This window comes from Mycolicibacterium tusciae (genome assembly GCF_002086795.1).
In the GTDB taxonomy this organism is placed as follows: domain Bacteria; phylum Actinomycetota; class Actinomycetes; order Mycobacteriales; family Mycobacteriaceae; genus Mycobacterium; species Mycobacterium tusciae.
Window position 1 is genome coordinate 56,625 of sequence record NZ_MVIM01000016.1, and the last position, 57,671, is coordinate 114,295.

The following is a 57,671-nucleotide window of genomic DNA, read 5'->3' on the forward strand; positions in this document are numbered from 1 at the left end:
TCAGGCCGTCCAGCGCGGCGGTGAACATGTCCTGGTTGGAGGCGTTGGCGTACGCGCCGTCCGAGCGGGCGAAGGGAATTCTGTTGCCACCGAGAATCGCGACCCGTCGACGGGTATCACTAGCCATGAGACCCATAGTACCCACCCTTCTTACTCTGGAGTAAGTTCGTCCCCATGGCTACCGATCTGTACTCGCAACTCGTCCACTCGACGCCCGGATCGTTCCTCGCCAAGCAGCTCGGCATCCCGCAGCCCGAGACGCTGCGCCGCTATAAGGCAGGCGACGCACCACTGGCAGGCACGCTGCTGATCGGCGGTGAGGGCCGGGTTGTCGAACCGCTGCGGACCGCGCTGTCCGAGGACTACGAGGTCGTCTCCAACAACCTCGGCGGCCGCTGGGCCGACTCGTTCGGCGGGCTGGTGTACGACGCCACCGGCATCACCGCACCCGTCGACCTCAAGGGCCTGTACGAGTTCTTCACGCCCTTGCTGCGCAACTTCGGGCCGTCGGGACGCGTCGTCGTCATCGGGACCACCCCCGACGAGGCCGGCAGCGTGTCCGAACGCATCGCGCAGCGCGCCCTTGAGGGGTTCACACGCTCGCTCGGCAAGGAGATGCGGCGCGGCGCCACCGTGAACCTCGTGTACGTGGCGGCCGGCGCGAAGCCCGCCGCGACCGGCCTCGAGTCGACGCTGCGGTTTTTGCTCTCGGGAAAGTCCGCCTATGTGGACGGGCAGGTGTTCCGGGTCGGTGCCGACGATTCGGCGCCACCCGCAGACTGGGATCGGCCACTCGACGGCAAGATCGCCTTGGTCACCGGCGCGGCGCGCGGTATCGGTGCCACAATCGCCGACGTGTTCGCGCGTGACGGTGCCAGCGTGATCGTCGTCGACGTCGAGGGCGCCCACGACGATCTCGGAAAGGTCGCATCGAAGGTCGGCGCGACCGCGCTCACGCTCGACGTCACGGCCGACGACGCGGTGGACCGCATTGCCGAACACCTGCGCGAGCACTACCACGGCTCGCGCCTCGACATCCTCGTCAACAATGCGGGCATCACCCGCGACAAGCTCCTCGCCAACATGGACGAAGCCCGCTGGGACGCCGTCGTGGCCGTCAATCTCCTTGCCCCGCTTCGCCTTACCGAAGGTTTGGTGGACAACGGGACGATCGGCGAGGGTGGGCGGGTCGTCGGGTTGTCGTCGATGGCCGGCATCGCAGGCAACCGTGGGCAGACGAACTACGCCGCCACGAAGGCGGGCATGATCGGACTGACCGACGCGCTGTCCGCCGAGTATGCCGACAAGGGCATCACGGTCAACGCCGTCGCGCCCGGCTTCATCGAAACCAAGATGACCGAAGCCATCCCGCTGGCGACGCGCGAGGTGGGACGCCGGCTCAACTCGCTGTATCAGGGCGGCCAGCCGGTCGACGTCGCCGAGACCATCGCCTACTTCGCCAGCCCCGCATCGAATGCCGTCACGGGCAACACGATCCGGGTATGCGGCCAGGCCATGCTGGGGGCGTGAGCGCGATGAACAACATGCTCCGCGCGGCCGTGGGTGCGCTGCCGTTCATCCCGCGCGACGAGTCGCTGCCGGACCGTACCCTGACCGTCGAGGATCTGCCGATCGACAGCGCGAACGTGGCGGCCTACGCCGCGGTGACCGGGCTGCGATTCGGCGACACCGTGCCGCTGACCTATCCGTTCGCGCTGACGTTTCCGACCGTCATGTCATTGGTCACCGGCTTCGACTTCCCGTTCGCCGCCTTGGGTTCGGTGCACATCGAGAACCACATCACGCAGCACCGCCCGATCGCGGTGACCGACTCCGTGTCGGTGCAGGTGCACGCCGAGAACCTGCGCGAACACCGACGCGGCCTGCTCGTCGACATCATCACCGAGGTGAACGTCGGCAACGAGACCGCATGGCATCAGGTGACGACCTTCCTGCATCAGCAGAAGACCAGCCTCTCCGACGAGCCGAAGCCGCCGCCGCAGAAGCAACCGAAGTTGGGTCCCCCGAACGCGGTGCTGCGCATAACGCCGGGCCAGATCAGGCACTACGCATCCGTCGGCGGGGACCACAACCCGATTCACACCAACCCGATCGCCGCCAAGCTGTTCGGCTTTCCGACGGTGATCGCACACGGAATGTTCAGTGCTGCAGCGGTTCTGGCGAATATCGAGGGCCAACTGCCCGACGCGGTGAAGTATTCGGTGCGGTTCGTCAAGCCGGTGGTGTTGCCTGCGCGGGCAAACCTCTACGTCGAGCGCGTAACCGACGGCTGGGAGCTGGCGCTGCGCCACGCCGCCAAGGGCGATCCCCATCTGTTGGGTTCGGTGACAGCGCTCTAAGGGATCGTGCCGATAACGCCTAGCTGGCGGTGATCGCCGTCGCGTCCTTCTTCGACCCCGGGTCGCTACGCTCCTGCCCGCCGACGTCGGACTGCTTGCCCTTCAGGCCACGCCAGAACAGGTTGATCATCAGTTCCGCGGCTTCGTCCACGGAGGCGTCGCCGGTGCTGACGCGCGCGGCCACGGCCTCGCCCGCCCCCACCAGCGCGACGGCCATCATGTCGAAGTCGGTGTCCGGCTCAGGATTGCGCGTGCCCGCGCGTAGCAGCCGGCCGACCAGGTCGATGATCCGCTCGCGGCCCTCGCGCACGGTGTGGGCGAAGGCCTGCGAACTGGTGGCCTGGTTGTAAAGCACCATCCACGACGCCCGGTTGGTGTCGATGTAGGTGAGAAACGCCAGAACAGCGTTGCGCAGCAGGTCTTTCGGGCTCTGTGTGAAATCGATCTTGTCGCGCACATCTTCGACGAATCGGGACAACTCGCGGTTCAGGCACGCACCGAACAACTCCTCTTTGGAGCCGTAGTAGAGGTACAGCATGGGTTTGGAGATCTTGGCTTCGGCGGCGATGGCATCCATCGACGTCTCGTGGTAGCCGTTCACCGAGAAAATCTGCACGGCGGCGTCGAGCATTTGTTGCTCACGCACCGCGCGTGGCAACCGCTTGGTTCCACCTGCCATTACTCAAGAGTAAGCAATAGGCGAACTCTGGGGGTCAGCAGCGCGACTCCTGCCAAATATCAGCAGCGCGGGTTGGGACCTTTGACCCCAGCCATCCGCAGCACCGACGCGTCGACCTGAGGCATCGACAACTCGCCTGTCGAGACCGCCTTTTCCAACCGGTCCAGCACGGCAGGCACCTCGCCCGTCGTCACCCACAACGCGGTGTCGGCGCCGGCCTGCAATCCGCGCAGCGCCGCCTCGGCGACGCCGAAGCGATCCGAGATCGCCTGCATGGAGGACAGGTCGTCGGTGAAGACGGGTCCGTTGAACGGCGGGCCGCCGTAGTCGCCGGAGCGCAGCAGCGCGTACGCACTCGGGCTGAGACTGGCCGGTTCGTTGCCGGTGAGTCCGGGAATCTGCATGTGGCCGACCATCACTCCGACCGGCAGCTGTGTGTTCAGCGTGCGATACGGAACCAGGTCTGCGTTCTGCAGATCACCGATCGGAGGCGCGGTGACACTGCCGGTGTGAGAGTCCCCGGAACCGCTCCCGTGCCCCGGGAAGTGCTTGAGCACCGGCAGCATTCCGGCGTCGCGCAGGCCGCGCGCGTAAGCGCCGGCGTAGTCGGTGACCACGGCGGGGTCCGATCCGAAGGAGCGGTCGCCGATCACGGTGTCGTCCGGAGCGTTCGAGATATCCACCACCGGCGCGAAGTCGATCGTGATGCCTTTGCTCCGCATCGCCTGACCACGTTGCAGCGCAATGGCATACACCTGCTCGGGTGTCTGGGTCCGCGCCAGCTCTCGTGCCGACGGCTGGGTGCCGATCACCGCAGACAGCCGCGAAACCCGGCCACCCTCTTCGTCGACGCTCACTGCCAGCGGTAGGGGCGCCGCCGAGTTCGCGATGTCGACCAGCGAGCCGTCGGTGACCATCGACAGGTCGGTCCAGCTGCCGATCATGATCCCGCCGACGTGCTGGCTCTCGACCACGGCTCGCGCGTCGGCCGCGTTGGTGACGCCGACCATCAACAGCTGCGCGAGCTTGTCGCGGGTCGAGATCTGCGACAGCAGCTCCGGCCCCTGGCCGCACGCCGGGGCCGGGACCAGTACCGGCGCCTGCGGCACCGCCGTCGCCGCCATCTCCGGATGCGGGACCTCCTGATCCGCCGCCGTCGAGCACGCGGACACGAGCACGGGCAACGCCACCGCGGCGCACAGCCCGCGCAACCCCGAACCAATTGAAACCATGGGCCCCGACCCTAGTAGGAAACGAAGCCGCGTTCGATCCCCCGGTCCCGCAGTTTGTCGAACTGACGGTGACCGAGTACTCGTAGCCGTCCAGATATGGGTGGTCACCACCCGTTGAAGACCAGCTCACCGCAGTCGACGGGCACGGCATACATCGTCTGCTACTTTGGCCGGATGGATCGGTTTCTCGTGCCCGCCGCGGCCAGCATCGTTGTCGGCCTGCTGCTGGGTGCGGCCGCCGTATTCGGGGTGACGCTGATGGTGCAGCAGGACAGCAAGCCGCCGCTGCAGGCAGGCGATCCGGCGTCGTCGGTGCTCAACAGGGTTGAGTACGGCGACCGAAGTTAATTTCGCGCCCCTGTCGCGGCGCTGGCTGTGGGTGGTCGCTGCGGCGGCGCTGGTTCTGTCGTTCGCGCAGTCACCCGGACAGATCTCCCCTGATACGAAGCTCGACCTGACCGCGAACCCCCTGCGGTTCCTGTCCCGCGCCTTCGATCTCTGGAACAGCGAGCTGCCGTTCGGCCAGGCCCAGAACCAGGCCTACGGCTATCTGTTCCCGCACGGCACCTTCTTCCTCGCCGGCGACGTGCTCGGACTGCCCGGGTGGGTGGTCCAGCGGCTGTGGTGGGCGCTGCTGCTGGTCGTCGGATTCTGGGGCCTCCTGCGTATCGCCGAAGCGCTCGGCATAGGCAGCACCACCTCCCGCGTGATCGCGGCAGTCGCGTTCGCGCTGTCTCCCCGGGTACTGACCACCATCGGTGCGATCTCGTCGGAGACGCTGCCCATGATGCTGGCGCCGTGGGTGCTGCTGCCGGTGATTCTGGCCCTGCGGGGTTCGGGCGGAGTTCGGGTGCTGGCTGCGAGGTCGGCGGTGGCCATCGCGTTGATGGGCGCGGTCAACGCCGTCGCGACGCTGACCGCATGCCTGGTCGCGGCGATCTGGCTGGTTTGTCACAAACCGAACCGGTTGTGGTGGCGCTTCACCGTTTGGTGGGCGCTGTGCATCGTGCTCGCGGTGACGTGGTGGGTGGTCGCGCTCGCGTTGCTCGGCCGGATCAGCCCGCCGTTCCTCGACTTCATCGAATCCTCCGGCGTGACGACGCGGTGGATGTCGCTGACCGAGATGCTGCGCGGTACCGACGTGTGGACCCCGTTCGTCGCGCCGAACGCGACGGCCGGCGCCTCGCTGGTGACGGGTTCGGTGGCGGTGCTCGCGACGACGCTGGTTGCCGCTGCCGGGCTGGCGGGGCTGGCGATGCGGTCCATGCCGGCCCGCGGGCGTCTGGTCACCATCCTGCTCGCCGGCGTCACGGTGCTGGCGCTCGGATACTCGGGCGGACTGGGATCGCCGATGGCCCATGCGGTTCAAGCCTTCCTCGATGCGGACGGCACTCCGCTGCGCAACATCCACAAACTCGAACCGCTGCTGCGGCTGCCGATCACGCTCGGTCTCGCGCACCTGCTGGGCCGCATACCGTTGCCGGGCAGCGCACCGCGCGCGGTGTGGCGGGATGCGTTCGCCCACCCCGAACGCGACAAGCGGGTGGCGGTCGGCGTCGTCGTACTGGTGGCGGTGACGGCCGCGACGTCGCTGGCCTGGACGGGTCGGCTGACTCCACCGGGGGCGTTCGACGCGATCCCGCAGTACTGGCACGAGACCGCCGACTGGCTCGACGAGCACAACGATTCCGGACGCGTGCTGGTGGCGCCGGGCGCCCCGTTCGCCACCCAGGTGTGGGGCAGCAGCCACGACGAACCGCTGCAGGTGCTGGGCGACAGCGCGTGGGGAGTGCGGGACTCGATCCCGTTGACGCCGCCGGAGACCATTCGCGCCCTGGACTCCGTGCAACGCCTGTTCGCGGCCGGTAGACCGTCTCCTGGATTGGCGGATACCCTTGCCCGGCAAGGCATCTCGTATGTCGTGGTCCGCAATGATCTGGATCCGGAGACGTCGCGGTCGGCTCGACCGATCCTGGTGCACCGCGCGATCGACGGGTCGCCCGGCCTCGAGCGCGTCGCCGCGTTCGGCGATCCGGTCGGGCCCGGCACCCTGCCGGGTTTCATCACAGACAGCGGTCTGCGACCGCGCTATCCCGCCGTGGAGATCTACCGGGTGAACCCGGCCACTCCCGCGGCTCCGGTGACGCCCTACGTCGCCGACTCCGATGCGATGGCGCGCGTCGACGGCGCACCCGAGGTCCTGCTACGCCTCGACGAGCGGCGCCGCCTCCTGGGACAGCCCCCACTGGGGCCCATGCTGCTGACGGCGGATGCGCAGCGGGCCGGTCTTTCCGTGCCTGCGGGGACCGGTGTCGTCGTCACCGACACCCCGCTCGCGCGGGAAACCGACTACGGACGCGTCGACGACCACTCGTCGGCGATCCGGACTCCGGACGATCCGCGCAACACATTCAACCGCGTGATGGACTATCCGACCCCGGGCGCCGAGACGGTCTACGGTCAGTGGTCCGGCGGCCGGGTCTCGGTGTCGAGTTCGGCGTCGGATTCGACCGCTCTTCCCAACGTCGCACCCGCGACCGGCCCGGCTGCGGCCGTCGACGCGGATTCGTCGACCAGCTGGGTGTCCAACGCGTTGCAGTCGGCGATCGGCCAATGGCTTCAGGTCGACTTCGATCATCCGGTCACCAACGCCACCATCACGGTCACCCCGAGCGCCACCGCGGTCGGCTCGCAGGTACGCCGCATCGAGATATCGACCGTCAACGGCACCAGCACACTGCGCTTCGACGAAGCGGGTAAGCCGTTGACCGCGGCGCTGCCGTACGGCGAGTCGCCGTGGGTGCGAATCACCGCCGTCGCCACCGAGGACGGGTCGCCGGGCGTCCAGTTCGGCATCACCGATTTCGCCGTGACCCAATATGACGCGAACGGGTTCGCCCACCCCGTCGACCTGCGCCACACGGTGGTCGTACCGGAGCCACCCACGGATTCGGCTGTGGCGCAATGGGATCTGGGTTCAGAACTGCTGGGCAGGTCGGGCTGTGCGCAGAGCCCCGAAGGCATTCGGTGCGCTGCGACCATGGCTCTGTCACCGGAGGAACCGGTGAACCTGAGCCGCACACTGACGGTGCCGGAGCCGATGGCCGTGACGCCGACCGTATGGGTGCGGGCACGTCAGGGTCCCAACCTCGCCGACCTGGTGCGGGCACCCGGCACTGCGATCGCCACCGGAGACGCGGACCTGATCGACGTGCTCGGTTCGGCGTACGCCGCCGCGGACGGCGACCCGGATACGGCGTGGACCGCGCGCCAAGGCGTCGTACAACACAAGTCGCCGCCCACCTTGACGCTGAGATTGCCCAGCCGCCGCGAGGTGGCCGCCGTCCGGGTGACGCCCAGTTCGTCTGAGCTTCCTGCACATCCGACGCTGGTAGCCGTCGACCTCGGCGATGGACCGCAGGTGCGCAGGCTGGCCGGCGACGCCGGCGCGCAGACCCTTGACCTCAAAACCCGCGTGACCGACACGGTGAAGGTGTCGATCCTCGACTGGGACGACATCATCGACCGCACGGCGCTCGGATTCGATCAGCTCAAGCCTCCCGGGTTGGCCGAGGTGACGGCCCTGGACGCGCGGGGTGACCCGATCGCGGCGGCCGACGCCGAACGCAACCGCGCGCGGATGATCGAACTACCGTGCGGCCGCGGCCCGATCATCGGTGTCGCCGGTCAGTTCATCCAGACGTCGATCAGCGCGACGGTCGGTAGCCTGCTCGACGGCGAGCCGGTGACGGCTCAGCCGTGCCAGGCTGGGCCGATCCGGCTGCCCGCCGGTCAGCAGGAACTGCTGATCAGCCCCGGCGCCGCGTTCACCGCCGACGGCGTCCAGCTCGACGGCCCCCTGGCGAATCGGATCCGTTCGGCGGCAACGGTTCCCGCGCACATCGACGCGTGGAGCGCCGACCACCGCGAGGTGAACGTGCCGGCGTCAAACTCGTCGCGGGTGCTGGTCGTCCCGGAAAGCGTGAACCCCGGCTGGATCGCGCACCGCGCCGACGGCACCGCGCTGACACCGGTCAAGGTCAACGGCTGGCAGCAGGGCTGGGTGCTGCCGCCGGGCACCGAAGGACCCGTCACACTCACGTTTCCGTCGAACGCCCCGTACCGGGCCGGGCTGATCGGCGGTCTCGCCCTGCTGCCGGTGCTGGCGCTGCTGGCCTTCGTACCGGCGCGCCGTCGCACCGAACCGAACGAACCCGCGCGGGTGTGGCGGCCGGGAAGGTGGCCGACGAGTGCCGCGGTCCTGGCGGTCGGGGCGCTGATCTCCGGGGTCGCGGGCGTCATCGTCGTCGGCCTCGCTGTGGGTTTGCGGTATTTGCTGCGCAACCGCGAACGACTCCGCGACACCGTCACGGTCACGACGACCGCCGGCGGGCTCATCCTGGCGGGGGCCATCCTGAGCCAGTACCCCTGGCGATCGGTCGACGGATACGTCGGTCACTCGGTAGGGGTGCAGCTGCTTGCTCTCGTCTCGGTGGCGATGCTGGCCGCTTCCGTCGTGCCCGACGATCGCACCCGTTTCACAGCCACGGACACCGCCGAGCCCTAGCATCGGCTATGTGCCGCAGCTGAATACCGCCCGGGGCGAGATCACCACCACCGACTTGGGCGTCACGCTCATGCACGAACACGTCTTCGTGCTGTCTCCGGAGATCCACAACAACTTCCCCGAAGTCTGGGGCGATGAGGCCAAGCGTCAGGCCGACGCGGTCACGCGGCTCAATGAGCTCAAGGCGCGCGGTGTCGACACCATCGTGGACCTCACCGTCATCGGGCTCGGTCGATACATTCCGCGCATCGCGCAGATCGCCGAACAGACCGACCTCAACATCGTCGTGGCCACCGGCGTCTACACCTACAACGACGTGCCGATGTACTTCCACTTCAGCGGACCCGAAACCCCGCTGGGCGAGCCGATGGTCGACATGTTCGTCAGCGACATCGAGAACGGTATTGCGGGCACCGGCATCAAGGCCGCGATCCTCAAGTGCGCCACCGACGAACCGGGAGTGACGCCCGGAGTGGAGCGGGTGCTGCGCGCGGTCGCGCAGGCGCACCGACGCACGGGTGTGCCGATCTCGACGCACACCCACGCGGCGACCCGTCGCGGTCTTGAACAGCAAGCGATCTTCGCAGAGGAAGGCGTCGACCTGTCCCGAGTCGTCATCGGCCACTCCGGCGATTCCACCGACCTCGGCTACCTCACCGAGCTCGTCGAGGCAGGCTCCTACATCGGGATGGACCGGTTCGGCGTCGACGTCTTCCTCGGTTTCGAGGAGCGCGTCAACACCGTGGCGCAGATGTGCGAGCGCGGCCATGCCGACAAGATGGTGCTCTCCCACGACGCTGCGTGCCTGATGGACTGGCTGCCGGAGGACATGGTCCCGGTGGTGATGCCGAACTGGCATTACCTGCACATCCACAACGACGTCATCCCGGCGCTGAAGGAGCGTGGCGTCACCGACGAACAGCTCACCACGATGCTCGTCGACAATCCGCGCCGGATCTTCGAAACCCGGGGCGCCTACTGATGGCTGACGTTCCACCCATCCCGACGCAGTTCTCCACCCTCGCCGAATCTGATCCCGACGCGCCTGCAGTCACGTGTACCGGCCGCACGATCACACGCCGCGAGCTCGACGCGTCGACCAACCGGCTCGCTCGCGCCTACGGCGAACTCGGTGTCGGACAGGGCGATTACGTCACGATCGTCATGCCCAACTCGATTGAGTGGGTGGAGGCGGTGATGGCATGCTGGAAGCTGGGTGCGGTGCCGCAGCCGCTGTCCGCCCGCCTGCCCGACATCGAGTTGGCTGCGCTGCTGGAGCTGCGACCACCGGCCCTGCTTGTCGGACGGGAGGACCCCAACGGCGTGACGCCCAGCCTGGCAGCCGATTTCGCGCCCGACGAATCGGTGTCCGACGCGCCGTTACCCGAGGCGGTGTCACCGGTCTTCAAGGCCATGGCGTCCGGTGGCAGCACCGGCAGGCCCAAGCTGATCGAGGCCGGTGGCGACACGCGCTTCCCTGCTGCCGCCGGTTACCCGCTTGGCGCGCAGGATGGCGACGTCAACCTCGTCTCGGTGCCGCTGTCACACAACACGGGCTTCACCACCTTCACGATCGGCCTGGTGCAGGGTCATCATCTGGTGCTCATGCCGCGGTTCGACCCGCACGAGTTCCTGCAGTTGGTCACCGAATACCGCGTCACGTTCTTGGCGACGGTGCCGACGATCATGCAGCGGCTGCTGCCGGTGTACCGGGCGGCCCTGGACGCCGGGACCTACGACCTGTCCTCCATCCGGCGGTTCTGGCACCTGGCGGCACCGTGCCCGCCGGCGATCAAGCAGGCGTGGATCGACATCCTCGGACCCGACGTGGTCTGGGAACTGTACGGCGGCACCGAATTACAGGCGCTGACGTTCATCTCCGGCGACCAGTGGCTGACCCATCCGGGGTCGGTCGGCGTGGTGGTCGCCGGCGAGATGAAGGTGCTCGACGACGACGGGAACGAGTGCCCGCCCGGCGTGACCGGCGAGATCTACATGCGGCGCTCGCCGGGAACCTCGCCGACGTACCGCTACATCGGCGCCACCGCGAAACAACGCGACGGCTGGGATTCGCTGGGCGATCTCGGCTACTTCGACGAGGACGGCTTCCTGTATCTCAACGACCGCCGCGTGGACATGTTCACCGTCGGCGGCCGCAACGTCTACCCCGCCGAGATCGAGTCGGCGCTGTCGGCGCACCCGGATGTGTTGTCCTGTCTGGTGGTTGGCATACCGCATGAGGATCTGGGGCAGGTGCCGCATGCGATCGTGCAGGGCAACGGCATCGATGAGGATGCCGTGATCGCGTTTCTGAGCGAGCGCGTCGCGGGATACAAGCTGCCGCGCACGGTGGAGTTCAGCGATACCCCGCTGCGCGACGATGCGGGTAAGGCGCGACGGTCCGCGGTACGCGACGAGGTCATCGCGCGATTGCAGGCTCCGTCACATCGTTGACCGAACTGTCAAGCGGCGTCGGATCGTTTCGTCTCTCCCAGCGCCGCAACGCGTTTCGGCATGGCGACTCGACCAGCGCGTAGCTCACGGCCGCGATGGCGAACCCGAACACCACCGTCAGCACGAGCACGATCGGCATGTGCCCGTTGAAGGCGAACTCGCCGATGACCGGGAACACCATCGCCAGCGCCGCGAGGTGCCAGACGAACAGGCCGTAGGACCATCGGCCGAGCGTCACCATCGTCGGGCTGCCCAGCAGGCGGTGTGAGGTGTCGGGCCGGTCCAGCACCAGCGGGGCGATCAAGGCGCCGGCGACGACCGCACCCATCGCGGTCTTCACGATGAACTGGCTCACCGTGCCCGGCGTCAGCCCCTCGGGACCGGCGATCGGTGACGCGGCCACCGCGAACGCGACGACCGCGATGCCTGCCATCAGCACGCGCCTCCTGGCCAGCCGGTGCGCCCACCCGACGGGCGTCACGGTCAACTCGGCCAGCAGCATGCCCGCGGCGAACCAGGAGAAGAACGCGGGCGGCCAGTTCAGCGGGTTGACGCCGTAGGGCGCGGAGACAGGGCTGGCCCCAACCAGCACAGCCCAGGCGAAACTCGCCACCGCCGTCGCCGCGATGACGGGGATTCGGGTCCGCACCGGCAGGCGTCGCGCCAGCAGCGCCAGGAACGGCAGCGCGAGATAGAACGCCACTTCGACCGACAGGCTCCACATCTGGGTGAGGCCCGCGGTCAGCGTCAGCGGCACATATATCTGAGTCAGCGTCAGGTTGGCCAGCCAAACCGTCAGGTCGGCCTTGGCCTCCGGCAGCAACGTGAGGATCACCACGACCGCAACCAGATAGCCGGGCATGATGCGCACGATCCGTGATCGCAGGTAGTGCCCCGTCGGCGGCTTGGGCCGCAGACCGCGGGCCGCGGCGGCGTGACCACGCCACAGCAGGAAGCCCGAGAGCGCGAAGAACACCGCGACCGCGAGGTCGAATCTGCCGAAGAACCGGCCGGTGATCCCGCCGGTGTGACCGGTCTGGAAAGCCACGTGGGTGACGACGACGCCGACCGCCGCGCAGGCCCGCATGCCCTCGACGGCGGGCAGGAATCCACGCGTTCCGCCGACGGCGTTTTCGGCGCCGCCGGAGTCACTGGTGGAATCCGTCACGACAAACAGTGTGCCGGGAGGAGGGAAAGGCGCTGAATACGGGTACTCGGGCCGCTCATGGTTGGCTGCACTCGGAGTGAACATCCAACTTAACTTGTGCTGTTAGGGTCGAACGGGTTTGCGGGACTCCCGCAGGTGAAGGAGGCACGGTTTGAACCGCGCAGTGGCGCTCCGTATCGCGGCTTGCGGCATTATGGGGCTGGGCGCTGGCTTGTTGATCGCCGCGCTCTTGCTGTCGACCTATACCCTCGGGAAGATCGCGAAGGTTCCGCTGAACCTGGACGCCACACTGATCAGTGATGGCACCGGGGAGGCGTTCGATCCGGCCTCGCTGAACCGGGAGAAGTTCGTCATCGACCGTGATGTCCCGCTGGCGCTGCAGGAGCAGGTCTCCGTCGAGGCGCCCTCGAACGCGGACGTGGTGACACTGCAGGTCGGCAGCACGCTGCGCCGCACCGACAAGCAGAAGGACGAGGGCCTGCTGCTCGCGCTGGTCGACACCGTCACGGTCAATCGCGAGACTGCCGAAGCGGTCTCGAGTGAGAGCAATCCCGGCGGTGCGGTCCAGAAGCCGCGTTCCATCGACGACGACCAGCCGCCGACCAATATCGCGTTGCCGCACGAGGGGCTGACGTACCGGTTCCCGTTCGACACCGAGAAACGGACGTATTCCGTCTTCGACCCGATCGCGCAGAAGCCGTTCGACGCCAACTACGACGGCGAGGAAGACGTGAACGGGCTGACGACCTACCGGTTCAGCCAGAACGTCGGCTACGACTCCGACGGCAAGCTCGTCGAGCCGATCAAGTACTCGTCACTGCTCGACGACGACGCCGACAGTGAGGTCACCGCCCCCGCCGCGATGTGGGGTGTCCCCGGCGAACCCGACGAGCGGATCACGATGTCGCGCTATTACGCCGCGCAGCGCACGTTCTGGGTGGATCCGGTGTCGGGCACCATCGTCAAGAAAGAGGACCACGGCTACCACTACTACGCACGTGAGCCGCTCAGGCCTGAGGTGACCTTCGTCAACTTCAAGGTCGGCTACAACGAGGAGACCATAGAGTCCCAGGTCGCGACTGCCAGAGGCGAGCGGGACCGGGTGGGGCTGTGGGGGCGCATCCTGCCGATCACCTTCATCGCCATCGGCCTGGTGTCACTGGTCGGCGGTGCGCTGTTGGGATCGTTCAGCCTGCGGGCGGAGTCCGCCCTCATCGATCCCGGACTCGACGAGGCCGATCACAGCTTCTTCGACACGCAGGGGATGCAGGTGCCGGGCGCCGAGGCCAAGACCGAGAAGCTGCCCGCGCAGAAGCCGACCGATCTGCCGCCGGACAGACCGGTCTGACCGCGCGTTACACGGTGCCTGCACGGGTGCGATCGCTGATTGCCCCGGCGTATGCGCTGGTGCTGTCCCTGGCCGTGAGCGCGCCGCTGTTGGCGCCGGGCTATCTGCTGCTTCGCGATGCGGTGTCCACACCGCGCTCGTATCTGTCGGATGCGGCGCTGGGGCTCGCCGAGGCCGCACCGCGCGCGCTGCCGCAGGATTTCGCGGTGGCGCTGGCGTCGACGGTGATCGACGGCGGGGTGGTGGTCAGACTGTTGTTGGTTGTCGGTCTGTGGCTTGCCGGCTGGGGAGCGGCGCGGTTGGCGGCTGTGGTCCTGCCCCACTCGGGGGTGGCCGGCCAGTGCGTTGCGGCGACGCTGGCGGTCTGGAATCCCTACGTCGCCGAACGTCTGCTGCAGGGGCACTGGAGCCTGATCGTCGGCTATGGCTGCCTGCCGTGGGTGGCCGCCGCGATGCTGCGCCTGCGCGAGCCGGAACCAGGTTGGACCGATGTGGGCGCGCTCGTGTTCTGGATCGCAATGGCCGGGCTGACGCCGACGGGGCTGATGCTCGCCGCGAGCGTGGCCACGGCGTGTGTGTTTGCGCCGGGATCGGGCTGGCCACGATGGCGGTGCGCTGCGGTCGCGCTCGGCGCCGCGTTGATCGCTGCGCTGCCGTGGCTGGCGGCCGCGGTCGTGGCGAGGTCGTTGGCGCCGTCGCAGGCCGAGGGAGTGGCGGCGTTCGCGGCGCGTGCCGAACCCGGGCTCGGCACGTTCGGGACGCTGGCCAGCCTCGGCGGGATCTGGAACGGCGAGGCGGTACCAGCTTCGCGCACAACGCTTTTCGCCGTCATCGCAGCGGTTGTCCTGCTCGGCATCGTGGCGCTGGGGTTGCCCGTGGCGATCCGCACCCGCACGGCTGTACCGCTGTTGTGCCTGGCCGGGCTCGCGGTGGTGGTGCCCGCGCTCATGGCGACCGGCCCGGGTTTGGCGGCCGTCGAGGCGACGGTACGAGCACTGCCCGGACTCGGTGTGCTGCGCGACGGGCAGAAGTGGGTGGGTTTGGCGGTTCCTGGCTATGCGCTCGCGGGTGCCGCCGCGGTCGTCACACTGCGGCAGGGTCTTTGGGGGCTTCCGAGACTTCCGGCTGCGGCGACTGCGCTGATCTGCTGTGCCGCGGTGATCGCGACGCTGCCCGATCTGGCGTGGGGAGTGGGCGGCAAGGTCGCACCGGTGAGTTACCCCGCGGGGTGGGCGACGGTGGCGGCGATGATCAACGACGACCCGCGGCCGGTTGCCGTCCTTCCGGTCGACAGCATGCGGCGCTTCGAGTGGGCGGGCGATGCGCCGGTGCTCGACCCGCTGCCTCGGTGGGTGCAGGCGGACGTGCTTTCGACGGGTGACCTGACGATCGGCGGCCGGACGGTGCCCGGTGAGGGCGAGCGGGCCCGTGAGGTGCAGCAGATGTTGGTGGCCGGTGCCGATCGCGACCAGTTGGCCGATGCCGGCGTCGGCTGGGTGGTCGTCGAATCCGGTGGCACCGCAGACACATTGGCGTTGCCGGTCGCCTATCACGACGCCGATCTCACCGTTTACCGCGTAGGCGGCGACCTCTCGCGGGCCTCGGGGCGCGGTGTCGTGCTGGCCGCGCATCTCGCCTGGCTGGCACTGATGCTGGGCGGTTTGGTCGCGCTGATCTTTCGCCGAACGTGGGTTACCCGCACGGTTTTTCGCGGAAAGCGTGTATAAAGTCCACACTCGGCGAACGTGGAGCGCTAGACGACTCCGCTGAGCGGTGTTCCGGCGTTGACGGCCTCGAGCACGGTGCGCATGGCACTGGTGCTCTGCTCCCAGGAGAACTCGCCGCTGCGGACCGCGGCCTTGGCGCCGAGCTGGTCGCGCGCCACCGGATCGGTCAACAGCCGATCTAGTCCGTCGACGAGACCGCCGTGATCGTCGACGAGCAGCCCGGTGACCCCGTCGACGATCGAATCGGTCAGCCCGCCCGAGGACCGGTAGCCGATGGTCGGCACACCGTGCTGCCCGGCCTCGATCACGGCGAGCGCCCAGCCCTCTTTGCGCGACGGCAGGACATGGACCCAACTGCGCTGCAGCACATCGTGTTTGGTGTACTCATCGACGTGTCCGTGGAACGTCACCGCATCGGAGATGCCGAGCAGTTCGGCGTGCTCGACCAGACGCTGCTCCCACCAGCCGCCGCCGAGGACGTCCAGATGGACGTCCGGAATGCGCGGGCGCAGTTCGGCGATCGCCTCGAGCGCGTCCTCGATCTGCTTGTGCGGCACCAGACGGGAGAGCACCACCACCCTCGGCGTCGCCGACCGCGGCGCGGTCAGGGTGGCCGCGGGGGCCTCATCAAGACCGTTGCGCACAACCGCGATCCGGTCGGGCTGCACACCGAGCGCGGCCAGATCCCGCGCCGAGGGCAGTGACACCGTGACGTACTGGTTGCGACGGTGTAGCCACGGCGACAGCTTCGACTCCACGAACCAGCCGAAGCGTCCCATCATCGGTCCGGCGACCGGCCACTGCTCACGGTGGCAGTGGTGGACGAGCACGGCGACGCGTCGGCCATAGGCGAGCCGGGCCAGGAACGGGATCCCGTTCTGCGAGTCGATCACCACATCGGGGCTGACCTTGCGCAGCGGGCCCAGCCCGATGCGGGCGAGCACCATCGACAGCCCCGCCCAGATGTAGATGGAGTACGAGCCACCGCCGCGGCTCACCCGCACTCCGTCGACGATCTCGTGCCGCGCCGAACCCGGATAACGCGCGGTCCGCAGGGTCACGTTTACGCCCGAGGCGGCCAAGTGGGCTCCGATGCGCTGTAGGTACGTCTCGCTGCCGCCGCCCTGCGGGTGCCCGGTATCGCGCCAGCACAACAGCAGCACGGAGCGAACACCTCGGTCAGACATCCCGTCCACCCTAGACGCTGGCTAGGGTGGCCCGGATGGCCGTCACCGACGTTTTCGCCCATAGGGCGACGCTCTCGAGGTCGGTGCGGCTACTGCGGGAGTTCCGCTTCGAGCAGCCCGATCCGGCCCGCTTTTACGGTGCGCTCGCCGAGGACACCGCGGCGCTGGTCACTGACCTGTGGCGGGCCGAGCAGGGGCTCGCGCCGACCGGACAGATTCTGCTCGACGTCGGCGGCGGACCGGGCTACTTCGCGACGGCGTTTTCGCGCGCAGGTTTCACCTACATCGGGGTCGAGCCCGACCCGGCCGAGATGCACGCCGGGCCCGTCATAAAAGACGGCACCGCCTACGTGCGGGCGTCGGGCACCGCGCTGCCGTTCGCCGACGACAGCGTCGACGTCTGCCTGTCATCGAACGTGGCAGAGCACGTTGCCGAGCCGTGGCGCCTGGGCAACGAGATGCTGCGCGTCACGAAACCGGGCGGACTGGTGGTGCTGTCGTACACCGTGTGGTTGGGCCCGTTCGGCGGGCACGAGACCGGGTGGTGGCACTACCTCGGCGGAGAGCGCGCCGCCAGGCGCTACACCAGAAAACAGGGGCATCCCCCGAAGAACAACTACGGCTCGTCACTGTTCGCGGTCTCGGCCGCCGACGGACTGCAATGGGCGAACACCACCGGCGCCCTACTCACCGCTTTCCCCCGCTACCACCCGCGATGGGCGTGGTGGATGGTGCGGGTTCCGTTGCTGCGAGAGTTCCTGGTCAGCAATGTGGTGCTGGTCCTGCGGCCGCCGATTGCAACAGGTTCTACTTTCGCAGCTTCGTAGGTAATGTGACGGTCATGACACAGACCGTCGCTCACAAGACACCTGCCGGCGAGCCGGCGTATCGGACCCAGTGGGACAAGCTCTTCATCGGCGGCAAGTGGGTCGAGCCGGCCTCCTCGGAGGTCATCGAGGTGCGCTCGCCCGCCACCGGCGAGGTGGTGGGTAAGGTGCCGCTGGCCACCGAAGCCGACGTCAACGCCGCATGCGCGGCCGCGCGCAAGGCCTTCGACGAGGGCCCGTGGCCGCACATGAAGCCGCAGGAGCGCGCCGCGATCCTCGCAGCCGCCATCAAGGGCATGGAAGAGCGCGCCGACGAGCTCAAGTATCTGCTAGCCGCGGAAACCGGTCAGCCGCAGACGATCGTCGACATGATGCAGTACGGGGCCGCCATGTCGGCGTTCCAGTACTACGCCGGCGCGGCCGACAAGTTCCCCTGGCGCGACATCCGCGACGGCGTCTACGGACAGACGCTGGTCGTGCGCGAACCGATCGGTGTCGTCGGTGCCGTCACCGCATGGAACGTTCCGTTTTTCCTCGCGGCCAACAAGCTGGGCCCGGCCTTCCTGGCGGGCTGCACGGTAGTGCTCAAGCCCGCCGCGGAGACGCCGCTTTCGGTGTTCGCGATGGCCGAGATCTTCGCTGAGGCAGGCCTTCCCGAGGGTGTGCTGTCGATCGTGCCCGGCGGCCCGGAGACCGGACGCGCGCTGACGTCCAACCCCGAGCTGGACAAGTTCACGTTCACCGGCAGCTCCGCCGTCGGCAAGGAGATCGCCAAGATCGCCGCCGAGAAGCTCAAGCCGTGCACTCTGGAGCTCGGCGGCAAATCGGCGGCCATCATCCTCGAGGACGCCGACCTGGACGCCACGCTTCCGATGCTCGGCTTCTCCGGTGTGATGAACAGCGGACAGGCGTGTGTCGCGCAGACCCGCATCCTCGCGCCGCGCTCCAGGTACGACGAAGTCGTCGAGAAGCTTTCGAACTTCATCTCCGCGATGCCGGTCGGCCTGCCCGACGATCCGAACGCCGCGATCGGCCCGCTGATCTCCGAGAAGCAGCGTGAGCGCGTCGAGGGCTACATCAAGAAGGGGGTCGAAGAGGGCGCGCGCATCGTCACCGGCGGTGGCCGTCCCGAGGGCCTGGACAGCGGATGGTTCGTCCAGCCGACGGTGTTCGCCGATGTGGACAACTCGATGACGATCGCGCAGGAGGAGATCTTCGGACCCGTGCTGGCGGTGATCCCCTACGAGACCGAAGAGGACGCCATCCGGATCGCCAACGATTCGGTGTACGGCCTCGCGGGCAGCGTGTGGACGACCGACAACAAGAAGGCGATCGAGATCGCGAAGAAGATCCGCACCGGTACGTACGCGGTCAACATGTACGCGTTCGATCCCTGCGCTCCGTTCGGCGGCTACAAGAACTCCGGTGTCGGCCGCGAAAACGGACCCGAAGGTATCGAGGCCTACGTCGAGCCCAAGAGCGTGCTTCTGCCGTTCGGCTACACCCCCGAGGACTGAGCGACGCCCCAAATTATGCTATAGACCATAGTCGGCGGCATCGTTGTTTTTCGGCTCACACGCCCCTGGCCTGCCTATTAACGAGTTCACCTGCTGTTTACCGATGATCGGCTGTGACACGGAATACAATTCCCGCGTTGGTGTGTTCTCTCTTTTATGATGCTTGACATAGGCAGAGAGGCACGCCATGTGGATCGTTGAGATCAATGTCGCTGGCCGTCGATTCGTTCACGAAGTGCACGCCCGGCGACCGTTCGTCCGCTTGAGCTCTCGCAAGCTCGGCTGGCGCCAGTCGCAGCTTCCGCAGACCAGCGCTGCATGACCTTTGTCGGAGGTTTGTTCTGTCTCCCAGCATGACCAAGCCCGCGACCAAACGCGGATCCACGCGCACCGCCATGTTGGTCAGTGCCGCCGAGGTGTTGCGTGAGCGTGGCGCCGCCGGCGTCACGATCGACGAGGTGCTGGCCCGCAGTGGCGCACCCCGCGGGTCGGTGTATCACCACTTCCCCCAAGGCCGAAATCAGATCCTCGCCGAGGCGCTGCAGTACGCCGGTGAAGCCATCACCGAGGTCATCGACGAGGCCGCCGCCAACGGCGGCATGTTCCTGGTCAGAAAATTCGTCGTGTTCTGGGAGGAACTGCTCGTCGAGAGCAATTTCACTGCGGGCTGTCCGGTGGTCGCCGCCGCGATCGGCTCGGCCGATGAAGAGCCACAGCTCACCACGGTCGCGGGCCGCATCTTCAGTCTGTGGCGCGACGCGCTCACTCGGGCGTTCGTCTCCGACGGCTTTACCGACGTCGACGCCGCATCGCTGGCCACCATGTGCATCGCCGCCCTGGAGGGAGCGGTCGTATTGTGCCGGTCGACGCGCAGTGTCGACCCGCTGAAAGACGTCGCCTCCCAACTCGAGTTCCTGATCAAGTCAAGGGAATTCGTGCAGCGCTACGGGTTGCCCTCCAACCCCGTCGGCTAAGCCTTACGCCAACGCGCGCACACGAATTCGCCGTTGACCCCCGCCTCCGCCAAAACCCATTCCGAGCGGATCGGCAACACCGGAGATCCGCCACCCAACGAGCACGGGGTATAGCTCACGATCATCTCGTCGATGAGACCGGCCGCGGCGAACTGCCCGGCCACGTCTCCGCCGCCCATCACCCACACGTCCTTGCCCGCGGCGTCGGCGACCAGCTTCGAGTGCAACTGGCGCACATCCCCGTCGAACGTCTGCACCGGGTGTCCCTCGACGATGATGTGGGGACGGTGGGTCAGCACCCACGACGGTTGTTCGTAGGGCCACGCGCCGGGCTGATTGCGCAACAGCCACTCGTAGGTCGCCGATCCCATCGCCAGGGCCCCAATGGATTTCATGAAATCGTCGTACCCGAACGGGCCGTCGGGATCGATCTCGCGTGACGTCAGCCAGTCGAGGCTGCCCGACTCGTCGACGATGTAGCCGTCCAGGCTGGACGCGGTGTAGTAGACGGTGGCCATGTTCGTTACCTTTCGCGCGCTTTCGTCATCCATTCGAGCGGGTCACCATGTCCGGTACGGATGCCATGGTGGGCAAGCATCGCCCTGGCCAGTCCGCGGCGGTGCGCGGAGAAGGTCAGCACGTGGGCGACAATTCCGTAGAGCTGGAACGACTCCGGCGGGTCGCATAGCGCATCGATGACCGTATCCCCCAATCGCCCGGCCGCCGAGTACTCCGAAACCATTGCCCTCCAGCGCTTTGCAATATTCGCGTGATGATCGGCCAACTGTTCGGCCGCGCAGGTGTCGGGCTGCGTCGCGGCACGGTCGGGAAAATCTCGGCCCTCGATCGTCGCCAGCCACACCTGTTTGGTCCACACGACGGCGCCGAGCACCGCACCTACGCTCGCTTCGGGACCGTCCCATTCGAGCACCTGCTGTCCTGGCGAAATGTCGTCTGCCCACTGCTCTTTGGACAGTCCCGTCGCCTGATCGATGAGGTAAGCGGTGTCGGCCACGTCGTGAGCGACCATCAACCTCGAGATGTCGGGTTGTTCGGACTCACCGGACTTTTCGTCGCTGTCGAGCCAGAGAGAGTGTGGGGGATGGAAGTGCAGCCCGTTCGGTGCGGGCAGCCGGAATCCGATTTCGGCCGCGCGCGACGGCGGCGTCCCGAAGGTACGGCTGAACGCGCGGGAGAACACCTCGGCCGACGACCAGCCCTCGTCGGCGGCCACCGCCGACACGGACTCGCCCCGGTGTAGACGCCATGCCGCGCGCTCGAGCATGATGCGGCGCCGCAGCGCGGCGGGAGACTCCCCCGTCAGCCGCCGCACCTCCCGGGAGAAGTGAAACTCCGACGCGTAACTGCTGCGCGCCATCTCCGGAACGTCGGTGTTGTCGGCGTCCACGACCGCGTCGAGCAGCTCGCGGAGTCGGTCGCGGTGGGATGGCTCGCTCACGATGTTCGAGTATGGTCGCCGCGCCCCCGACGTGGACATGACAATTCCTGCTGCGGTGCCACGCTCTAGTGTCATAGCCAGTGACTGAATTCGACGAACTGTGCGCCAATGACCCGGAGCTGGCCGAACTACGATCGGCCATCCGGGAGTTTCTCGTCGCCGACCGCGAGAAGTTCGGCTGGGAGCCCGCGATCGACTCCTGGCTGGCCAGGTGGGACGGCGAATTCTCCGCCAGGCTGGCCGACGCGGGCTTCGTCGGCCTGACCATCCCGACGGAGTACGGCGGACACGGGCTGGGGCACCTGCACCGCTATGTGGTGACCGAGGAGTTGCTGGCGCACGGCGCGCCCGTCGCCGCGCACTGGTTCGCCGATCGCCAGTTCGCCCCGTCGCTGTTGTCCTATGGCAGCGACGAGCAGCGTCGGGAGTTTCTGCCGGTCATCGCCAAGGGCCGGTTGCATGCGGCGATCGGCATGAGCGAGCATGACGCGGGTTCCGACCTGGCCGCGGTCAAGACGCGCGCCGACCAGGTCGACGGCGGCTGGTCGCTGAGCGGCACCAAGGTGTGGACGAGCGGCGCACATCTCGCGCAGCGGATCGTCGTTCTGGCCCGCACCAGCCCGCTCGATTCCGAGCATCGGCACGCCGGGTTCAGCCAGTTCTTCGTGGCACTGGACTCCCCCGGCATCACGATCGACCCGATCGTGCAAATGGGCGGAGAACATCACTTCAACGAGGTGACGTTCGACGACGTGTTCGTGCCCGATACCGACGTGCTGGGCAGCATCGGCGACGGCTGGCGGCAGGTCACCTCCGAGCTCGGCTTCGAGCGCAGCGGCCCCGAACGCATCCTGTCGACCGTCACCTTGATCTGCGACGCCATCCGGGCTCTGCCCAAGGATGCGGACGACGGCACCGCCGCAGCGGTCGGTGACCTCGTGGCCCGGATGATCTCGCTTCGCCAGCTGTCGATTTCGGTGGCCCGCGCACTGGCCGCCGGTGACGACGCGGCGACCAGTGCCGCCCTGGTGAAGGATCTGGGCACCCGATTCGAGCAGGATTCCGTCGAGTTGGTCGCCGATCTCCTCGACCGATTGGACGACGGCCGAACCCCGGAGGCCCGACGACTGCGTACGTTGTTGGACACCGCCCGACTGCATTCGCCGTTGTTCACGCTGCGTGGCGGCACCAACGAGGTCCTGCGGGGTGTGGTGGCGCGAGGATTGGGTATGCGGTGAACGAACTGGAACAACTCGTCGCCGACATCGGTGAGCGCTCGCTGGAAGCCCGGCACGGCAGGCCCGCGTACCCCGACACGTTCGACGAACAGCTGTGGCGCAATCTCGAAGAGACCGGGCTGAGCCGGTTGACGTCCACCGAGGACGCCGGGCCCGCGGAAGCGGCGACAGTGCTCACCGGTCTGGCCCGGAGTGCGGCAGCGGTGCCGATCGCCGAAACCGACCTACTGGCAATGTTTCTCGCCGCCAAGGCCGACGTAGCCGTCCCCGAGACCGGACCGCTGACCGTCGCGCTGGCAGATGCCGAACTGCGCGACGGTACCGTCACGGGAACGGCGCACGATGTGCTGTGGGCGGACTCGACGCCGGTGGTGGTTGCCGCGAAGACGGCCGCAGGCCTGTACGTCGGTCTGGTGACCGCTGAACCGACCGCGACGAGCCACAACCTCGCCGGCGAGCCTCGCGGCACGTTCGCCTTCGATTTTCAGGCGCACGACGTGCTCGACGTTCAGGTCGTCGACGAGTTCACCCGCCGTGGTGCGTGGGCCCGTTGCGTGCAGGTGATCGGCGCACTCGATGCCGCCCGCGATCTCACGGTGACGCATACCAGTGAGCGTGTTCAGTTCGGCCGTCCACTGTCGAAGTTCCAGGCGGTGCAGCACTCCCTGGCCGAGATGGCGGGCGAGATCGAGCGTGCCAGAGCCGCCACCGATCTGGCCGTCACCGCCGCCACCGATTTCGGGTTCGACAGCGCGGCGGCCGATTACGCGGTGACGGTGGCCAAGGTCGCCGTCGGCCGCGCCGTCGAGTCGGTGACCAGGATTGCGCACCAGCTGCACGGCGCGATCGGCGTGACCGTCGAGCACCGGCTGTGGCTGTTCACGATGCGGGCCCGCAGTTGGGTCGACGACTTCGGCGCGACAACGCAGTACGCGCGGCGACTCGGCCGGATTGCGCTCGCCGCCGACGACCCGTGGCAGATCGTGGTCAGCTGTCCAGAACCGCGTTGACGCGCGCCTCGACGTCCACCCGGTCGCCGAGGTCGGTCAGGTCGATCCCGAACCTGTCGGTCAGGGTGTCGAGCACGTCGGCTGCCGTTGCGAACCGGATGCGCTCGGTGTCCCCGCCGCTGTGAATCGCCAGGTTGCGGCCACGCAGATTCCAGCGGGCGTCGTCGGTGAGCAGCGCAACCGACAGCCCGACGACGAACGTCGACCGCGGATGCGTTGACACATACCAACTTCCGACTTCACGGTCGATACGCGGGCGCGGTTGCGTGGTGAACATGTACAGCGTCTGCCAGTCGCCGCGGATCTGCGCCTGCAGCACGTAGCCGTCTCCGTCGGAGAGAATGCGGTACGCCTCATGACGGGTGGGTTGCACCGTATCGACCTCAAGCCGAATCGGCGACGACAGGGTCTGCCCGCCGAACCCGACGTCGACGAGCCACGGCCCGTCGTCGTCGGGCACGGTCACGGACAGCGCCTCGTGCGTCATCGCGGGCAATTCACCCGAGGCGTCCATCCACACCACTCGTGCGCCGAGGCGCTGCACTCCGAAACCCAACTCCGCGAGCGCATATCCCATCACGCCGTTCTGCTCGTAGCAGTAGCCGCCGCGACGCCGCGCCACGAGCTTGTCGAACAACGCCGCCCGGCCGAGATCGGCGACGGGAACTCCCGTGAGCGGGTCGAGATTCTCGAAGGGGATCGCGCCCGTGTGCGCCGCGACAAGGGCATGCAGGGTCTCGTGCGTCGGCGTCGCCGGCCCGGTGTAGCCGATACGAAGGAAGTAGTCGGACAGATCGGTCATGGCGCCATCGTGCGACCTCAACGCTGGTTGAGGTCAAGGCGTGGCGTCGGTCAGGAGCCCGTCCACTTGGGCGCGCGCTTCTCGGCGAACGCGATCGCACCCTCCTTGGCGTCGTTGGACATGAAGACGGGCGCCAGGATGTTCATCTGGTTGGTCCACATTTCCTCGGGTCCCCAACTGCGCGACTCGACGATGATCCGCTTCGTCGCGGCCACGGCCAGCGGCCCGTTCGCGGTGATCTTCTCCGCCAGTTCGATCGCGGCGTTCAGCGCCTGACCCGGCTCGGCGAGCACGTTGACCAGGCCGAGCTCCTTGGCGCGCGTGGCGGGCAGGTTCTCCCCCGTCAGGGCCAGCTCCATGGCCACGGCGGGCGGGATGCGCTGCGGCAGCCGCAACAGCCCGCCGCCGCCGGCGACCAGACCGCGCTTGACTTCGGGGATGCCGAACGCCGAGTCATTGGAGGCCACGATTAGATCGGTGGCCAGCGCCAGTTCACAGCCACCCGCCAAGCAGTAACCCTCCACCGCGGCGATCAGTGGTTTGGCGGGCGGCTTCTCGGTGAAGCCCATGCCGCGACCCTCGACCACGACGTTCTCGCCGCGCGCGAAGGCCTTGAGATCCATCCCCGCGGAGAACGAACCCCCGGCTCCGGTCAGCACACCCACCGAGAGTCCGGCGTCGCCGTCGAGCCGGTCCATTGCATCGGCGAGACCTCGGCTGACGTCGGCGTTCACGGCGTTGCGGGCCTGCGGCCGGTTGATGGTGATAATCAAAATCCGGTCGCGCTGCTCGACCAGGACGGCTTGTTCGCTGTTGTCACTCACGCGGCTGATCGTAACGACCGCCCCGTCGTGTCAGGCAGGCGGCGGCGTGCCGTGCACGCCGATCTCAGAAATGGCAGCTCGATTCTGCCCGTCCGCCGAGCCGAGCTTGGATATCCAGACTACGAGATGCGATGTCGGCCGAGTACCCGCGATCGATATGCGGTTTTGACCCGGCTGCATCGGTGTTGGAGGGGTCAGTTCGGTGGTCTCGGCCAAACCCTTCGGTTCGCCGGTCTCACTCCCGCGCACCTCCACGACCGTGCCGACGCTGTTCAGGTCGACGGTGACCGCGCTGATCCGAACCGGGTCGCGAAGCCGCACAAGCAATCCAACGCCCGGCTTGAACTTTGGGAAGGGATCGGGATCGTAATAACGATCCGTCGACCATGCGGTGTCCGGCTTGCCATCGATCGCCAGTCCCGCCGACTCAGGGTGGTCGGGTGACCCGTCGGGAGAGAACACGGCGACCGAAGCGGGTGTCACGCTGATACCGCGCGACGCGTTGGTCTTCGCGCCCTCCGACGGTGGCGCGTGACTCGGTACCGGGTCTTGAGGGAGAAGGCCGAGCTTGTCGGCGTCCATGGCGACCGTGTCGTCGTTGGCCGCGAGGAAGTCGTTGATCGATGATGCCAGGCCCAACACCGCCACCAGGAAAACCGCGGCCGCGGCGCCCAAGCCTGCGCGAATTATCTGGCGACGAGCCTCCTCCTTCTGTTCCACCGGCCCGAAGTTGCGGAACGACGCGTAAGAACCAGGCGGCGGCGGACGCAGCGGCGGCACGACCCGGCAGTTCACCTCCTCGGCGGCGTCGGCGCTTGCCTGATCCAACAGCGTGACAACTGTTCCCGCACTCGCGATTCCGCCGCGATCGCGAAGCAACGCTGCCGTGGTCGTGGAAATCAGGAAGGGAATGTCGGGCTCGATTGCAGCCGGGTCAATGACTTGGCCGTCTGGATCCCGACTTGCTTTGGGCCAATCCGTCAGTGCGACATCGTCGGAGGGCCACTGACGAAGCAGCAGCCCGTACATTGCGCAACCGATGCCGCGAATGTCGGACTGCGGTGTGGTTTCGGGCATCGTGGCTGGAAACGCGAGGACCACGTCGCCGTCGTGGCTGACTCGCAACCGGCTGGGGTGGTCGATGGACAGCATGAGCCCGGCCCGGTGGGATTCGTCTGCCGCTGCTGCCAGCGACTGCATCGTCCTGGCCACGTCTACGGGCGCACGTTCGGCGTCCGCGGCTTGGCGCAGGCTGCTGCCGACCGTCCATTCGGAGACGCCGACGCCGAGGGATCCGGTATGGAGCACGTCGAGGACGCGGGCCACGCCCCTCGTCCGGATGCCCTTCAGGCGGACTGTGCGCGCGAGGATTTCGTGAACGAGTTCCTCGGGGAGTTCACGGGCCGGGTCGATCAGCGATAGTGCAACGTCGCGTCCCGACGCAGTGTCGACCGCATGCCAGAAGTGAAGCTGCGGACGGCCCCCGTGGGACGCAAGCAGGCGGTAGCGCCACGCGATGAAAGCACCGGGAACGAAGTGACGCTCGTCGCCATCCGCCATCACTCGACCTCGATTTCATGAGCGGCCGCAGTCCGCACGTCCGCGTCGGTGTCGCGGTGAGGCACGCTTGGCTTTTGCGGCATCGAATAACCCGCGAAGACGGGGCTCAAACGATCAGCCGTCGTCGCCCTTGCCGTTGCCGTTGCCGTTGCCGTTGCCCCTGCCTTTTGGTTTCTTCGGAGCTGGCGGCTCATCGACGACCGGAACGGAGGTCGGCGACGGCGGCGGGGAACTCACCGGTGGCGGAGGCGCGGGAACTGCGGTGCTTGTGCTGATCGGTTGTGGAGACTGCGGGGTCGACGATGGATCAAGTGCCAGCGCGAGCGTTGCGACGATCAGCGCGACGAACGCCGCCGCTGCAAGGAGCAACTTCCGCCCCCGGCTCATGGGCCTACGGCGAGCCGATGGCACGAAGTAATTGGCCGATGGAGCCGAGTTGGCCGATGGAGCCCCGTAATTGGCAGACGGGGCCAGCGGTTGTGCGAGCACCTTGGTCGACGGCCGGTGTTTCGCTGCCGTCGTCCCGATGGTCGAATACGGCGCATGCGGAGCGCCCGAGAGTGCGGCCCGCATCTCGAGGGCACTGCCGAATTTCGCGCCGACGCCATGGCCGCCCATCGCGCGATTGATCACCGCTCCGAGGTCGGCGTCAACATCGGGACGGACCGCCTCGATCGGCGGGGGCGGATCGTCCAATATGGCCCGGATCAGCGACGCGGGGTTCTCCTGCGGATACGGTCGTCGCCCGCTGAGCGCTTCGTATGACATCACGCCCACCGCATAGAGGTCGTCGGCTACCGACGCGGGAGCACCCGCGACCCGCTCGCGGCTCATATACGCCATCGTGCCGACGATCTGCCCGGTTGCGGTGAGGGCGGCACCGGCCGTCTTCGCGATGCCGAAGTCGGCGACCTTCATAGCGCCGCCGTCATGGGTGACCAGGACGTTGCCGGGCTTGATGTCGCGGTGCACCACTCCCGCTGCATGGGCGGCAGCCAGCGCTCCCAACACATCGTCGAGCATCGCCCGGACCCGATGCTGCGCCATGGGCCCCGTCGCGATCTCGTCATCCAGGGTGCGGCCCGGCAGCCGCTCCATCACGATGAACGGTGTCCCGTCGTGATCACCGCAATCGTGCACCGCCACGATGTTGGGATGGTTGAGCGAGGCGGCGGCCTGGGCCTCCGTCTCGAACCGGTGACGCGCATCGGCGTCGGCCTTGAAGGCGGGATACAGCAGCTTGATGGCCACTGGTCTGCTCAGACGGGTATCCCACCCGTCATGGACCTCGGCCATACCGCCGCGGCCGAGCAGGCCCCGCACCTCGTATCGGCCCGCAAGCACTTCGCGGCCCTCCATGGCCGATAAGGTAGCCCGACAGACCCTGCGCCAAACTCTGATGCTCGCGCAGTGATTTTTGCCGGCGCGCACGGGGTAAACTAGAACACGTTTCAATTTGAGGCTAGGGGATCACCTGTGACCGACACCGAACCGTCGGAGCTCACCAAGTGGGATCCGGGTCTGACCGAACGCGTCATGGGGATCATGCGGCCCTTCCTGAAGCGGTACTTCCGCTCGGAGACGCGGGGGCTCGAGAACATCCCGCCCGGCGGCGCGCTGCTGGTCTGCAACCACTCCGGTGGCATGCTGCCGATGGACGTCCCGATTCTGGCGGCCGACTTCTACGACCACCACGGCTACGACCGCCCGCTCTACACGCTGAGCCACGACATGCTGTCGGTTGGCCCGACCGGTGACTTCTTCAAGAAGATCGGCTACATCAGCGCCAACCACGCCAACGCCGATGAAGCGCTGCGGTCGGGCGGCCTGGTGGTGGTGTTTCCCGGCGGCGATTACGACGTGTATCGGCCGACGTTCACCGAGAACGTGATCGACTTCGGCGGCCGCACCGGCTACGTGAAGGCCGCCCTGAACGCCGGGGTGCCGATCGTGCCCGCAGTGGGAATCGGTGGCCAGGAGACCCAGATCTTCCTCACGCGCGGGACCTGGCTGGCCAAGCGTCTGGGGCCCATCGCGCGTCTGGCGCGCACCAAGATCGTGCCGGTGTCCTTCGGTTTCCCGTTCGGGCTGTCCCTGGTGGTTCCGCCCAACATTCCGCTGCCGTCCAAGATCGTGATGGAGGTGCTGCCGGCTATCGACCTCACCGCCGAGTTCGGTGAGGATCCCGACATCGACGAGATCGACGCGCATGTGCGGCACGTGATGCAGCGGGCGCTGGACGAACTGGCCAGCGAACGCCGGCTTCCGATACTGGGTTGAGCTGGTTTTGAATATCGGCCCGCTGGCTATCAAGGTGTTTCATGAGTAAGCGTCGCTATACGGTGCTGCGCGCGGTCGCAGAACTCGTCAACGCCGCCAACGGCGTACAACCCATCGCTCGTGAGGGTTACCCGACGATCCCGGTGTTCGCGTTCGGCTGGCCGACGTCGGAGATGTCACCGGTGTACATGGGCGTCTCGATGCTCGACGCGATGCGCCGCGGCCTTCGCGGCGACTTCCGCGGGACCTCGGGCCGAATCGCGTTGGTGTTGACGGCAATTGCGTGGGCTCTGCTCTACCTCATCCATCGCCGCAACGTGGCCGCCGAACCGCACTTCGAGGAACCACTGCGCAGGGCGCTCGGCGACGACTACGAACAGATCGCCGCCCAGTCGCAGCCAGGACGTCGGCGCCGCACCCAAATCGGCGTGTGGCCAACCGACCTGGTCCGCAGACGCTACGTCGAGAAGGCCGGCACCGTGCAGTACGGTCCGCATGCCCGGTCGAACCGCGCCGACATCTGGCGCCGCGCCGACCTGCCCCGCGACGGTAAGGCACCCGTGCTGCTGCAGGTGCCCGGCGGCGCGTGGGCGATCGGGATGCGGCGCCCGCAGTCTTATGCCCTGCTGAGCCACATGGCCGAACGCGGCTGGGTGTGCTTGTCGATCGACTACCGCGTCAGCCCAAGGAACACCTGGCCGGACCACATCGTCGACGTCAAGCGTGCTATCGCGTGGATCAAGGAGAACATCGCCGACTACGGCGGCGACCCGGATTTTGTTGCGGTAACCGGGGGTTCGGCCGGTGGCCACCTCTCCTCGCTGGCCGCGCTGACGCCGAACGATCCGCAGTGGCAGCCCGGATTCGAGGATGCCGACACCTCGGTCGTGGCCGCCGTACCGATCTACGGCCGCTACGACTGGTTCACCTCCCACGGCTCCGGCCGCAAGGAATTCATCGCGTTCCTGCAGAAGTTCGTGGTGAAGAAGCCGTTCGCGCAGAACAAGGAGACGTACCTCGATGCGTCCTCGATAAGGCGGTTACGCGCCGATGCGCCACCGTTTTTCATCCTGCACGGTCAAGACGACTCCATCATCCCGGTGGGGGAGGGCCGTGAGTTCGCCTCGGCGTTGCGCGAGGTGTCGACATCCACCGTCGCCTACGCGGAGATCCCGCACGCGCAGCACGCGTTCGACTTCTACTATGGGTCGCCACGGGCGCACTACACGGCGCGGGCGGTCGAGGTGTTCCTCTCCTGGGTGCATGCCAAGCGCCGGGCCGAGACAGAGTCGGCCGTGCCGGCTCTCACGACATAGCGTTTTCGATCACCGTCAGTTGCTCGGAAAGTCCACCGGCACAGCGAATTTCGACGAACGCGTCGACCATCGCGTCGGTCAGCTCGTGCGGATCGCGCAGGGTGGCGCCGTCGGAGAGCACCGACACATTGAGTTGGTCGACGTAGCTCCACACCGTGATGTTCAGCCCACTGCCGGTGGTGAGCGGTCCGACCGAGTAGATCTCGGTGACCAGCGCACCGCCGACGCGACCGGGCTCCCGTGGTCCGGGCACATTCGAGATCGGGATGTTGAGCACCTTGTTCTGGCCGTCCTTCTCCGCCAGCCAGTGGAACAGTCGCTCCGCGGGTGCCGGCGGGAAGTAGGACGACCACATGCTCACGAGTTCGGGGCCCATGAGGTGATGGGTTTCCTTGGCGTTCACCGCCGCGTCGTGCACGGCCTTCACCCGCTCCAACGGATCCTCGAGTTCGATCGGCACCACCATCATGACGCCGCTGAACCGGTTGCCCGAGATCCGGTCTTTGGAGAAGTCGAAACTCACCGGCACAGATGCCAACAGCGGATGGTCGGCCTGACCGTCGTATTTCAGTGACAGCTGCCGCAGGGCGCCCGCCGAGATCGCGAGCACCATGTCGTTGATCGTGACGTTCAGGTGCTTCGCGGTTTCCTTCACATCGGCCAGCGACAGCGTCGCGGTCGCGAACTTGCGTTGCGCATCGACGCGATGGTTCATGAACGACGGCGGCGGGGTGAACGGGCGGGTGAGCTCGGGCGACAGCTTTCGCGAGCTCTGGCGCACCCGTCGCATCCCCTTCGCGGTGTACGCCACCACGCCCGGAAATCGGCCGATGTGCCGCATGTGGTCGGCGAAGGCCGTTCGCAACAGCTCACCCTTGGTCGGCGGCGGGTCGCACGCGTAGGAGTCCCGGTCGGTTTGCAGCCCCTGCTGCAGATCCATCCCGCGGGCCAACAGGTTCGCCGAGGCCACCCCGTCGGCCAGGGCATGATGAATCTTGCCAAGCACCGCGATCCGGCCGTTGGCGAGGCCTTCGATGAAGTACATCTCCCACAGCGGCCGACTGCGGTCAAGCGGGGTACTGGCGATCCGCCCCACCGCCTCGTCGAGCTGACGGCGGCCGCCGGGACTGTCGACCCGATACGGGCGGACATGGTATTCGAGGTCGACCTCGCAGTTCTCGCGCCACATCGGGTGGTGGAACTTGAGCGGGACGTCGACGAGCTGATAGCAGAACGGCTCGAGCTTGTGGAGGCGACCGTGGATGACTTGGCGGAACTCATCGATGCCGAACTGCCGGCCCTTCAGCTCGGAGATGTCGATCACCGCGAGCTTGAGGGTGTGCATGTGCACGGTCGGCGTCTCGCTGTACAGCAGGACGGCGTCCCACCCGCTGAGTCTCTTCACAAGCTACCTCCCTGCCCGGGGCAGCTAGATGACCTTCTTCGCCCCGATCAGCGACCGGTTGCGGTGAATCTGGTTGAGGAACAACCCGATTGCGGTCGACATCGATCCTGTGCGAGCGCCGTCGATCATATCGAACGCATGACCCGCGCCCGGCAGTTCGACGTAACCCACGACCGTTTGCGACACCGCGCGCAGTTGCTCGACGAAGCTGCGCGCCTGCGCGACGGGGATGACGCTGTCGCCGGTGCCGTGGACGACCAGGAAGGGAGGTGCGTCGGAGTGCACGCGGGCAATCGGCGACGCCTTACGGAAGACGTCGCGATGCTTGTCGAGCTTGCGCTTGACCACCACGCGTTCCAGGAAGTCGACGAACCTGACCCGTTCGACGGTGGAGCGGTCCTCCCAGTCGTAACGGCCATAGATCGGCACGACGGCGTCTACTGAGGTGTCGGAGCCCGCCGGCAGTTCCGCCTGCATCTCCGGGTCGTTGGGCGTCAGGCCGGCCAGCGCCGCCAGGTGGCCGCCGGCCGAGGTGCCGCCGATCGTCACGAAGTTGCGGTCGCCGCCGAATTTGTCGACGTTGGCGCGCGCCCACGAGATCGCCGTCTTGACGTCGGTGATGTGCGACGGCCACGTGTGGTGCGGCGCCACTCGATAGTCGATGGACAGGCAGACCCAGCCGAGTTCGGCCAGGTGCGACATGAGCGCATAGCCCTGCAGTAGCCGGCTGCCGTGTACCCAGGCGCCGCCCGGCACGAAGATGAACACCGGCGCGGGTTCGGCGGGCAGATCCTTGCGGCGCCACACGTCGAGAAGCTGAGACGGCCGGGGGCCGTATTGCACTGACGTGCGGTGGACGTTGCGGCGCTGCTCCCGCATCTTCCACAGCGGGGGCGCCTTCTCGGGTGCCGGCCACTCGATGTCGAGATCCTTGGCGTTGACGATGCCGCGCAACGCCGTCGCGGTCACGTTCTGGGTGCTGTCGCGCTCCGCGCGCTTTTGCTCACCGCTTCCAGGGCTAAGCAATGACTTCGCCGTCGCGTTCAGGAAGTCGGGGAGGTGGCGGTATCCCCAGACGCTCATTGCGGTGGCAGCCCCAAGGGGTTCAAGGTGTTTCCCGATGACGGGCAGAGACGCCGACGCCACGCTCATGGCCATGATGTAGTCCGAGGGCCCGGCATTCAGCAACCACCGGGCACGTGTCCAGATCGTCGGTCCGGGGTACCGCGTGTCCGGTTGAGGAGACATTTCGCGACTGTACCCCGCTACAGAGTTTCCAAACGACGACATTCGCCAGATGTCTAGCGATTGCACTCGAGACGTTATTTGTGACCCGGATCACGTAGACGCTGAGCTGCACCGGAGGGCTAGCGTGACGTGACGAGCGTCAAATGTAAACCGAATGCGAATGAGGATTCCCCATCGTGAGTAAGTCAGCCCTGGCGATCACCGAAGAGCACACAGATCTTGCCGACGCGGCGTTTGGGCAGCTCAGCCGGGTGAAGAGCCGGGCCGCCGCACGCTCGGCGCTCGAGGGCGGGTCCTCACATCCTGCCGACGTCTGGAAGGCGGCCGCCGACCTGGGCTGGACCGGCCTGGCGATCGCCGAGGAACACGGCGGCTCGGGCTTCGGGCTGTCCGAATTGGCGGTGGTCGTGGAGGCCCTGGGACACGAGCTGTGCCCCGGCCCGTTCCTGCCAAGCGTTGCCGCAGCCGTGGTCGTAGACCGCTGTGCATCGGATTCTCTTCGCGCACAATTACTTCCGGGACTGGCCGACGGCAGCACCATCGGCGCACTGGCCGTTGCGGGCAGTGTGACGATCGGTTCCGATCTGGTGGTGACCGGCGAGAGTCCCGCCGTGCTGGGCGCGCCCGACGCTGACGTGCTCGTCGTTGTCGCTGGTGAGGACGTTGTGGTGGTCGACGCCGACCAGAATGGGAAGGCGGACGGTGTCACCGTGACGGCGCTGGAGTCGCTGGATCCCACCAGAAGCCTCGGATCGGTCGCGCTGAGCGGCGTGCGCGTCGCCGACGACCGGGTGCTGCGCGGCGCCGCCCGCAAGGCACGCACGGTGTTCCGGATCCTGGCGTCGGCCGAGGCGGTGGGCGTCAGCTGGGCGACGCTCGAGATGGCCGTCGAGTACGCCAAGGTGCGCGAGCAGTTCGGCCGCACCATCGGCACGTTCCAGGCCGTCAAGCACCATGCCGCCAACATGCTCGTCAACGCCGAAGAGACCACCGCGGCGACCTGGGATGCGGCGCGCGCCGACGATCTGGACACGGCGTGGTTCGCCGCCGCGGTCGCCGCGTCGCATGCGATCCGTACCCAGGTTTTAAACTCGCAGAACAACATTCAGCTGCACGGCGGTATCGGCTTCACCTGGGAGCACGATTCGCACCTGTATCTGCGCCGCGCCCGCACCCTCGCCGCGTTGATGCAGGAGGCCGGCGATCCGCTGCTCGACATCGTCGAGGGCCAGCGCAGCGGACAGGCGCACGGCGCGTCGTTCACGTTGCCCGAGGAAGCCGAGAAGTACCGCGAGCAGGCACGCGAGGCCGTCGCGACGCTGCGCGGGCTGCCCACCGATCAGCAGCGCGACTTTCTCGTCGACTCCGGCTATTTGGTGCCGCACTGGCCCAAGCCGTGGGGCCGCGCCGCGGACGTCCTCGAGCAGTTGGTCATCGAGGAGGAGTTCGCCGGTGTCGACCGTCCGGACATGGGCATCACCGGCTGGGTGACGCTGACGATCTCGCAGGCCGGCACCGATGACCAGCGTGAGCGCTGGGTCGAGCCGGTCCTGCGCGGCGACGTCATGTGGTGCCAGCTGTTCTCCGAGCCCGGTGCTGGCAGCGACGCCGCGGCGGTGCGCACGTCGGCAAAGAAGGTCGACGGCGGGTGGCGGGTCACCGGGCAGAAGGTGTGGACCAGCCTGGCCCACCTGTGTCAGTGGGGGCTGGCCACCGTGCGTACCGATCCCGACGCTCCCAAGCACGCCGGCGTCACGATGATGGCCATCGACATGAAATCCGAAGGCGTCACGGTCAATCCGCTGAAGGGCCTGACCGGTCACGCACACTTCAACGAGGTGTTCTTCGACGACGTCTTCGTGCCCGACGCGGACGTGGTCGGCGACGTGAACAAGGGCTGGCTGGTGGCCCGGGCGACGCTGGGCAACGAGCGGGTGTCGATCGGCGGCGGGTCGGGCGGCACGAGTGGCTTCTCCGCCGACGATCTGATCAAGCTGCTCGACAATGCGCCCGCCGAAACCGCCGCGTACTACGTGCGTCGTGCGGGTGAGGTGATCGCCGAGTCACACACGCTGCGGCTGCTGAATCTGCGCCGGGTCACGCGCGCGATCGCCGGGTCCGAACCCGGCCCCGAGGGCAATGTCACCAAGCTGCTGGTCGCCGAGGCCGGCCAGCGGATGACCGAGTTGGGCCTGGAGCTGGCCGGCTCGGCGGCCGTCGTCGGACAGACGCCGACGCTGACGCAGGCCTATCTCGGCAATCGGGCCATGACCATCGCGGGCGGCACCTCAGAGATCACCCGCAACACGATCGCCGAGCGCATCCTGGGCTTGCCGCGCGATCCGCTGCTGAAGTGACTACAGGCCGATGAGATCCGCGCTCTGTTCGGCGAGAGCCGGACCGAGCGTCATGCCGCGGCCACCCGGTCCGGTGACGACCCACACGCCGTCGTCAGGCGACGACCGACACACTAGCTGGTCGGGGTCGACGCACTGGCTGTAGACCCCGGCCCAGCGCTGCCGGATCGGGGGCAGCGGCCGGCCGAGGAACTGCTCGACGACGTCGACGAGGTACGCATAGGGCCCTTCGGATACGTCGAATGCGAACGGCTCGGTGTACTCGTGAGTGTCACCGATGGTCAGCCCGCCGTGCAGACGCTGTACGCACAGCAGTTGCATGTGGTGCTCGTCGGCGACGGCGTCCTGGGGTTCGTTGCGGCGCAACGCATCCAGTGCGTCTCCCGCGAAACCCGGATAGTAACGAAAGCTGTCGCCGTCCGCGATCGCCGTCGTCAGCGGTTCATCCAGCGGCTCGGTCTGCATCATCTGCAGCCGCACCCGGCGCACCGGCAGTTCACCGGCGATCTCACGGACCAGGCCGCTGTGGGCGGCTCCCGCGCAGATGAGCAGCAGATCGCCCTCGTGGCGACGCCCCCGGTCGTCGATGACGACCGAACCCTGGATCGCCCTGGCCTCGGTTGCGGCGTGGAACGTGTATCGGTCCGTCGCGGCCATGTAGTCGCGCATCGCGGGCATCGCCTGACGGGATTCGACCGCGGCGTCGCGCGAACAGTGCAGCCCCGCGACGTATTTCCCTCGCAATGCCGGGTTGAGTTGACGCACCTGGTCCCGGTCGAGAAGGGCGAAGCCCCGACTCTGCGCGTCCGTGCGCGCCACGACCTCCTCGGCCACGGCGACCTCACCCGGCGTACGCAGCAGCGTCAGCGATCCCGCCGCGCGGAACCCGATGCGCGGAATCTCCTGCCCCAGCCGCTCCCACAGCTCGCGGGATCTCAGCGTCACCGCCAACTCGGCGTGTGCGCGGCCGGAGATCCAGACCAGACCGAAGTTGCGGACCGTCGCACCCCTGGCTTCGGTTTCGCGTTCCAGTTGGACGACCTCATGCCCGCGGCGCACCGCCTCCAGGGCGTGCGCGGTGCCGAGGATTCCGCCACCGACGATTGTCACGCGCATTCCGCCGACCCTTCCCACGCGCTGCGACCGGCCATCGACCGGCGGGTATTGCGCTGGGGAACAACAGGTTAAGAATTGGTATAGACCAAATTCCGGTAGAGTGGCTGCGTGGCGATTCTCTCCGAAGTCGAGGATGTCCTGCGCTCTCTTCGCGACGTATGGGATGAAGACGCGGTCGACGAACTCGACCACGCGCTGCAGGCCGCGGCCCGCGCGGTCGAGGACGACGCGGACGACGAACTCGTGCTCGCCTCCGCGTTACACGACCTCGGGCACAGCCCCCTGTTCGGCGACGACTGGAAGCAGCATCACGACACCATGGCGCGCACCTGGCTGACACCTCGGTTCGGCGCCCGGGTCGGCTGGTTGGCCGGCGCGCACGTGGCGGCCAAGCGGTACCTCGTTGCGACCGATCCCGATTACGCCGCGGCGCTGTCCGATGTCTCGGTCGACTCGCTGCACCATCAGGGCGGCGCTGCGGTCGATCCGGCGTACGTCGGCCATCCGTGGTGGGCCGACGCACTTCGGTTGCGCCGCTATGACGACGCCGCCAAGGTCCCGCGGGCGAGCGGGCTGTCCATCGAAGCCGTACTCGAGGTGGCGGCACGCGTGCTGCGTCGCAGCGACCGACCATGACCACGCCGCACCGGCCGTCGAAGCCGTATCTCGTGCGCACCGGCGTCGACGGCATTCTCGCCGACCTCGACGAGGGTGACGCGGTCCCGCCCGAGCGTGAGCTGGCGACGCGCTTCGGGGTATCCCGGGAAACCGTCCGCCAGGCGCTGCACGAGCTTCTCGTCGAGGGACGCATCGAGCGCCGCGGCAGAGGAACCGTGGTGTCGCGACCGAAACTCGTCCAACGGCTGTCCCTCGAGTCCTACACCGAGGGCGCCGCCGGCCACGGCCGGGTACCGGGCCGCCTGCCGGTCACGTGGGAGGACATCAGCGCGAGTACGGAAATTGCTGAGGCGCTGGATATCTCGGCCGGTGATGACGTCATGCACCTCGAGCGAGTACTGCTTGCCGACGGCCAGCGCATCGGCCTGGAAAGCACCTACCTGCCTCGGCACAGGTTCGACCGGCTGACCGAGACGTTCGATCCGGCGACGTCGCTGTATGCGGCGATCCGCAACTGTGGGGTTCGATTCGGCTCCGCCACGGAGCGGATCGAGACCGTATTGCCCTCGCCCAGGGAGGCGGCGCTGCTGGAGACCACGACGGCGATGCCGATGCTGCGGCTGCACCGTCGCTCGCTCGACACCAACGGGCGTCCGATCGAGATGGTCCGTGCGCTGTACCGCGGGGACCGCATCGCCTTCGAAACCACGCTGACGTAATACTGGTTTGGTGGCAGGCGCCTTCAACTCTTCAGACTTCCATCCAGACCTGCGCCGCATCGCGCGGTTGGTCCCCAAGCAGGTGGTGACTCCGGTGACGCTGCCCGCCATTCGGTTGGTCACCCGCAAGATGTGGCGACGCGTCCCCAAGGACATCGAGGCGCTGACCCTGCCGTCGGGTGTCGGGGTGCGGTTGTACCGGCCGTCCGGCGCCGAAGGGCCTGGACCCGCGCTGGTGTGGATCCACGGCGGCGGCTTCGTCATCGGCCATCCTGGTCAGGACGACGTGCTGTGCCGACGCTACGCCCAGCGTCTCGGTGTCACGGTCGCCTCGGTGGATTACCGACTCGCCCCCGAGCACCCGTATCCGGCCGCGCTCGAGGACTGCCATGCGGCGCTGACCTGGTTGGCCGGATTACCGACAGTCGATGCGAACCGGGTCGCGATCGGCGGCGCCAGCGCGGGCGGCGGACTGGCGGCGGCGCTGGCGCTGCTCGCCCGCGACCGTGGCGAGATCGCAGTGGCCGCCCAATTGCTGGTGTACCCCATGCTGGACGACCGCACCGTGGGCCGCGACGTGCGGGACCATCCGGGCCTGCGGCTGTGGAACGGGCAGAACAACCAGTTCGGGTGGTCGGCCTACCTGGGCGACGCGGACCCGGAAATCGCCGTGCCCGCACGACGGACCGACCTGAGCGGCCTACCGCCGGCGTGGATGGGTGTCGGAACACTCGATCTGTTCCACGACGAAGACCTCGCGTATGCCGAGCGACTGAAGGCAGCCGGCGTGCCGTGCGAAGTCGAAGTTGTCAAGGGCGCCTTCCACGGCTTCGACGGGATCGCCCCGAAAGCCGAAGTGTCGCAGGCGTTTTTCAACAGTCAGTGCACCATCCTGCGGCGGCTGCTCGCGCCGGCGGCCGCCTAGGTCACCACCGTCCCGGCGATGATCGTGGCCGCGACGAGGCCGGCGTCGAGTTCTCCTAGCACCTCGTCCGGTTTCGCGCTCAGGACGCACAGGTCGCCCGGTTGACCCGGCGCGATCCGGCGCGGCACCGTGGGCGCGTCGGCCGCCCCGAAGAACATCGTCAGCGCGTCGCGCGGTGCCACCCGTTCGTCGGCCCCGAGCACCGCACCCCCAGCGGTGGTGCGAAAGACCGCCGCGCGCATCGCCTTCCACGGGTCGTCGTTACCGAAGGGCATGTCAGTCGAGAGCGCGACGGGCACCTTGGCGGCCAACAGCGAGGCCACCCGCCACAGTTCCTGATGCTCGGCGGCGGGCACATCGATCAGATACTGGTCACCTCGCTCGGCGACGAAATTCGGCTGTGTCACGACCGTCACCCCGACATCGACCATGTCGGCGATGCTGTCGTCGGGCACCACCGCGGCATGTTCGATGCGATCGTGCGGATGACGGCCCGCCGCGCGCAGCGCAGCCAGCGTCACCACCAATTGCGCAGCGGTGACGCAGTGCACAGCGACCGGCGCGTCGTCGGCGTGCCGTTGCGCGATCCACTCGGTCAGGCCCGCGAGATCGAGGTCGGTGTCGTGCAGTATGCGCTTGCCCGGCGCAAGGCAGTGCACCCGTTGACGCAGTTCGCCGCGACGGTGGGCGTCCAGGAGTTTGACGACATCCCCGACCTCTAGATCCGGCGTCGCATCGGTGACACCGGTCACCCCGTACGCGGTCAACCGTGCGCTGACGTCGGCGAGCCCGCTTTCGTTGCGCTGCAGCGTGTCCGACCACGTATGGTCGGAGCTGCGTAGCCGCCCATCCGGGTGATCGGCGAGTCCGACTCGTGCCAAGCCCGCCGAGTTCAGCGTCCACAGGACACCGCTGCGGTGCTGGACCCTGACCGGTACCGGCGGCGAGACGTCGTCCAAGGCGACTCTGTCCAGCGGCCCGGCGACCGCCTCGTGGTACCCGACGGCCCTGACCCAGCCATCATCGCCGACATCGGCGGCCGCGAGGACCCGCGCCAGGTCGGTGCGGGTGTGCACGTCGGCCGGCCCCACCCGGACCGACGTCAATGCCGCTGCGGCCGAACGGAGGTGGACGTGATGGTCGTGCAGGCCGGCGATCACCGTCCCGCCCCCGGCGTCGTATACCTGCTCGCCGGGTTGGGTCTCGAGCCGCGGCTCGACCGCGATGATCCGGTCCTCCGCGCGGATGTCCACGACACCCCCGTCGAGGAGCGTCGCACGTTGAATCAACATGCAGCATAACGCTTGTCGGTGATCAACTGTTCCACGATCCCATTGTCGGCACCCAACTCCGAGGCCCTGGTGGACAGCTGTGGCGTCGCATTGCAACGGGTCTCGCCGGCATCCGGCAGTTCGGCGTAGGTCGCGGCGACGGCGGACATCGAGAACTCGATCAATTCACCGCCGCCCCTGCGCAACGACTGCACCACGGCCACTGCGGCTTCCAGTCCGGTCAGCGGGTCGGCGATCGCGTCACCGCAGAAGACCGGCGAATCATCACCACCGCAGACCAACCCACCGGAGACGGCCGCATCGTCACCGAAGGCGACCCAGTTGGCGTGCTCCTCCCTGGTGCCGTGGCCGGTGATCCTCAGCCAGACTTTTCCGTCTCGCGGACCGATCGCCACCGGTCCGAGCCCGCGGCGGATCAATGCCGCCGGGCGGGACGACTCGATCACGACGTCGGCGGCGGCAAGCAGCGCCTGCAATCCGGTGGGATCGTCGAAATCCACCAGATACGAGAGTTTTCCACCGTTCATCCAGTCGAAGAATGCCGACGCTCCCGTGCGTGCCCCATCGGGACGCGACGCGCTTTCGACCTTCACGACGGTCGCACCCGCACCGAGGAGCAGTTGTCCGCAGAGCGGGCCGGCCCACATCGCGGACAGGTCGACGACCAGGAGTCGCGAGGGGCTGCGCGCTATGGTCGCCGCACCGAACGGGTAGATGCGCGGCGCTTCGGCGGGCGTCTCGCCGAGTGCGGCGACCGGAAGTCCAAGGAGGCGAGCGCGTTCGGTGATCTCGGCGCTGTCACGTTCGGCGATCCAGCGATGCACCGCGGGCCAGACGTCATCTCCGACGTCATCGGCCTCTATGAGTGCGGGCACCGTGTCGACGTCATCGGGACGTGACAGCGTCAGCGCACACCACCCGTCACGGCTTTGCATGAGCTGCGTCGCCCCACCGGCGGAGATTCGGCCTTGTGGTGTGTGGCCGAGTAACCCTGCGCGGCCCGCGATTATGACGTCGGCGTCAACTTCGATGTCCGTGAGGGTGCGAAAACCGTTGGCGACGCGGCGAGCCCGCGACACCACTCCAATGGGAACCGCCAAGGACGTCACAGCCCTATTGTGCTCAGAACTGCAGAGCAGTAAAGCGCCAGTCCAGAACCTGCTGGTCAGGCGCGCCGACCGCATACACGACGGACCGCAGCTCGAGGACCCCGCCGCGACCGTCGGGCAGCGGTACCGCGTCCTCGACATGCAGTTCGCTGTACAGCGTGTCGCCCTCGTGCACCGGTGCGGTGTGGTCACAGGACTGCCAGCCCAACACCGTCACCATGTCGGGCAACAGTCGGCTGGCTTGCGCCAGCGCCAGTCCGATGGTGTGCCCGCCATACACCAGCCGCTTGCCACCTCCTCGCCAATCATGATGGGTAGCAGCGATATTCAGCGTCAGACGCGCGAGTTCGGGTGCGCTGCTGACGACGTCGGCGCTGCTGTGCAGCACGGTGCCGGCAAGCCCCGCGTCGAAGTGCGCTCCAGGTACCTTGGCGCGGTACGCGTCGGCGTTCCAGTCGGCGGTCGGGTCGGGTACCGGTGCCTGATCGTTGCCGATCGTCGACATGTCATCGGCATGGCCGGTGTCGGGTGCCCTCTCGCTGAGCGGCAGCATCGCGCAGCGGTGGAAGTCGAGGACCAGTCGGCCGACGTCGTCGACGGTCGTCATCCGCAACGCCGCAAGACCGGTCGGTGGACGGCCGGGCTTCATCGAGTTCTGTTTCAGCCCAACGACTTCGGCGCGGGTGAACAACGTATCGCCGATGACCGGGTAGCGGTGGAACGTCAACCCGCGGTAGAACAAGTTTGCCGTGACCCGCTGCGTCACCAGGGTCGTCTGCCCGATCGCCACGTCGCATACGAGCGCCGGATGGGCAAGCGGTGCGGGGGCACCGGTGACGGCCGCCGACAGTTCGGCATCGAGGGCAAGGCGCAGACGGTCGCCGATGATCGACTGGTGCACGGCCGCGGCGCCGGCGGTCAACGTCATCGATGGTGCGGCGTCGAAGACCTGGCCAACCTCCAGATCGTCGAAGTACGGGCCGGTCACGGCAGCCATGTTGGCATTAGGCCGCACAAAGTGTCAATATGGCCGTACAAATGCTGAGTCAAGAAGAAGCCATGCTGGTGGAGACGGTGCGGACCTTCGTGGACCGCGACGTCAAACCTGCCGTGCGGGAGACCGAACACGCCAACGAGTACCCCGAGGCGTGGATCGAACAAATGAAGCGCATCGGCATCTACGGCCTGGCGATCCCCGAATCGTACGGTGGTTCCCCGGTGTCGATGCCGTGCTATGTCGAGGTCACCCAGGAACTCTCGCGGGGCTGGATGAGCCTGGCGGGCGCGATGGGCGGGCACACTGTGGTGGCGAAGCTGCTCGCATTGTTCGGCACCGAGGAGCAGAAGCAGCGGTATCTGCCGACGATGGCGACCGGTGAGCTGAGGGCGACGATGGCGCTCACCGAGCCCGGCGGCGGGTCGGATCTGCAGAACATGAGCACCGTCGCATCGACCGAGGGCTCCGACCTGGTCATCAACGGGTCGAAGACATGGATCAGCAACGCCCGCCGCTCCGGTCTGATCGCCCTGCTGTGCAAGACCGATCCGACCGCGACGCCGAAGCACAAAGGCATCTCGGTAGTCCTGGTCGAGCACGGTCCTGGACTGACGGTGTCACGGGATCTGCCGAAGTTGGGCTACAAGGGCGTCGAGTCCTGCGAACTGACCTTCACCGACTATCGCCTGCCCGCGGCCGCGATCCTCGGCGGCGCGCCCGGGAAGGGCTTCGCTCAGATGATGAAAGGCCTTGAAACGGGCCGCATACAGGTCGCGTCGCGCGCGCTCGGTGTGGCCACCGCGGCACTCGAGGATGCGCTGAAGTACGCGCAGGAGCGCGAGAGCTTCGGCCAGCCGATCTGGAAACACCAGTCGATCGGCAACTACCTGGCCGACATGGCGACCAAGCTGACGGCCGCACGGCAGCTGACGCTGTATGCCGCACAGCGCTACGACAGCGGCGAACGGTGCGATATGGAGGCGGGGATGGCCAAGCTGTTCGCCTCGGAGGTGGCGATGGAGGTCGCGCTGAACGCCGTCCGGATCCATGGTGGCTACGGCTACTCGACCGAGTTCGACGTCGAGCGGTACTTCCGCGATGCGCCACTGATGATCGTCGGTGAGGGAACCAACGAGATTCAGCGCAATGTGATCGCCGCCCAACTGGTTGCCCGCGGCGGCATCTAGTTGCGCGCGGACGTGAGGAGCACCTGATGCGATCAGCGCCCGCGTACCAAACTCTGCGTGAGCGACTTCGCGACGACATCGCAACGGGTCGGTACAGCGACGGCTCTCGATTGCCCACCGAATCCGAACTGGTCGAGCGCCATGGCCTTTCACGGCAGACGGTGCGACGGGCGTTTCAGGATCTGGTCGCCGAGGGCGTGGTGTACCGGGTGCCGGGGCGCGGCACATACGCCAGCGAGACCGGACAACGCTATCTGCGACAGCTCGGCTCCATAGAAGACCTGATGAGTCTGTCCGACGACACCACGATGGAGGTGCTCACCGGGCTGCGCAGGCGGGTGGACCTGCATGCCGCGAGCCGGCTGCGGCTCGACGACGACGTCGTCTACTCGGTGGTGTTCCGGCGGCTGCACGACGGCGTGCCGTTCGTGATGACGACCGTGCACCTGGTTCCCGCGGTGGCCCATGCGGTGTTGTCGTCGCCCGAACTGCAGGACGGCGCCGTCGGCACCCAGACCGTGATCGGCATCCTCGAGCCGTATCTGATCGAGCCGATCACCGAAGCGGCGCAGTCGATTACGGTCGCGCCCGCTGAGCCCGCGGTCGCGGAGGCGGTGTCGTGCGAACCCGGCCATCCCATGCTGCGGGTGGACCGGCTCTACTCCGACGCGAGCCGCCACCCCGTCGAGTTGTCCGTCAGCCACTTCCTGCCCGAGCAGTACACCTATCGGGTGACGTTGCGTCGGTCGGGCTAGTTGCGGATTCGGCGCGCCCAGCAACCGCGACGGTGCGTTTGCGCGCCGAATTCACAGGATCTCGTCGATCAGGCCCCACCGCAGTGCGGTCGGCGCATCGATGGTCTGCCCGCTCAGCACCAGATACGCGGTTCGCCATCGGCCGATCCTGCGGGTGATGCTCACGGTGCCGCCTGCGCCGGGAATCAGTCCCAGGGTCAGCTCCGGAAGGCCGAAGACCGCATCCGGCCGCGACTGGACCCAGCCGCAGAAGGCGGCCATCTCCAAACCGCTGCCCAGTACCTGACCGTGCACCTCGGCCCGGCAGCGCGTGCCCAGGCGGGCGGTCAGTTCGTCGAGCACCAGCGCAGGGCTGTGCCGAATACGGGCCAGATGGGCGCTGGCCGGATCGGCGAACGTGCCGAACTCGGCGAGATCGCCGCCGCTGCAGAACGACGGACCATTGCCCGACAGCACGACATCGGTGACCGATGGATCGAGGCGAGCCACCTCGAGGGCTTCCAGTAGCGCCGCACGCGCGTCGGTCGAGAAGGCGTTGTGGCGCAGCGGTCGGTTGAACCGCACGTACAGGTTGTCCTCGACGCGCTCGGCCTGTACCGGATCCGGGAGATTCACCGGTCGCGCCGGTCCGCGCTCGGTCAGCCAGCGCGCGAACTCGGGTCCGGACTGCAGGGTCGAGTAGGCGAGCGATTCGGTGACGATGCCGGCGAACGCGGGCGCGCCGGGGTCGAACGCACGCAGTACATCGCTGCAGATCGCGGCGGCCTGCGGCCAGCGCAGGCAACGCTCACGCAGTTCGTCGAGAGCGTCGGGTATCGAGCCCACGGTCACGGCACGGCGATCGTCGCTTTCACTCTCGGTAAGCGTGAAAGTTGCTTCTTCCGACGGGGATCCGGTCGCAACGACCACACCCGAACCGAGTTCGACAAGCTTCACGAGTACTTTTTTATCAGCTCCTGCTTGAACATCTTGCCGGTTTCGGTGCGCGGCAGCTGCGCCTCGAAGGAGATCGACCGCGGACACTTGTAGTGCGCCAGCCGTTCGCGCAGCCAAGTCAGTAGCTCGTCACCGAACGCCTCGCTCGCGTCGGCGGGGTCGACCGTCTGGACGACGCCCTTGACGCTCTGGCCCATCTCGTCGTCGGAGATGCCGAACACGGCCGCGTCGAGCACCTTCGGATGGGTGATCAACATGTTCTCCGCTTCCTGCGGATAGATGTTGACGCCGCCGGAGATGATCATGTGGTGCTTGCGGTCGGTGAGGAACATGTAGCCCTCGTCGTCCACGTAACCGACATCGCCGACGGTCACCCAGCCGTGCCTGTCGCGTGACGCCGCGGTCTTCTCCGGGTCCTTGTGATAGACGAATGGCACGACACCCAGGTCGAAGTAGATCTGCCCCGCCTGACCGGGCGGGAGGTCGTTGCCGTCGTCATCGAGGACGTGCGCCACACCGAGCAGCGGCTTACCAACGGAGCCAGGGCGTTTCAGCCATTCCTCGGCGGGGATGAAGGTGATGCCCGCGCCTTCGGATGACGAGTAGTACTCGTCGACGATCGGACCCCACCAGTCGATCATCTGTTTCTTGATGTCGACGGGGCACGGTGCGGCGGCGTGCACCACGCGGTGCAGGCTCGATAGGTCGTACGAATTGCGCACGTCCTCAGGAAGTTTGAGCATCCGCACGAACATCGCCGGGACGAACTGGCCGCTGGTCACCCGGTACCTCTGGATGGCGTCCAGCGCCGATTCCGGGTCGAACTTCGACATGATCACCGTCGTCACGCCCATCGCCTGAGCGCTCATCGACCAGAGGCATGGCGCGGTGTGGTACAGCGGCGCCGGGCTCAGGTATACGGACTTCGGGCTCATCTGGATGGCCATCAGCAGCGCGGACACCAGGTTCGGTGCGTCGACAGGTTTGACGTGGGTGAGTTCTCGGCGAATTCCCTTGGGGCGGCCTGTCGTTCCCGACGAGTACTGCAGCAGATCGCCCTCGATCTCGTCGTCGATGGGTGTGCTCGGCCGGTCCGCCACGCACTCTGGGTAGCGCTGCCAGCCGTCGAGGTCGTCGTCGGCGATCAGCAGCAGTTCCGGCAGTGCGTCCAGCTCCGCCAGCCCTTCGCAGATCCTTCGCGTCGCGCGCGATCCGATCATGGCCTTCGCGCCGCTGTTGTCGATGATGTACGCGACCTCGGTCGGGGTGAGGTGGGTGCTGATCACGGTGTAGTACAGGCCGCTGCGCCGCGCCGCCCACATCACCGTCGGCAGATGCTCGTTGTTCTCCATCAGCACCGCGACGGTGTCACCTTCGACCAGACCGGCATCGCGGAGGTGGTGAGCCAGCCGGTTGGCGCGCTCCTCCAGCTCCTCGAATGTGACGATCGTTCCGGCCGGATGGATGATGACGGCCGGCCTGTCGGGGGTGGCCTCGGCATGCTCGCGAATCTGCATGCGCCGACTTTACGACGTGCAATCTTGACGGGTGTCAAGTGGGTAGAAAGCGCAGGTCGAGCTCGCTGTCCGACTTACCATGACAGCGCCGGGGATCGGGGGTCTGAGCTGTGACCACGAAGTTCACCCCGCCCTCTGCATATCTGCGCGAGCTTTCGGTGACGAGACCTACGAGGAGTTGGCGCACGTCAGAGCGGACATGCCGAACGCTGCGAAGGCGGCCTACGCAATCGACAAGATGCGAAGCTACCGCTCTGTTGTTGGCGGAGCGTGAGATGCATTGAGCGTGCCATCGGGAGTGGTGACGTTTCTGTTCACCGACATCGAGGGATCGACCCGCCGGTGGGAGGCCGACGCGGACGCGATGCGCTGGGCACTCGGCATCCATGACGCGGTGTTGAGGGATGCGATCCAAGACCACGGCGGAGTGGTGTTCAAGCACACCGGCGACGGGGTGTGCGCAGTGTTCGCCTCACCCGGCGATGCCGTCGACGCCGCCGTCGCCGCCCAACGCTCGCTCGAACTCCCCGTGCGGATGGGCCTCGCTAGCGGCGAAGCCCAACTTCGCGACGGCGACTACTTCGGCGCCGTCCTCAACCGCGCCGCTCGGGTGATGGCAGCAGGGCACGGCGGACAGATTCTGCTCGACGGGACAACCGCCGGTTTGGTTCCCGCCGCGGACATGACGACGCTGGGAAGCAAGCGATTACGTGACATCGCGAAGCCGGTGGAGATCTTTCAGGTCCAGGCCGCGGAGTTGCGAACTGATTTCCCGCCGTTGAAGACCGAGGATTCGGCGCCGGGGAATCTGCGGGTCCCCACTACCAACCTGATCGGTCGTGAGACAGAACTCAACGAGCTGCAATCGGCGTTGAAACAGCATCGTTTGGTGACGCTTACCGGCGTCGGAGGAGTCGGCAAGACACGCTTGGCGTTGGAGATAGCCGGACGCTCAGCAAGTGCCTACCTGGACGGCGTGTTCGTCATAGAGCTTGCCGCGATAGCCGACGAAACCGCCATCCCCGAGGCGACGGCCGCGGTGCTCGGCGTCAAACAGCAGCCGGGCATGACGGTGACGGCCAGCATCGCGTCGGCGCTATGGGGACGTTCCCGGCTGCTGGTGTTCGACAACTGCGAACATGTGCTCGACAGCTCCGCCGGTCTGATCGGAGCGATTCTGGGGGCGTCATCCACCGTCACGATCCTTGCGACCAGCCGAGAGGGCCTCGGGCTGGCGGACGAACAGCTCTGGCCGGTGCCGTCACTCGACGTCGGCAGCGGCGTCGAGTCGACTGCAGCAATGCTCTTCGTCGAACGCGTGCAGGCAGTCTCGCCCGCCTTCTCGGCGTCCAACCATCCGGAGGAAATTACCGAGATATGCCAACGCCTGGACGGAATACCTCTGGCCATCGAGTTGGCCGCGTCACGCATGCAGTCGATGACCGTCACAGAGGTTCGAGATCGGCTCGATAGACGGTTCCGCCTCCTCGTCGGATCACGACGGCAGCTGGAGCGTCACCAGACCCTGCGTCATGCGGTGCAATGGTCTTACGACCTGCTCGACGATAACGAAAAGGACTTGCTCGCAACGTGCTCCGTGTTCTCGGGCGGTTTCGATCTGGCCGCCGCATGTGGCGTGTCGGGCTCGGACGACGAATTCACCACGCTGGACACGCTGGACGCGCTGGTTCGAAAGTCACTCGTCGTCGCCGACAGGTCGGCAGGCCACACCCGGTACTCCATGCTCGAGACCATTCGTCAGTTCGCCGAAGAGCAACTCGTCACCACGGGTGACGCCGGCGCCGTCCGTACCGCCCATGCGCGCTACTTCGCAGGACTCGAGAACAGCATCACCACCCTGTGGGATGGGCCACGCCAACTCGAAGCGTACGAGTGGTTCACTGTCGAGATAGCCAACTTGCGCACCGCATTTCGCTGGGCCCTCGACTCCGACGACATCGACTCCGCCTCGGCCATCGCCATCTATGCGGCGCTGGCGGGATTCTGGAGCGACCACTACGAACCAATTCGATGGAACGAGGAACTGATCGGGCCCGCGCGAAAGATCGGCCACCGGCGCCTCGCCCAGCTGTATGGTGTTGCGGCACTGTGCTTCACAGCCGGTCGAATCGAGGATGCACTGGGTTATGCCGCCGCTGGACAGGAGGCGATTCTCAGTGGCCGCTTCGACGAGATTCGCAGAGAAAACGAGGCATCCCTTGGCGCTCCCTACACGGCGGCGGGTGAGCCCGAACGATGGGTCGATTGGTGCCGCACGGCGGTCACGCTGCATCCTGATATCCATATCCACACGCGCGCCCTGTTCGTCATCGCGCTACAAATGGCCGGTCAGAATGACGAGGCGATCGCCGTGGCTGACGAATTACCCGCGATGCTCGAGGCTACCGACAACCCGACCTACGCCGCGTGGGCGCTGTTCGCCTACGGCACCGCGTACCGCGACCGTGATTCCCGCATCGCCTATGACGCTCTGCGTCGGGGACTCGAAATCGCGCAGGCCAGTGGAAGTAGACAGACGGAGTCGAACATCGCGGCGATGCTGACTTCCCTCACGGCCGTTCACGGCGAGCCCGCCGATGCCCTCGGCTACTCGATTGTGTCGATTCGCAATCAGTACGATTCGGGCAACTTCTTCCTCGTCGGAAACTCGTTGGCCGCCCTTGCGTCACTGTTCGTCCGGATCGGGCGAGCCGAAGCCGCCGCGACGTTAATCGGTTGCGCAGACACGCCCTTCAACCGGTCGTCATTCCCGGTGTTGGCTGCGGATGAAGTTCGATTACGCGATGCGCTCGGTGATGATGCGTACGACTCCCTCGCTCGCGCGGGCGCGCAGATGAGCTTGGCGAGCGCCGTGACGTACGCCTGCGAACAGATCGATCGTGTACGCGCGGAGATGGCCGCCGAACGCTAGAAGCATGCTAGCCACGCGCGCTCACTCAACCGCGAGCGTGCGTAAAGTGCTCGGCATTCGCGGCGTGCCGTGTACAGACCCGCACGCTCGCGAGGGAGGTGAGCAAAGCTACTCGGCTTCGGCGAGGCGGTGCTTCAGGGCGTCGAACTCGTCCTTGATGCCGGTCGGCAGCTTCTCACCGACGAACTCGAACCACTCCTCGATCAGCGGGATTTCCTCACGCCACTCGTCCACGTTGACCGCGAGTGCTTCGTTGACATCGGCCGCGTCGACATCCAGACCGGACAAATCAAGGTCCTCGGCGGTCGGCACGATGCCGATCGGCGTCGTCTTCCCGCCGGCCTTCTGCTCGATGCGATCGACGATCCACTTCATCACTCGGCTGTTTTCGCCGAAGCCCGGCCACAGGAAGCGGCCGTCGTCACCGCGACGGAACCAGTTGACGAAGAAGATCTTCGGCATCTTCGACTCGTCGGCGTTCTTGCCGATGTCGATCCAGTGGGCGAAGTAGTCGCCGACGTTGTAGCCGAGGAACGGCAGCATGGCCATCGGGTCACGCCGGACGGTGCCGACCTTGCCCTCGGCGGCGGCGGTCTGCTCGGAGCCAAGCGTGGCACCGATGAAGACGCCGTGCTGCCAGTCGCGGGCCTGCGTCACCAGCGGCACCGTCGTCTTGCGACGGCCGCCGAAGAGGATCGCCGAGATCGGCACGCCCTGCGGATCGTCCCACTCCGGAGCCAGCGTGGGGCACTGCGACATCGGGGTGCAGTAACGCGAGTTCGGATGGGCGGCTTTGCTTTCCGTTTCGCGCAGGACCCAGTCGTTGCCCTTCCAGTCGATGAGGTGGTCGGGATCGCCCTCCAGGCCCTCCCACCAGACATCGTTGTCGTCGGTCAGCGCGACGTTGGTGAAGACGGTGTTGCCCGCCGCGATGGTCTTCATCGCGTTGGGGTTCGATGACCAGTTGGTGCCGGGTGCGACACCGAAGAAGCCGAATTCGGGGTTGACCGCATACAGGCGGCCGTCCTTGCCGAATCGCATCCAGGCGATGTCGTCACCGACGGTCTCCGCGCGCCAGCCCGGGATCGTGGGCTGCAGCATCGCGAGGTTGGTCTTACCGCACGCCGACGGGAACGCCGCCGCGACGTAGTACGACTTGTTCTCCGGCGAGATCAGCTTGAGGATCAGCATGTGCTCGGCGAGCCAGCCCTCGTCGTGCGCCATCGCCGACGCGATGCGCAGCGAGTAGCACTTCTTACCCAGGAGCGCATTGCCGCCGTAGCCCGAGCCGTAGCTCCAGATCTCGCGGGTCTCCGGGAAGTGGCTGATGTACTTGGTGTCGTTGCAGGGCCACGGCACATCCTTCTGGCCGGGCTCCAGCGGGGCGCCGATCGAGTGCAGCGCCTTGACGAAGAAGCCGTCGTCGCCGATCTTCTCCAGCGCCGCCTTGCCCATCCGGGTCATCGTCCGCATCGACACCACGACGTATTCGGAGTCGGTGAGCTCCACGCCGAGCTTGGGATCGTCGGCACCGAGCGGGCCCATACAGAAGGGCACGACGTACATCGTGCGGCCGCGCATGCTCCCGCGGTACAGGTCGGTCATGATGCCGCGCATCTCGGCGGGGTCCATCCAGTTGTTGGTCGGACCCGCGTCGATCTCCTTCTCCGAGCAGATGAAGGTGCGCGACTCCACGCGCGCGACGTCGGAGGGATCGGACAGAGCCAGGTAGGAGTTCGGCTTCTTCTCGTCATTGAGTCGCTTGAAGGTCCCGGCCTCGACGAGCTGCTGGGACAGCCGGTCGGCTTCCTCCTCGGACCCGTCGGCAAACACGACCCGGTCGGGCTGCGTGAGTTCGGCGACCTCCTGGACCCAGGCGAGCAGCCCCTTGTGCTTCGTCGGTGCGGTGTCCAGACCTGGAATGGTCGCTGCGGTCATGTGTGTCTCCTGCAATCTTGCTGCGTATGCGGTTCTGCCAGGACCCGGGACTGAGGAGCGTGTACCAATGAAAGGCAGCGCGTCTCGGTCGTCCCTGTAATAAAGAGGTTAACGCGGGTGACATACCCGCGGTAAATCGGATCTATGTCCGATCACTCACAGGAACGATTCAGAAGGCCCGCTCAGAGGGTATGGGCGCGGTGTATCGATTCAGCTGGTCGCGGTTTTTCCGTACAGCTCGGCCTGGACGGCGTCGACGGCCGCCAAGAGCGTGGGCAGTCGACGGTCCCTGGCCTTCGCCGCCTTGGCCGTCTGCAGCGCGTGGTCGCGCAGTTCGGCGTCGATCTCGGCGACCCGGCCCGCGGCAGTGGCGCCCTCCACCTCGTCGCGATGGGCGAGCTCGGAGGTAAGCGCCGTCTCGGCGACCAGGATCCGAGTGGCAACCCGTTCCTCCACCGCGGACCGCAATACGTTGACGGCGTCGCTGATCCAGCGGTCGAGCACCCCTCGGTCGTGCAGCAGCCCGCGGATGCCGACCACCCACACCGTCAGCACCAGCCCGACGACGCCTCCTGCCGCAAGTCCCGCGACGGTCATACCGGGTGCAAGCCCGGCGAACAGCCGGGTCACCACGAGCGCCACCCCGAGCCCGAAGCCGGCGCCGAGGATCATCATCAACTGGGTTTCCTGCCGACGTGATTTGAGTGGCGGTGCGGCGATCTCCGGTGTCGACGGGGGTGCGGCGGCCGGCGGCACAGGTAGGCCCACCTCTGTCGCGACGTCCGTCAGCTGATCGGTGATGCCCTCCTCCACCTCATCGACGACCTCGTGCATGCGGGCCCGCACCCGCGATTCGAACGTGCCGATCTTGAGGCGGGTCAACTGCGCGGCGTCCTCGGCCAGTTCACTGCGCACGGACGTGCAGCGGTTACGGGCGAAGTGCCCCAGCTGAACACGGGCCTGCTGCAGTTGGCTGCGCAACGCGATCGCGCGTTCGGACTTCGACAGCCGTCGGCGGCTCAGGATGTCGTCGCGTTTGGAGTGCAGTGCGCTCACCCGGGCCCGCCGGTCCGTTCCGTCACCGTCGGCCCGGTAGTGTGCGATATTAGCGAGCAGCCGGGTTTCCCACGCGCGCAGCCGGTTTCGGCGAGCGACATCGGGATCGGACAGTCGCTGCCGCAGCAGGCCGACGAGCTCGTCGACGCGAGGCGCACCCAGATCGGGGGCGGCCGCGGCACCCACCCACTGCACCTGGGCGTAGTTCGGCGCGCGTTGCGTCAACAGCTCGCGATTTGCAGCCAGTACCTCGCGCCAGTGGCGGTGCGCATCGATCTTCGACACCACACCGATCACCAAGTCGGTGTTCCTGCTGGCCAAATCGATTAGCGCACAATCGGATTCGGTCATCGGCGCGATCGCGGACACGGTGAAGACGACGGCCGTCGGAGCATGCGTCGGGTGCAGTTCCTCGGATTCGACGAACGTGTGCTCGGGCAACTGCTCTCGCAATGTTGCGATCAGGCTGGTGGTACCGGCCAGCCACGGACCCACCACCAACACGACGTCGCGGCCCTGAACACCGGGCGACGTCAGACCCGGTTCGACCGCTGCAACCACGGCGTCGGCCGCAGCGACCGGATCGCTGCGCTCCCCAACCCGTGTATCGGTGCTCTCGCTGGTCACCGGGACCGCCCGAGCAATCGCAGCGAGCCTCGGCAGATATCGGCCGAATACCTCCGATGCAGGGCGTTGACCGGGCCGCAGCCGTAGCGCCGCCAGTGCACGGCGCGCCTGCGATGCGCGGCGGGATCGTCACCCCGATCGACGTGCATGCCGTCGGCCTCCACCGCCTCAACGGCGGCCCCCATCGCGGCCAGCACCATGTCGTCGGTGACGAGAAAATCAGCTAGCTGTTGATCGCCGGATCGCATTGCCAGCGAGCGTAATTCGTTGATCGCCGCGCGCACCCGCCGGTACCGGGTCGCCGCGCCGGCCGCTGCCACCTGCGCGACCGCTTCATCGATCCGGCTTGTTCGGCGCAGCAACGCCCGAACTGCCGCGAGGTCGGCGCCGCCTTCGACGGCCAGCACGGCGTGAGCGATGCCGAACCGGTCCAGCGCGTCGAGCAGGCGATTTCTCGTCTCGGACGACAGCGGATGGTCGGACTGCACGAAGGCGTCGGTCGAGGTGAGGTCCGCGGGCGCATCCACCAGCGTCTGCAACGCGGTCATCAGTTCATCGTCCAGCTCGGCGCGGGCAAGCAGACCCACCACAGGCACGGTGGGCGCATTCGTCCGCGCGCGCAGGACGGTGGCATGGCGCTGCGCGGTTGCCAGCGGCCCGGCGTCACCGAACGCGCTCAGATCCGCCTTGTTCAAGACGACCACCGTCGACTTGTCCGAACGGTTCGCCACGATCAGATCCTCTGGCTTGAGGGTCTCGGCGACGACGAGCACGGTGACGTCGGCGGCGTCCGCCGTCACCGCGACACCGGCGTCGGCCAGCGCGGCGGCCACCGTGCTCCGCCCGACACCTCGGCGTCCGCACACGGCAACGCCTACCGGCGCAGCGGCCCGCCGAATGATCGGCGCCAACCGCGGATTACGGCTCTGCTCAGCGAATTGCGTCAAGACGTCAACGAAAATCTCAGCAGCCTCCATGCTCCCCACGGATACCACGATCGGTGGCCCCGTTCCCCACCCACGATGTTGGCACCTCCGCAGGCATGTCGCGAGCGGTAGTTGTGGCCGTTGGGAGTAAACCGGCAGCCCGCGGTCGAGGCCTAGCAGTCGAAGGCAACTGTTGGGTATCAATCTGTACCACGATGCGGGTACTCCCCCCTTGATGAGCGACGATGGACGGATGCTTTCGGGTAGCGCGGGTGTGGGACTGCCGGCTCAGCCGGCGGAAGTCGGGGCACCACCCCCGTCACATCTGCATCCCCGGGTGACCAGCTTCAGAACCCGCCGGACGACGTTGAGCGGCGCACAGCAGGCCACGTGGGACCGGCTCTGGCCTGAGCTGGGCATGCACGCCCGCGACGGCGACGGCCCGGCGCCCGCGTTGGACACCGAGGCCTGGTTCGGGCGCAAGGCACCGATCGTCGTCGAGATCGGCTGCGGCGCGGGCACCTCGACACTGGCGATGGCCCAGGCAGAACCGGACATCGATGTGGTCGCCGTTGAGGTCTACCGTCGCGGGCTGGCACAGCTGCTGTCCGGGATCGACCGCGAGCGCGTCCGCAATATCCGCCTGGTCCGCGGCGATGGCGTCGAGGTCCTGCAGTACATGTTCGGGGCGGACTCGCTGACCGGGGTGCGGGTCTTCTTTCCCGACCCGTGGCCCAAGGCCCGCCACCACAAGCGCCGGCTGCTGCAGCCCGCGACCATGGCGCTGATCGCAGACCGGCTGCGGCCGGGCGGTGTGCTGCACGCCGCGACGGACCACATGAGTTACGCCGAGCACATCGCCGAGGTCGGTGATGCCGAACCGCGGTTGCGCCGCGTGCGCATCGAGGACGCCCTTCCCATCTCGGTCGATCGGCCGGTGACGAAGTACGAGCGCAAGGCTCTCGCAGGCCCCGTGGTCACCGAACTGCTCTGGGAGAAGGCCCAATGAGCCTCACCGAAGACATCGCGCGGATCGCGGACGTGGCCGAAACGCCGCCCGCGACCGGCCGGGTGCTGCTCGTCTGGGATGCGCCCAACCTGGACATGGGTCTCGGCTCGATTCTCGGCGGTCGCCCCACCGCGGCGCACCGGCCCCGGTTCGACGCGCTGGGACGCTGGCTGCTGTCGCGCACGGCGGAGCTGTCGGCCACCCGGCCCGACGTCTCGCTGGAGCCCGAAGCCACCGTGTTCACGAACATCGCCCCTGGTAGCGCCGATGTGGTTCGACCTTGGGTGGAGGCATTGCGTAACGTCGGCTTCGCGGTGTTCGCAAAACCGAAGATCGATGAAGACAGTGACGTCGACGTCGACATGCTCAATCACATCGCGCTTCGCAGGAGTGAGGGCCTGGCCGGTGTGCTGGTGGCCTCGGCCGACGGTCAAGCATTCAAGCAGCCGTTGGAGGAAATCGCCCGCGACGGCGTGCCTGTGCAGGTGCTTGGATTTCGCGAACATGCGAGCTGGGCGCTAGCGTCGGATACCTTGGTGTTCGTCGACCTGGAGGACATTCCTGGTGTTTTCCGGGAGCCATTGCCGCGGATCGGATTGGATTCGCTGCCCGAGCAGGGGGCTTGGCTGCAGCCGTTCCGGCCGCTGTCATCGTTGCTGACCTCGCGCGTCAACACTTGAAATGCGCGGGTGCGCCTTGAAGATTTGTGAGCGTTAGGAGCTTAGGTGTTCGCCTGGTGGGGTCGGATGGTGTACCGGTTTCGGTACTCCGTCATCGGCGTCATGGTTGCACTGTGCCTCGGTGGCGGCGTGTTCGGCATCAGTCTGGGCGAGAACGTCACGCAGAGCGGCTTCTATGACGAGGGCAGCCAGTCCGTCCACGCCTCGGTAACCGCCGACGAGGCGTACGGGCGTGACCGAACGAGCCACGTGGTGGCGATACTCACGCCGCCCGACGGCAAGAAGGTCGACGACCCCGAGTGGATGAAGAAGGTCACCGACGAGCTCAACCAGCTCGTCGCGGACCACGAGGACCAGATGGTCGGCTGGGTGGGCTGGCTGCGTGCCCCCAACAGCGACGACCCGACGGTCCAGCAGATGAAGACGTCGGACATGTCGACGACGTTCATCAGCGTCCCGCTCAAGGGCGATGACGACGACACGATTCTGAAGAACTACCAGGCGATCGAGCCCGACCTGCGCAAGGTCAACGACGGCAATATCCAGCTCGCCGGCCTGCAACCGCTGGCCAGCGAGCTCACCGGCACCATCGGCGAGGACCAGAAGCGCGCCGAGGTGGCCGCCATCCCGCTGGTCTGTGTCGTGCTGTTCTTCGTGTTCGGCGGCGTGGTCGCGGCAGCGCTTCCGGGCATCATCGGTGGCCTGACGATCGCGGGCGCACTGGGCATCATGCGACTGCTCGCCGAGGTCATGCCGGTGCACTTCTTCGCCCAACCCGTGGTCACGCTCATGGGTCTCGGTATCGCCGTCGACTACGGCCTCTTCATGGTGAGCCGGTTCCGCGAGGAGATCGCCGAGGGCTACGACACCGAGGCTGCCGTACGCCGCTCGGTGATGACGTCGGGGCGCACCATCATGTTCTCCGCGGTCATCCTCGTGGCGTCCTCGGTGCCACTGTTGTTGTTCCCGCAGGGCTTCCTGAAGTCGATCACCTACGCGATCATCGCGTCGGTCATGCTCGCGGCGATCCTGTCGATCACCGTGCTGCCCGCCGCGCTCGCCATTCTCGGCTCGCGGGTCGACGCCCTCGGCGTGCGTTGGCTGATGAAGTTCGCCGAGCCGGACACCATCAGGTCCGACCCGGGCAACCCGCGCACCAACACGTTGGCGATCGCGTCGATCCCGACCGGCCTGCTGGTCCCGCCGGTGGGTATCGCGCTCGGACACTTGGCGCGCAAGCGGATCAGGGAGACCGGTGAGCAGGGCGCGCAGTTTGCGTTGATCGGGCTGACGCTCGGTTACATCACCCTGCTGGGCGGTCTCGCCTACGCCATCTCCGCGATGAAAGACTCGCTCGGCACCGCCCTCTACTGGGTGTTGATGGGCATCGTCATCTTCGTCGCCGTGGTTGTCGTCGGCGTCGTGCTCGCGCGCTATGTCCCGCTGGCCCGCACCCCGATCGTGTGGTGGCTGAATTGGCTCGCCGAGAAGACACAGAAGACCAAGACGCGCGCCGAGGTCGAGAAGGGCTTCTGGGGCAAGCTCGTCAACGTCGTGATGAAGCGACCCGTGGCCTTCGCCGCACCCATTGCGATCGCCATGATCGTGCTCGTCATCCCGCTGGGACAGCTGGCGCTCGGCGGCATCAGCGAGAAGTACCTGCCGCCCGACAACGCCGTCCGCTCGGCGCAGGAGAACTTCGACAAGACCTTCCCCGGATTCCGCACCGAACCGCTGACGTTGGTGATCGAGAACACCGACGGTCAGCCGGTCACCGACCAGCAGGTCGCGGA

The 57,671-nt window shown here is 67.0% G+C and carries 47 protein-coding genes (2 of these 47 cut by a window edge); 25 read left to right on the top strand and 22 right to left on the bottom strand.

The genetic code is table 11. The features are described 5' to 3' along the window. Positions 1–127, bottom strand: the 5' end (the start) of a protein-coding gene (locus BST47_RS23850; RefSeq protein WP_083128206.1) for an acetyl-CoA C-acetyltransferase. Its footprint begins 1,172 nt before the window's first position; the window shows 127 of its 1,299 coding nt (coding positions 1–127); the start codon lies at positions 125–127; the stop codon falls past the left edge of the window. 47 nt (positions 128–174) lie between these two features. Here BST47_RS23850 and BST47_RS23855 point away from each other — a divergent pair, with 47 nt between their 5' ends. Together BST47_RS23855 and BST47_RS23860 are read left to right on the top strand one after the other, a co-directional pair. Beyond that, entirely contained in the window at positions 175–1,530 is a 1,356-nt protein-coding gene (locus BST47_RS23855; RefSeq protein ID WP_083128150.1) for a 3-oxoacyl-ACP reductase, read from the top strand. 5 nt (positions 1,531–1,535) lie between these two features. Continuing rightward, on the top strand, positions 1,536–2,360 hold the full coding sequence (locus BST47_RS23860; protein ID WP_083128207.1) for a MaoC/PaaZ C-terminal domain-containing protein: 825 nt from the start codon (positions 1,536–1,538) through the stop codon (positions 2,358–2,360). A gap of 19 nt (positions 2,361–2,379) precedes the next feature. On the opposite strand, the gene BST47_RS23865 is transcribed toward BST47_RS23860, so the two are convergent. Together BST47_RS23865 and BST47_RS23870 are read right to left on the bottom strand one after the other, a co-directional pair. Then, positions 2,380–3,039 (bottom strand): TetR/AcrR family transcriptional regulator, encoded by a 660-nt coding sequence (locus BST47_RS23865; protein ID WP_083128151.1) that lies wholly within the window; start codon positions 3,037–3,039, stop codon positions 2,380–2,382. A 59-nt stretch (positions 3,040–3,098) separates the two neighbouring features. After that, positions 3,099–4,271: a glycoside hydrolase family 3 N-terminal domain-containing protein gene (locus BST47_RS23870; protein WP_083128152.1), complete on the bottom strand. Its 1,173-nt coding sequence runs from the start codon at positions 4,269–4,271 to the stop codon at positions 3,099–3,101. A 174-nt stretch (positions 4,272–4,445) separates the two neighbouring features. Here BST47_RS23870 and BST47_RS23875 point away from each other — a divergent pair, with 174 nt between their 5' ends. Genes BST47_RS23875 through BST47_RS23890 form a run of 4 tightly spaced genes read left to right on the top strand, consistent with a single transcriptional unit; the run spans position 4,446 to position 11,292 of the window. Then, complete coding sequence (locus BST47_RS23875; protein WP_083128208.1) at positions 4,446–4,619, top strand: DUF2613 domain-containing protein; 174 nt, start codon at positions 4,446–4,448, stop codon at positions 4,617–4,619. Further along, the gene (locus tag BST47_RS23880) at positions 4,597–8,838 is read left to right on the top strand and encodes a DUF3367 domain-containing protein (RefSeq protein WP_207568683.1); all 4,242 of its coding nucleotides are present in this window, start codon (positions 4,597–4,599) and stop codon (positions 8,836–8,838) included. Before BST47_RS23875 ends, BST47_RS23880 begins: the two co-directional genes overlap by 23 nt. A gap of 10 nt (positions 8,839–8,848) precedes the next feature. Further along, entirely contained in the window at positions 8,849–9,820 is a 972-nt protein-coding gene (locus tag BST47_RS23885; RefSeq protein ID WP_083128209.1) for a phosphotriesterase family protein, read from the top strand. Next, a complete protein-coding gene (locus tag BST47_RS23890) occupies positions 9,820–11,292 on the top strand; it encodes an AMP-binding protein (protein WP_207568684.1) in 1,473 nt (490 codons plus the stop codon). Before BST47_RS23885 ends, BST47_RS23890 begins: the two co-directional genes overlap by 1 nt. On the opposite strand, the gene BST47_RS23895 is transcribed toward BST47_RS23890, so the two are convergent. Further along, positions 11,258–12,379, bottom strand: a complete 1,122-nt coding sequence (locus BST47_RS23895; protein WP_234809843.1) for an acyltransferase family protein — start codon at positions 12,377–12,379, stop codon at positions 11,258–11,260. The genes BST47_RS23890 and BST47_RS23895 overlap by 35 nt on opposite strands. Before the next feature lie 232 nt (positions 12,380–12,611). Here BST47_RS23895 and pgfA point away from each other — a divergent pair, with 232 nt between their 5' ends. Further along, positions 12,612–13,808: a cell envelope lipid trafficking protein PgfA gene (gene pgfA / locus BST47_RS23900; RefSeq protein WP_083128154.1), complete on the top strand. Its 1,197-nt coding sequence runs from the start codon at positions 12,612–12,614 to the stop codon at positions 13,806–13,808. A 38-nt stretch (positions 13,809–13,846) separates the two neighbouring features. Then, complete coding sequence (locus BST47_RS23905; protein WP_165799848.1) at positions 13,847–15,535, top strand: MmpA family trehalose lipid delivery protein; 1,689 nt, start codon at positions 13,847–13,849, stop codon at positions 15,533–15,535. Between the two features lie 26 nt (positions 15,536–15,561). Here BST47_RS23905 and BST47_RS23910 read toward each other — a convergent pair whose 3' ends face one another. After that, positions 15,562–16,722: a glycosyltransferase family 4 protein gene (locus BST47_RS23910; protein WP_083128213.1), complete on the bottom strand. Its 1,161-nt coding sequence runs from the start codon at positions 16,720–16,722 to the stop codon at positions 15,562–15,564. Between the two features lie 35 nt (positions 16,723–16,757). Here BST47_RS23910 and BST47_RS23915 point away from each other — a divergent pair, with 35 nt between their 5' ends. The 3 genes from BST47_RS23915 to BST47_RS23925 all read left to right on the top strand — a co-directional run bounded on the left by BST47_RS23915 (position 16,758) and on the right by BST47_RS23925 (position 20,040). Next, positions 16,758–17,549, top strand: coding sequence for a class I SAM-dependent methyltransferase (locus BST47_RS23915; RefSeq protein WP_083128155.1), 792 nt, complete (start codon positions 16,758–16,760; stop codon positions 17,547–17,549). Positions 17,550–17,563: 14 nt separating this feature from the next. Continuing rightward, positions 17,564–19,066 carry an aldehyde dehydrogenase gene (locus BST47_RS23920; RefSeq protein ID WP_083128214.1) on the top strand — a complete coding sequence of 501 codons (1,503 nt, stop codon included), beginning with the start codon at positions 17,564–17,566 and terminating at the stop codon, positions 19,064–19,066. Between the two features lie 353 nt (positions 19,067–19,419). Next, positions 19,420–20,040: a TetR/AcrR family transcriptional regulator gene (locus BST47_RS23925; protein ID WP_207568685.1), complete on the top strand. Its 621-nt coding sequence runs from the start codon at positions 19,420–19,422 to the stop codon at positions 20,038–20,040. Here BST47_RS23925 and BST47_RS23930 read toward each other — a convergent pair. Together BST47_RS23930 and BST47_RS23935 are read right to left on the bottom strand one after the other, a co-directional pair. Beyond that, positions 20,037–20,558 carry a dihydrofolate reductase family protein gene (locus BST47_RS23930; RefSeq protein ID WP_083128156.1) on the bottom strand — a complete coding sequence of 174 codons (522 nt, stop codon included), beginning with the start codon at positions 20,556–20,558 and terminating at the stop codon, positions 20,037–20,039. The two genes, BST47_RS23925 and BST47_RS23930, sit on opposite strands and share 4 nt — an antisense overlap. A gap of 5 nt (positions 20,559–20,563) precedes the next feature. Then, entirely contained in the window at positions 20,564–21,538 is a 975-nt protein-coding gene (locus BST47_RS23935; RefSeq protein WP_083128157.1) for a helix-turn-helix domain-containing protein, read from the bottom strand. Positions 21,539–21,579: 41 nt separating this feature from the next. On the opposite strand from BST47_RS23935, the gene BST47_RS23940 reads away from it, so the two are divergent. Both BST47_RS23940 and BST47_RS23945 read left to right on the top strand, forming a co-directional pair. Next, entirely contained in the window at positions 21,580–22,737 is a 1,158-nt protein-coding gene (locus tag BST47_RS23940) for an acyl-CoA dehydrogenase family protein (protein WP_083128158.1), read from the top strand. Beyond that, positions 22,734–23,747 (top strand): acyl-CoA dehydrogenase family protein, encoded by a 1,014-nt coding sequence (locus tag BST47_RS23945; protein ID WP_083128159.1) that lies wholly within the window; start codon positions 22,734–22,736, stop codon positions 23,745–23,747. The genes BST47_RS23940 and BST47_RS23945 overlap by 4 nt, the downstream gene beginning before the upstream one ends. Here BST47_RS23945 and BST47_RS23950 read toward each other — a convergent pair. The 4 genes from BST47_RS23950 to BST47_RS23965 form a co-directional block, all read right to left on the bottom strand. After that, the gene (locus tag BST47_RS23950; RefSeq protein ID WP_083128160.1) at positions 23,725–24,549 is read right to left on the bottom strand and encodes an arylamine N-acetyltransferase family protein; all 825 of its coding nucleotides are present in this window, start codon (positions 24,547–24,549) and stop codon (positions 23,725–23,727) included. The genes BST47_RS23945 and BST47_RS23950 overlap by 23 nt on opposite strands. Positions 24,550–24,599: 50 nt before the next feature. Beyond that, positions 24,600–25,382 (bottom strand): crotonase/enoyl-CoA hydratase family protein, encoded by a 783-nt coding sequence (locus BST47_RS23955; protein WP_083128161.1) that lies wholly within the window; start codon positions 25,380–25,382, stop codon positions 24,600–24,602. A 21-nt stretch (positions 25,383–25,403) separates the two neighbouring features. Next, a complete protein-coding gene (locus tag BST47_RS23960) occupies positions 25,404–26,933 on the bottom strand; it encodes a protein kinase family protein (RefSeq protein WP_083128162.1) in 1,530 nt (509 codons plus the stop codon). Between the two features lie 114 nt (positions 26,934–27,047). Beyond that, entirely contained in the window at positions 27,048–28,292 is a 1,245-nt protein-coding gene (locus tag BST47_RS23965; RefSeq protein WP_083128163.1) for a serine/threonine-protein kinase, read from the bottom strand. Positions 28,293–28,469: 177 nt separating this feature from the next. Here BST47_RS23965 and BST47_RS23970 point away from each other — a divergent pair, with 177 nt between their 5' ends. Then, positions 28,470–29,213 carry a lysophospholipid acyltransferase family protein gene (locus BST47_RS23970; RefSeq protein WP_234809844.1) on the top strand — a complete coding sequence of 248 codons (744 nt, stop codon included), beginning with the start codon at positions 28,470–28,472 and terminating at the stop codon, positions 29,211–29,213. A gap of 41 nt (positions 29,214–29,254) precedes the next feature. Beyond that, positions 29,255–30,529, top strand: coding sequence for an alpha/beta hydrolase (locus tag BST47_RS23975; RefSeq protein WP_083128165.1), 1,275 nt, complete (start codon positions 29,255–29,257; stop codon positions 30,527–30,529). Here BST47_RS23975 and BST47_RS23980 read toward each other — a convergent pair. Next, entirely contained in the window at positions 30,519–31,934 is a 1,416-nt protein-coding gene (locus BST47_RS23980; RefSeq protein ID WP_083128166.1) for a WS/DGAT/MGAT family O-acyltransferase, read from the bottom strand. The genes BST47_RS23975 and BST47_RS23980 overlap by 11 nt on opposite strands. 24 nt (positions 31,935–31,958) lie before the next feature. After that, complete coding sequence (locus tag BST47_RS23985) at positions 31,959–33,182, bottom strand: alpha/beta hydrolase (protein ID WP_083128167.1); 1,224 nt, start codon at positions 33,180–33,182, stop codon at positions 31,959–31,961. Positions 33,183–33,358: 176 nt separating this feature from the next. On the opposite strand from BST47_RS23985, the gene BST47_RS23990 reads away from it, so the two are divergent. Further along, complete coding sequence (locus BST47_RS23990) at positions 33,359–35,539, top strand: acyl-CoA dehydrogenase family protein (protein ID WP_083128168.1); 2,181 nt, start codon at positions 33,359–33,361, stop codon at positions 35,537–35,539. On the opposite strand, the gene BST47_RS23995 is transcribed toward BST47_RS23990, so the two are convergent. Beyond that, entirely contained in the window at positions 35,540–36,655 is a 1,116-nt protein-coding gene (locus BST47_RS23995; protein WP_083128169.1) for a TIGR03364 family FAD-dependent oxidoreductase, read from the bottom strand. It abuts the gene before it with no gap. A gap of 108 nt (positions 36,656–36,763) precedes the next feature. On the opposite strand from BST47_RS23995, the gene BST47_RS24000 reads away from it, so the two are divergent. From BST47_RS24000 to BST47_RS24010, 3 genes are read left to right on the top strand one after another with little or no spacing between them, the layout of a single operon-like run. Then, positions 36,764–37,291: an HD domain-containing protein gene (locus tag BST47_RS24000; protein WP_083128170.1), complete on the top strand. Its 528-nt coding sequence runs from the start codon at positions 36,764–36,766 to the stop codon at positions 37,289–37,291. Next, complete coding sequence (locus BST47_RS24005) at positions 37,288–37,992, top strand: GntR family transcriptional regulator (RefSeq protein WP_083128171.1); 705 nt, start codon at positions 37,288–37,290, stop codon at positions 37,990–37,992. The genes BST47_RS24000 and BST47_RS24005 overlap by 4 nt, the downstream gene beginning before the upstream one ends. Before the next feature lie 10 nt (positions 37,993–38,002). Further along, positions 38,003–38,917, top strand: coding sequence for an alpha/beta hydrolase (locus BST47_RS24010; protein ID WP_083128172.1), 915 nt, complete (start codon positions 38,003–38,005; stop codon positions 38,915–38,917). Here the strand turns inward: BST47_RS24010 and BST47_RS24015 are convergent. Genes BST47_RS24015 through BST47_RS24025 form a run of 3 tightly spaced genes read right to left on the bottom strand, consistent with a single transcriptional unit; the run spans position 38,914 to position 42,315 of the window. Continuing rightward, positions 38,914–40,209 (bottom strand): amidohydrolase family protein, encoded by a 1,296-nt coding sequence (locus tag BST47_RS24015; protein WP_083128173.1) that lies wholly within the window; start codon positions 40,207–40,209, stop codon positions 38,914–38,916. The two genes, BST47_RS24010 and BST47_RS24015, sit on opposite strands and share 4 nt — an antisense overlap. Next, positions 40,203–41,318 carry a CoA transferase gene (locus tag BST47_RS24020; protein ID WP_083128174.1) on the bottom strand — a complete coding sequence of 372 codons (1,116 nt, stop codon included), beginning with the start codon at positions 41,316–41,318 and terminating at the stop codon, positions 40,203–40,205. The genes BST47_RS24015 and BST47_RS24020 overlap by 7 nt, the downstream gene beginning before the upstream one ends. A gap of 13 nt (positions 41,319–41,331) precedes the next feature. Continuing rightward, positions 41,332–42,315, bottom strand: a complete 984-nt coding sequence (locus BST47_RS24025; RefSeq protein ID WP_207568686.1) for a MaoC family dehydratase — start codon at positions 42,313–42,315, stop codon at positions 41,332–41,334. Positions 42,316–42,344: 29 nt separating this feature from the next. Between BST47_RS24025 and BST47_RS24030 the strand changes: the two genes are divergently transcribed. Together BST47_RS24030 and BST47_RS24035 are read left to right on the top strand one after the other, a co-directional pair. Continuing rightward, positions 42,345–43,502 carry an acyl-CoA dehydrogenase family protein gene (locus tag BST47_RS24030; RefSeq protein WP_083128175.1) on the top strand — a complete coding sequence of 386 codons (1,158 nt, stop codon included), beginning with the start codon at positions 42,345–42,347 and terminating at the stop codon, positions 43,500–43,502. A gap of 26 nt (positions 43,503–43,528) precedes the next feature. Next, entirely contained in the window at positions 43,529–44,257 is a 729-nt protein-coding gene (locus tag BST47_RS24035; protein ID WP_083128176.1) for a GntR family transcriptional regulator, read from the top strand. Positions 44,258–44,308: 51 nt separating this feature from the next. Here BST47_RS24035 and BST47_RS24040 read toward each other — a convergent pair whose 3' ends face one another. Together BST47_RS24040 and fadD4 are read right to left on the bottom strand one after the other, a co-directional pair. After that, positions 44,309–45,193, bottom strand: coding sequence for an enoyl-CoA hydratase/isomerase family protein (locus BST47_RS24040; RefSeq protein WP_083128177.1), 885 nt, complete (start codon positions 45,191–45,193; stop codon positions 44,309–44,311). Then, positions 45,190–46,710, bottom strand: coding sequence for a fatty-acid--CoA ligase FadD4 (gene fadD4 / locus BST47_RS24045; protein ID WP_083128178.1), 1,521 nt, complete (start codon positions 46,708–46,710; stop codon positions 45,190–45,192). The genes BST47_RS24040 and fadD4 overlap by 4 nt, the downstream gene beginning before the upstream one ends. 286 nt (positions 46,711–46,996) lie before the next feature. On the opposite strand from fadD4, the gene BST47_RS24055 reads away from it, so the two are divergent. Further along, on the top strand, positions 46,997–49,642 hold the full coding sequence (locus BST47_RS24055) for an ATP-binding protein (RefSeq protein WP_234809845.1): 2,646 nt from the start codon (positions 46,997–46,999) through the stop codon (positions 49,640–49,642). Positions 49,643–49,750: 108 nt separating this feature from the next. Here BST47_RS24055 and BST47_RS24060 read toward each other — a convergent pair whose 3' ends face one another. The 3 genes from BST47_RS24060 to BST47_RS24070 all read right to left on the bottom strand — a co-directional run bounded on the left by BST47_RS24060 (position 49,751) and on the right by BST47_RS24070 (position 54,240). Next, positions 49,751–51,580 (bottom strand): phosphoenolpyruvate carboxykinase (GTP), encoded by a 1,830-nt coding sequence (locus tag BST47_RS24060; protein WP_083128180.1) that lies wholly within the window; start codon positions 51,578–51,580, stop codon positions 49,751–49,753. A 210-nt stretch (positions 51,581–51,790) separates the two neighbouring features. Next, entirely contained in the window at positions 51,791–53,263 is a 1,473-nt protein-coding gene (locus BST47_RS24065; RefSeq protein WP_083128181.1) for a hypothetical protein, read from the bottom strand. Then, positions 53,260–54,240 carry a tRNA modification GTPase gene (locus tag BST47_RS24070; RefSeq protein ID WP_207568687.1) on the bottom strand — a complete coding sequence of 327 codons (981 nt, stop codon included), beginning with the start codon at positions 54,238–54,240 and terminating at the stop codon, positions 53,260–53,262. Before BST47_RS24070 ends, BST47_RS24065 begins: the two co-directional genes overlap by 4 nt. A gap of 184 nt (positions 54,241–54,424) precedes the next feature. Between BST47_RS24070 and trmB the strand changes: the two genes are divergently transcribed. The 3 genes in view from trmB to BST47_RS24085 are tightly spaced (at most 45 nt apart) and all read left to right on the top strand, a layout consistent with a single transcriptional unit that may run on beyond the window. Beyond that, entirely contained in the window at positions 54,425–55,198 is a 774-nt protein-coding gene (gene trmB / locus BST47_RS24075; RefSeq protein WP_083128182.1) for a tRNA (guanosine(46)-N7)-methyltransferase TrmB, read from the top strand. Beyond that, a complete protein-coding gene (locus tag BST47_RS24080) occupies positions 55,195–55,878 on the top strand; it encodes an NYN domain-containing protein (RefSeq protein WP_083128183.1) in 684 nt (227 codons plus the stop codon). The genes trmB and BST47_RS24080 overlap by 4 nt, the downstream gene beginning before the upstream one ends. A gap of 45 nt (positions 55,879–55,923) precedes the next feature. Further along, a protein-coding gene (locus tag BST47_RS24085) for an MMPL family transporter (protein WP_083128184.1) crosses the window boundary here: on the top strand, positions 55,924–57,671 show its 5' portion. Its footprint extends 1,567 nt past the window's final position; only the first 1,748 of its 3,315 coding nucleotides appear in the window; its start codon is at positions 55,924–55,926; its stop codon lies beyond the right edge, outside the window.

What these genes read in the sequence shown, in the direction of transcription:
- BST47_RS23855 (WP_083128150.1), top strand. Translation starts at nt 175, where the DNA reads ATGGCTACCGATCTGTACTCGCAACTCGTCCACTCGACGCCCGGATCG.
- BST47_RS23860 (WP_083128207.1), top strand. Translation starts at nt 1,536, where the DNA reads ATGAACAACATGCTCCGCGCGGCCGTGGGTGCGCTGCCGTTCATCCCG.
- BST47_RS23865 (WP_083128151.1), bottom strand. Translation starts at nt 3,039, where the DNA reads ATGGCAGGTGGAACCAAGCGGTTGCCACGCGCGGTGCGTGAGCAACAA.
- BST47_RS23870 (WP_083128152.1), bottom strand. Translation starts at nt 4,271, where the DNA reads ATGGTTTCAATTGGTTCGGGGTTGCGCGGGCTGTGCGCCGCGGTGGCG.
- BST47_RS23875 (WP_083128208.1), top strand. Translation starts at nt 4,446, where the DNA reads ATGGATCGGTTTCTCGTGCCCGCCGCGGCCAGCATCGTTGTCGGCCTG.
- BST47_RS23890 (WP_207568684.1), top strand. Translation starts at nt 9,820, where the DNA reads ATGGCTGACGTTCCACCCATCCCGACGCAGTTCTCCACCCTCGCCGAA.
- BST47_RS23895 (WP_234809843.1), bottom strand. Translation starts at nt 12,379, where the DNA reads ATGCGGGCCTGCGCGGCGGTCGGCGTCGTCGTCACCCACGTGGCTTTC.
- BST47_RS23910 (WP_083128213.1), bottom strand. Translation starts at nt 16,722, where the DNA reads ATGTCTGACCGAGGTGTTCGCTCCGTGCTGCTGTTGTGCTGGCGCGAT.
- BST47_RS23915 (WP_083128155.1), top strand. Translation starts at nt 16,758, where the DNA reads ATGGCCGTCACCGACGTTTTCGCCCATAGGGCGACGCTCTCGAGGTCG.
- BST47_RS23920 (WP_083128214.1), top strand. Translation starts at nt 17,564, where the DNA reads ATGACACAGACCGTCGCTCACAAGACACCTGCCGGCGAGCCGGCGTAT.
- BST47_RS23925 (WP_207568685.1), top strand. Translation starts at nt 19,420, where the DNA reads ATGACCAAGCCCGCGACCAAACGCGGATCCACGCGCACCGCCATGTTG.
- BST47_RS23930 (WP_083128156.1), bottom strand. Translation starts at nt 20,558, where the DNA reads ATGGCCACCGTCTACTACACCGCGTCCAGCCTGGACGGCTACATCGTC.
- BST47_RS23935 (WP_083128157.1), bottom strand. Translation starts at nt 21,538, where the DNA reads ATGTCCACGTCGGGGGCGCGGCGACCATACTCGAACATCGTGAGCGAG.
- BST47_RS23950 (WP_083128160.1), bottom strand. Translation starts at nt 24,549, where the DNA reads ATGACCGATCTGTCCGACTACTTCCTTCGTATCGGCTACACCGGGCCG.
- BST47_RS23960 (WP_083128162.1), bottom strand. Translation starts at nt 26,933, where the DNA reads ATGGCGGATGGCGACGAGCGTCACTTCGTTCCCGGTGCTTTCATCGCG.
- BST47_RS23965 (WP_083128163.1), bottom strand. Translation starts at nt 28,292, where the DNA reads ATGGAGGGCCGCGAAGTGCTTGCGGGCCGATACGAGGTGCGGGGCCTG.
- BST47_RS23970 (WP_234809844.1), top strand. Translation starts at nt 28,470, where the DNA reads ATGGGGATCATGCGGCCCTTCCTGAAGCGGTACTTCCGCTCGGAGACG.
- BST47_RS23975 (WP_083128165.1), top strand. Translation starts at nt 29,255, where the DNA reads ATGAGTAAGCGTCGCTATACGGTGCTGCGCGCGGTCGCAGAACTCGTC.
- BST47_RS23985 (WP_083128167.1), bottom strand. Translation starts at nt 33,182, where the DNA reads ATGTCTCCTCAACCGGACACGCGGTACCCCGGACCGACGATCTGGACA.
- BST47_RS23995 (WP_083128169.1), bottom strand. Translation starts at nt 36,655, where the DNA reads ATGCGCGTGACAATCGTCGGTGGCGGAATCCTCGGCACCGCGCACGCC.
- BST47_RS24005 (WP_083128171.1), top strand. Translation starts at nt 37,288, where the DNA reads ATGACCACGCCGCACCGGCCGTCGAAGCCGTATCTCGTGCGCACCGGC.
- BST47_RS24015 (WP_083128173.1), bottom strand. Translation starts at nt 40,209, where the DNA reads ATGTTGATTCAACGTGCGACGCTCCTCGACGGGGGTGTCGTGGACATC.
- BST47_RS24025 (WP_207568686.1), bottom strand. Translation starts at nt 42,315, where the DNA reads ATGGCTGCCGTGACCGGCCCGTACTTCGACGATCTGGAGGTTGGCCAG.
- BST47_RS24030 (WP_083128175.1), top strand. Translation starts at nt 42,345, where the DNA reads ATGGCCGTACAAATGCTGAGTCAAGAAGAAGCCATGCTGGTGGAGACG.
- BST47_RS24035 (WP_083128176.1), top strand. Translation starts at nt 43,529, where the DNA reads ATGCGATCAGCGCCCGCGTACCAAACTCTGCGTGAGCGACTTCGCGAC.
- fadD4 (WP_083128178.1), bottom strand. Translation starts at nt 46,710, where the DNA reads ATGCAGATTCGCGAGCATGCCGAGGCCACCCCCGACAGGCCGGCCGTC.
- BST47_RS24060 (WP_083128180.1), bottom strand. Translation starts at nt 51,580, where the DNA reads ATGACCGCAGCGACCATTCCAGGTCTGGACACCGCACCGACGAAGCAC.
- BST47_RS24070 (WP_207568687.1), bottom strand. Translation starts at nt 54,240, where the DNA reads ATGGAGGCTGCTGAGATTTTCGTTGACGTCTTGACGCAATTCGCTGAG.
- trmB (WP_083128182.1), top strand. Translation starts at nt 54,425, where the DNA reads ATGAGCGACGATGGACGGATGCTTTCGGGTAGCGCGGGTGTGGGACTG.
- BST47_RS24080 (WP_083128183.1), top strand. Translation starts at nt 55,195, where the DNA reads ATGAGCCTCACCGAAGACATCGCGCGGATCGCGGACGTGGCCGAAACG.